This window comes from Lentzea alba (assembly GCF_047445655.1).
GTDB lineage: Bacteria > Actinomycetota > Actinomycetes > Mycobacteriales > Pseudonocardiaceae > Lentzea > Lentzea alba_A.
In genome coordinates this window covers 1-55,307 of the sequence record NZ_JAJAEG010000010.1, presented here as the reverse complement: position 1 = coordinate 55,307, position 55,307 = coordinate 1, and the positions used below count along the sequence as shown (strand labels likewise).

Below are 55,307 nucleotides of genomic sequence, written 5' to 3'. Positions count from 1 at the left end.
CCGCGGGGGGGGGGCCCCCCCCCGCGCCGGTTCACCGCTTCGGCGGGTAGTTCTCCTCGCACGGGCAGACGACCGCCCCGTCGGCACGGTCAGCGACAGCGGTGTCACCTGCCGCCGTGCCGAAAAGAATCGACAGCAATACCACCCAGACCCCGATAGACGCCTTGTTCATCAGGAGTCCCCCTCCTTCTTCGGATCGAACAACGTGTTCCCATCATTCGATTCGGGACGTCCCGGGAGAAAGATGACGCGAGCCCTCGGCTCACCGGGGCAATGGCAGGCGGGCGCGGACGGCGGTCCCGGTGCCGTGTCCTGTGGAGATCGTGAAGGCGCCGCCGAGCTCGGTGGCGCGTTCCCGCATCGAGTGCAGGCCGACGCCTGCCCGGTAACTGTCAGGCAGTCCCTGGCCGTTGTCCTTGATCTCGACGAAGAGCGCCTCGGTGCGGCGCAGCCCCACGACGCACCGGTCCGCGCGCGTGTGCCGCACGACGTTGGTCATGGCCTCCACGACGATGTGGTAGGCGGCGACCTCCACCGCCGCGGGCAGTGGTTCCACCTCGTCGTCCACGTGCACCACGATGATCAGGTCCGCCCGGTCGCCCACGAGCGAACGGGCACGTTCCCGCAGCGCCGACACCAGGCCCAGCTGATCGAGCACCGGCGGCCGCAAACCCTGGATCAGGCGCCGGATGTCGGCGATCACGTTGTCCTGCGCCTGCACCAGGCGATCGAGGATCGCCTCGGCCTGTTCCACGTTCGACCGCATCAGTGCGCGGGCTCGTTCCAGGTCCCACTTTCCCGCGGTCAGCGAAGGACCGACGCTGTCGTGGATGTCGCGGCGCAGCCGGCGGCGTTCCTCCTCGCGCGCGGTGACGGCCTCTTCCAGCGACCGCTGCAGCCGGATCGCGAGCAGTACGCCGTGCGCGGTCGCGGCGACCTGGCGCGCCAAGCCCTCGATCAGATTCCGATCAGCGCGGCCGAAGGGTTCTCGTCGCGGTCCGGTACCCAGGATCAGCCTGCCGACCTGTTCGCCGCGATGAACGAGCAGAACGGAGTGAAGCGTTCCCCTTGGGGACCCGTGCCGTGCCGCGTCGATCACGCCTTCCGGCGTCTGCAGCTCGACGGCGGCGTACGCCAATCGCAGCGTCCTGGCGAGGGTCTCGACCACCGTGGTCAACTCGGAGTCGGCGGCGACCCGGCCCTCGAGCTCGTCCCCCAGTTGCTTGAGCACCCGGTACGGATCGTCGCGGTCACCGAACAGGACGCGGCTCACGGCCGTGCGGATGGCCGTCAACACCGGCTGGCACACGATCGTCACGACCGCCGTGGCGACCAGCTGGACCAGGTAGGCGCCCGCACCGATGATCCGGCCGAGCACGACGACCACCGACAGGTAGACCCCGACCAGGACCAGGCTCAGCCCGACGTAGATCAGCGAACGCCGCAGGATCAGGGTGATCTCGAACAACCGGAACGCCCCGATGCCGAACGCGATCGGGAACGGGATGAAGATCAGCACCATCACCGACCACGGCACCAGCGGGCGGCCCAGAATCCGGTCCGGCACCTGTCCGAGCCCGAAGTAGATGATCGCCGCGACGAGCACCGTGAACAGGATCCACCGCACGTACCTGCTCGACGGCGTCCTCCCCGCTCGGCGGTAGCTCACCGCCGCCACCCATCCGATGAGCAGCGGGACCACGTGCGCCGCCGGACTCGACACCGTCAGCACTCTGGCCCACCGCTCCAGATCGGTGCCGGCGAACGGCAGCGTGCCCGCGAGATAGAGCCCGTGCAGCACGAAAGGAAGGGCGTAGACAGCCATCACCAGACGTGGCCTGCGGACCAGAAACCCCGGCCGCTGAGGGAACAACAGGATGAAGTGCAACAGGCTGGCCCACAGCAGCGCATTGGCCGTGTCACCGACGAGTGTCGGCCAGAACCTCGGCCCGTTGACCACGTCGATCACCTGAGTCGGCAGCGGCCAGTTGGTGGCACCGAACGGCAGCAGCGCCGTCGTGGCGAACAACGTGCGCACGGTCGGGTTCTCCGGGCGGCGCAACAACACGAACGAGCTGACCACCAGCAGGAACACCATGAACGGCACCGCTGTGAGATGCGTCCGCGACATCTCCCCGAGCGGATATCGCAGCACGGTCACCGGAACGTCCATGCGCTCGCCACCGCGGTAGACCGTGTACGTCAGCACGTCTCCCTGCCGGAACTCACGCATCGGTCCGGGGTCGAGCCAGTCGGCCAGTGGCCTGCCGTCGACGGCGACAACGACGTCCCCGGCCTGCAGGTGAGGCTGCAGGACGACATCGGCGATCTGAACACTGTTGCGCCACAACGGTGTCGACGGATACGTGCTGGTGCCGTCGGCGGGCGCGACCGTCCGCGCGGTGCAGATCCACACGACCGCAAGCACGGTCACGGAAACGACGAGCAGCACACCGTGCCACCGGTGCCATCGCACCTGGCGCATTCTTCCGCTCCCGTGTCCCGAAGTCATCAGGACACCGGTCCCATGACAACCGGACACCACACCGAGGACCCTGATGCCGACGTCGACACCGACGTCGGCAAGGGAGGGCGTCATGCGGGAATGGCATGCTGCGTCGGCCGGTGACCTCGATCCCACCGCCCTGACCTTTCCGGCGGAGTTCTTGTTCGGGGCGGCCACCTCTGCCCACCAGGTGGAGGGAGGCACCTGCAACAACTGGACGCTCTGGGAGAGAACGCGGCTGGCGGCGGGCGAGCGGTGCGGCCGGGCGGTGGATCACTGGCACCGGTTCGAGTCGGACCTCGGACTCATGCGCTGGCTCGGGTTGCAGGTCTACCGGTTCTCCGTGGAGTGGAGCCGCATCGAACTGCTGCCAGGCCACTACGACGACGTCGCGCTCGGCCGTTATCGCGCCTGGTGCGAAGCGCTGCGCGACGCCGGAATCCTGCCGATGGTGACGCTGCACCACTTCACCGAACCCGTCTGGATCACCGAACGCGGCGGGTTCGAGAACCCGGCCACAGGTGAGACGTGGGTCCGGTTCGTCGAGCACGTCGTGGCGCACCTGGGTGATCTGGTGAGCCACTGGATCACGGTGAACGAACCGACGGGCTACGCCGTGCAGGGCTGGTGGCGTGGCGAGTGGCCGCCGGGACGCACGGATCCGGCGGCGGCGTTGCGCGTCATCGACAACCTGCTCGTGGCGCACAGCGAGGCCTACCGGGCGATCCACCGCGCCGGCGCGGGCCATCAGGTCGGGCTGGCGCACAACATCGCGGTCTTCTTGCCTGCCAAGCGCTACAGCCCGCTGGACCGGCTGGCGGCCGGCCGGCTGCACAGGGCCTACAACCTGGCAGTGCTCGACGCGCTGGCCACCGGGTCGTTCGAGGTCGATCTTCCGGGGCTCACCTATTCCACCTGCCACGACGCGGTCCGCGGAACGCAGGACTTCTTGGGGCTCAACCACTACTACGCCCTCACCGTGCGCGTCCGGCCGTTCGCCGAGGATCAGCTGGACGTGGGCTTCTCGTCCCACAGCGACAAGAACGACCTGGGGTGGAGCCTCGATCCCACGACTCTGGCCGCGGCGCTGGCCGCCGTGTCCCCGTACGGGCTGCCCATCCTCGTCACGGAGCACGGCGCATGTGACGCGGCGGTACCGGACGTTCGCCGAAGACGGTTTCTCGCACACTCGCTCCAGGTGCTGCGAGAAGCGATGGCGGAAGGCGCCGACGTGCGCATGTACATTCATTGGTCATTGATCGACAACTTCGAGTGGGCTTACGGGTTTTCCCCGCGCTTTGGACTTTTCCGGGTCGACCACACCACGCTGGAGCGATTCCCCACCACGTCGGCGGACTTCTACCGCGAGCTCATCGCGGCACACCGCGCCGATTCCACGAAAAGCGGTGGCGACGAACCCGGCCAGGGTGGATGATCGTGAGACCATTCCTTTTTCCGGCCGAGGTTGGCGACGGCATGGAGCCCATCCGGGTACTCATCGCGGACGATCACCCGCTGATCCGCAACGGCCTGCGCACGCTGCTCGACGCGAACGCCGGGACGGAGGTGGTCGGCGACGACGACGTGGGCACCGGCCGGGAGGCGATCGAGCAGGCCACGCGCCTGCAGCCCGACGTCGTCGTCATGGACCTGCACATGCCCGACGGCAACGGTGTGGACGCCACCAGGGAAATCGTCAACACCAGCCCGCACATCGCCGTCCTGGTGCTGACCATCGCCGAGGACGACGAGACCATTTTCGCGGCCATGCGCGCCGGTGCGCGCGGATACCTGCTCAAGGGCGCTGGGCCTGCCGAGCTGGTCCGGGCTGTCGAGATGGTCAGCGCAGGAGTCGCGGTGTTCGGCCCCACCATCGCGCAGCGCGTCATCGACTACTTCGCCGTCGCACGTCCGGCAGGGCCGAGTGCCATATTCCCCCAACTCACCGAACGGGAACGCGAAATACTGGAGCTGATGGCCCAGGGCGTGAACAACACGACCATCGGCCAGCAGTTGTTCATAACGTCGAAGACGGTGCGCAACTACGTTTCCAACATCTTCAGCAAACTTCAGGTCGCCGACCGGGCGGAGGCCATTGTGCGAGCGAGAAGAGCAGGTTTCGGGCAGGACTGATCGTGGAGTTCCGTGTGCTCGGCCCCGTGGAGGTGCTCGACCGCAGAGGTCCGGTGCGGTTGCGGGCCGCCAAACAGCGCGCCCTGCTGGGTGTGCTGATCGCGTACGCGAACTCGCCGGTTCCTCAGCATCTGCTGGAAGACGCGTTGTGGGAGGAGAAGCCGCCCAAGACAGCGGTCGAAAACCTGCGGTTGTACGTCTACCACCTCAGGCGGGCGTTGGGTGATCCCCACCGGATCGCCCACCGCCCCAACGGTTACGCCCTGGTGGTGCGGCCCGGCGAACTCGACGCGGACCGGTTCGAGATGCTCACCGACCGCGGCACGTCCGCGCTGGCCGCGGGTGATCCGCGGCTGGCGGCCGGACTGCTGCACGAGGCGCACGACCTGTGGCACGGACCCGCCTATGCCGATCTGGACCACGTCGGCCCGTTGCGCGAGGAGGCGGACCGGCTGGCCGAACGCAGGCAGGTCGCGCTGGAGTTCCGCATCGAGGCCGATCTCGCCATGGGCCGGCACGCCGAGGTGATCGGGGAACTGACCCGCCTGGTCGCGAAACACCCGCTGCGGGAACACCTGTGCGGTCTGCTCATGCTCGCCCTGTACCGCTGCGGACGCCAGGCTGACGCGCTCGACGTGTACCGGCGGACCCGCGCGGTCCTGGTCGACGAGCTCGGTCTCGAACCGGGCGAGGAGTTGCGTCGTCTCGAACAGGCGATCCTGAGCGCCGAGCCGCATCTGACCGGCACGGCGCCGGCACCTACCGGACAGCAGCCCAACTTCGATCCTCAGTGGACGGTCCCACGCCAGCTGCCCGCCCACACGCCGAGGTTTGTCGGGAGATCCGAACAGCTGCGCGTGCTCGACGCGCTGCCGGGTGGGATCGCGGTCATCAGCGGCACGGCCGGTGTCGGCAAGTCCGCCCTGGCGCTGCACTGGGCGCACCAGGTCGCCGACCGCTTCCCCGACGGCCAGCTGTACGTGAACCTGCGCGGCTTCGACCCGTCCACCGCGCCGATCACCCCGGCCGAGGCGGTGCGCGGGTTCCTGGACGCGTTCGGCACTCCCCCGGAACGGATCCCGGCCGGGCTGGACGCGCAGGCCGCGTTGTTCCGCAGCCTGCTGGCGGACCGGAGGATGTTGGTGGTGCTGGACAACGCCGCGGACGCGGAACAGATCCGCCCGCTGCTGCCCGGTGGTTCCGAGTGCCTCGTTGTGGTGACCAGCCGAAGTCAGCTGGCCGGACTCACCGCACAGGAGGGAGCGTGCCCGATCCCGCTCGACTTGCTCTCGCCCGCCGAGTCGGTCGCGCTGCTCGCCGGTCGCCTGGGCGAGGAGCGGGTCGGCGCAGAGCCGGGCGCGGCCGCGGAACTGGTCGACCAGTGCGCCCGGTTGCCGCTGGCTCTCGCGATCACGGCCGCGCGCGCCGCCGTCAGCCAGGCGTTGCCGTTGCACGCGCTGTGCGACGAACTGCGCGATGAGCAGAGCGGGCTCGACGCGTTCAACCTGGATGATCCGGCGACCAGCCTGCGCACCGTGTTCGGGTGGTCCTACCTGCGACTGAGCGAGCCGGCCGCACGGCTGTTCCGGCTGCTCAGCCTGCATCCCGGCCCGGACGCGTCGTTCGGCGCGGTGGTCAGCCTCGCGGGCGTCGTCCCGCAGCGAGCCAGGTCACTGCTGCGCGAGCTGGCCGGTTTCACCCTTGTCACCGAGACGGTCCGCGACCAGTTCACCCAGCACGACCTCCTGCGCGCGTACGCCACGGAGTTGGTGCAGGACGAGGAGACGGAGGACGAACGGCGCGCAGCGACGCTCCGCCTGCTCGATCACCTGCTCGGTCTGGCCCACGCCGCCGCGGTGCTGCTCGAACCGACCCGCGAACCGATCGACACGATCACCGAGGCGCCGGCGGGTCTGACGACCGCCGACGAAGCGCTGGCGTGGTGCGAGTCCCAGCACCGCACACTGATGGCCGCGATCACGTTCGCCGCCGGGCACGGCTTCGACGACCACGCCTGGCGGATGTCCTGGGCGGTCGCGGACTACCTCAACCGCCGTGGCCACTGGCACGATCTCCTGGCGAGTCAGCACGTCGCGCTCTCAGCCGCGACCCGCGCGGGCAACCGGTGCGGGCAGGCGCACGCTCACCGCGAGCTCGGCCGTGCCTGCATCCGCCTGGGGCGTTGGGACGACGCCGCCGACCACCTGGCACAGGCCCTGGACGCGTTCGGCGAACTCGGTGCGGAAACCGGCCAGGCCCACACCCACCTGACGATCGGGTGGATGCTCGAACAACAGGGCAGGCTCCGGCGCTCCCTGCGGCACGCCGAACAGGCGCTGACCCTGTACCGCGCCTGTGGGAACCGGGCGGGACAGGCCAACGCCCTCAACGCGGTCGGGTGGTGCCACGTTCAGCTCGGCGAGTACGAGCGAGCACTGCCGTGCTGCCTCCAAGCCCTAGAGATGCTCGCCGGCCTGGGTGACCGGCTCGGCGAGGCGGCCACGTGGGACAGCCTCGGCGTCGCCTACCGACTCTTCGGCGACCACGCCAAGGCTGTCGCGGCTTTCGAGCACGCCCTCGAGCTGTACCGCGGCATCGGCGACCGGTACTTCGAGGCGACGGTCCTCGTCCACCTCGGCGAGGCCGGCGCCGATGCCCGCACCGCCAGGGAGAACTGGACCAGGGCACTCGCGATCTTCGAGGACGTGCGGGCGCCGGAAGCCGACCGCCTGCGAGAACTTCTGCGGTAGAGCCGCTGCTCGACCGGTTCCACTTCGAGGTCGTGCCGAGCCCATCAGCCGCGACGCCTGACCCTCAGCGCGCGCCTTCTCAGGGCCTGCCCGTTCGGGCATCGTTGCGGGCAGTACCAGGCTTGAGGCCTGGCGGGTCGAGGTGCGCACTTCCTAGCGTTGATCAGGTGCACGATCATCTGGCAGCACAGGACAGGTCGCAGCCCAGGCCGTCCGCAAAAGAACAGCCGGAACCATCGCTGCTGAAGTTGCAGCGTGCGGCGGGGAACCAGGCTGTGCAGCGCGCGATCACGATCCAGCGCCTGTGGACCGCCGACCAGCGGCGGCAAGCGTTGCGGACGGCAGGCTCGGCGGTGCGGGTGCTGACGCCGGTGCTGGCCATGGCCGGCTGGTCGATCACCGGGGTCGCGGTGGGCTTGCGCGGCTCGTTCGACGCCGGGGCGGGGGTGGGTGCGGGCGTCGGTGCCGACCAGATGTTCTTCGTGAACCTGGTGACCGGTGACCTGACCGCTGATGTGATCACGTTCGCCGAGGTGGGTGTCGCCGTCACGGCGGGTGGCAGCACCGGGATCGTCGTCGGCATCCGGCTGGGACCGTCCGGCCGGGCAGGCAACATGTCCGGCGCCTACGAGGGTGGCAGCGTGGGGGCGAGCGTGAAACTGCTTGCGGGCGTGGGATTCTCTGTCGGCACCAGCATCTTCTCCGGGCAGGAGGGCTGGGCCACGGCCGCGTTCAGCCTCGGCGCCGAGGCAGGCATGCGCGCCTCCTACAGCTACGGCGTCAGCACCGAGCAGACGGTTGCACCAGCTGTGGCCGCGTGGGTTCAGGGTGTCGCGCAGGGTCTCGCCAGTGGCTTGCAGACGGCATCTGCCGTTGGTCGCGGCATCAGCGACCTCGTGGCCCAGATGTTCGGCAGCGTGGTGGGCATCTACGACCCGGACACGTGGAATCTCGCCGGTTACCAGCCCTCCGAGCAGCGGGCGTGGCGCGAGCTCGGCGGGTACATGAAACGCGTGATCACCAGCTCTACGCTGGACGTGTTCCTCGCCGGAGAGTCGCGGGGCGTCCCGGTGTCGCGGCGGATCGCGAGCGTGGGGGACGTCGGGGTGTTCATCAGGGTGTCCGAGGCGATCAACGCCCGGTACCGCCGCGAGAACGGCCTGACCTCGCGCGACGAGATCTGGCCTGCGAACGCGTTCAACGACCGCACCTACTTGCAGTTCCTGGCGTTCCTGCGCGAACAGCGCCTCCTGTAGCGGTTCGCCGGCCGTGTACTGGCACCACCGCGCGTGGATCAGATGCCGGACGGCTTCTGCGTCTACCGCACCCTCGAGCAGCCGGTGAGGGAAGCCGACGCGGGGGGTGGTTCGCCGCGCGCCTTGGCGAGTTCGCCACTGCCCGCGAACACTGCCTCGCCGACCTCGACCTGGCAACGGAGTCTTCGACCAGCAGTCCGGCCAAGGCCTGAAGTCCGCGCACCGCAGGCAGACGACCCCTGCGGTGGTCGCCGGAATACCGCTCTCGTTTCCGGCCGCGATTCACACATTGCATCATGCTTGACATCGCTGTTCGCCTTGCGCCGGACAGCGCTCGCGAGCCTGCTGGCTGCGTGCGGCCAGAACCAGCCACTGACGGACACCAAGCCACCCACCACCGAGCAACGAACCGGAGTGTCGCCCGCGCCCGCCAGTCGTGCGAAGACGAAGCGGTTCTTGCACGACGGCTTCACCTATGAGGTGACGCTCTACAAGGTGCACAGGCTGATCAACAACGTTCCGACCGGCTACGCCCTGCCGATTCCGTCGTTCCGGCTCGACACGGTCAACCCGACCGACCGCGGCACCACCCTGTTCATCGATTTCACCGGTCATTTCCGCGCCGCGTACCGCAAATCCGCGCCGGCGGACGCACGGCCGTTCGTCGGCGCGAGTTTCACCATCTCGTCGTGCCAGACGGCTGGATCACCTCCCGCAAGCCGATCTACCTCCAGTTCTCGCGCAGCACCTTCGCCTTGCGGGACGGCTACCGGTCGTCCGACTTCGCCCTGCTCCACCTGGCCTTCGAGCCAGGTCGGGCTCCGGTGATCGACGACGTGATCATCGCCCAAGGATGACCGGTCGATTTCGCGCGGTCCCTCTCCGTCAGCTCGTGAGCGGTCCGGTGGCCTTGATCGGTCTCAACTCCGGGGCGATGGCGGTGCAGGTGCGTGCTCACCGTGACCGCGCGTCGTGCAACACCGCCTCCGCGCGATCACGTCCGTCTCGGTACCCGGTGGTCGAGTGGACCGTGATCGCCTGTTCCGCCAGATCGGTCGCCTCGGCGAGCCGGGACTCCGCCAAGGCGACGGTGGCGAGGGTGGTGAGCGCTTCCCCTTCGTGCAGTGCGAAACCGCTGTCGCGAGAGATCTGCAGCGCTTGTGCGGCCAGATCTCGGGCGGCCGATGGCGTCCCGTCGACCAGACTCGTGTTGGCCAGGCCCACCAGCGTCATGGCACTGCCCGGCAGGTACGTCGTCGTTGCCAGTAACCGTTGCGCCGTCAGGTGTTGCTCGTGTGCCTCGTCCGGTTCGCCCGCGCCGAGCAGTGCGGCGCCGGCGACGTTGAGCACGTCGACTCGGATGCGGTTCTGACCGAGCTCCTCGTTGTGCGCCAGCGCCGCGCGTGCCCCGTGCAGCGCTGCTGAGGTGTCGCCTTGGCGCAGGTGGACCAGCGCCAGGGCGGCGTTGCCCAGTGCGGCGAACGCGTGGTTGCCCAGGCGGTGGTTCAGTGCGATGGCCTCGGTCAGCGTGCTGCCCGACTCGTCGTACCTGCCGAGGTGCAACAGGATGCCGCCCACGTTGGTGGAGCTGAGGCCGTCACCGATCGGGGAGCCGGATCTTCGGTACCACGTCTGGGACTGCGTGCAGTAGTCGAGTGCTTCTGCCAGTCGTCCCACGTGCCAGTGCAGGATGCCGAGGTTGTTCAAGGACGCCGCGCGGCCGCTTCCGCGTCCCGTGCGCTCGTCGATCTCCAGTGCGGCCTGCATGTGCTCGATGGCGGCCGGCAGCCGGTCGGTCACCCACATCGTTGCGCCCAGCCGGTTCAGCGCGTCCGACTGTGCTTGTGGCCAATCCGCTGCACGCGCGAGCCGTAGTGCCTGGCCGTACTCCTGCTCGGCCAGGTCGTAGTCGCCGGTGCTGGCGTGGGCGGCGGCCGTGCTGAGCATGAGAGCCGCGGACGCGCGTGGGTCTGATGTCGCTTTGGCCGCGGCCAGACCCGCGGTGACGACGGCCAGCCAGTCGGTGTGCGGCCGGCGCAGTTCGAAGTAGCCGCGCAGTCCGTCGGCCAGCCGTACTGTCACGGCGGGATGACCGTGTTCGGCCGCGTGCCGGACGGCGGCGACCAGGTTGTCGCGCTGCGCGTCCAGCCACGCGGTCGCGTCCGCGTGTGACACGAACGCCTGTGGTGGCAGCGTGTCCTGCAAACGCAGCTTCTCGGGGTACAGCACACAGGCCGCGCTGTCGACACCGTCGAGGTAGTGCTCGAACAACCGGGTCAGCGCGCAGTCCCGTTCGCCGGGCGGCGTCAGCTCGGCGGCGTAGAGCCGCAGCAGGTCGTGCATGCGGTACACGTCGTGGCCGATCCGCTCGACCAGGTGCGCGGCGACGAGTTGGTCGAGCGACTGGCGCGTGTCGGTCCCCGCGAGTGCGGTCGCCGCCGCGGGACTGAAGTTCGGCCCCGGCACCAGCCCGAGCAGCGCGAAAAGTCGTTGTGCCGCAACCGGAAGCCGGGCGAGGGAGTGGTCGAACGCGCGGCGCACCGACGCCTGGTCGTCGCCTGGTGTGGACAGCCCGGAGAGCCGGTCGCCGTCCCGAAGCCACGCCACGTAGGTGGAGATCGGCTCGCGAGGCCGGTCCGCGAGGCCGGCCGCCGCTATCCGCAGCGCCAGCGGCAGCCCGCCGCACAACGACACCAGGTCAGCGACCGCGGCGGGCTCGGCGGTGACCCGGTCACCGAGGTGGGTCCGCAGCAAGGTCTCGGCTTGCGCGGCGGACAACACGTCCAGCGCGAGCCGGAAGGTGCCCTGGGTCGCGAGCAGCCCGGACAGCAGGTACCTGCTCGTGACCACGACGAGGCAGCCCGGCTCCCCCGGTAGCAGCGGCCGGACCTGCGCCGCGGCGGCCGCGTTGTCCAGCACCACGAGCATTCGCTTGTTCGCCAGCAGGGTCCGGAAGGTCGCGGCGGCCTCGTCGAGCGCGATCGGTATCTGTTCGGGAGGAACGCCGAGCGCGCGTGCGAACCGGCCGAGCACGTCGATCGGCTCCAGCGCCGGCCTGTGCCCGTGGCCGCACAGATCCACGTACAGCTGCCCGTCCGGGAACCTGTCCTCGGCCCGCCGCGCCCAGTGCACCGCGAGGCTGGTCTTCCCGACCCCGGCCGGACCGGTGATCAACAGACACTCGCTGTCCGCGCGGTCGAGCCGCTCGAGTTCGTCGTCTCGCCCGGTGAACCCGCCGGCGTCGCGGGGCAGCTGCCAGGGCACGCGGTGAGGTGTGCCGAGCCGCAGCGCCGGTGCGTCCCGCAGGATCATGCTCTCCAGCTCGGTCAGCTCGGAGCCCGGATCGAGGCCGAGCTCGTCGGCGAACACCCGCCGGGCCCGCTGGTAGACACCGAGTGCGTCGGCCCGCCGTCCCGACCGGTGCAGCGCGAGCATGAGCTTCGCGCGCAGGGACTCCCGCAACGGGTGCTCGGCCACCAGCGTGGTCAGCTCACCGATGAGGTCGTGGTGCCTGCCGAGCGCGAGATCCAGCTCGACCCGCCGTTCCAGGCACGCCAGCCGCTGCGCCTCCAGCCGGTCCGCCTCCGCCGCCAGCACCCTGCTGTCCGCGCCGGCCAGCGCCGGACCACGCCACAACGCCAGCGCCTCCCGCAACGCGGTCACGGCGTCCGCGAGCCGTTGCGCCGCGACCAGTTCGTCAGCCTCCCGCCTGAGGTCTTCGAATCGGCGCAGGTCCACCTCCGGCGAGTCCAACGCCAGACCCGCCGCTTTCCAGATGACCGCGACACCGAGGTTGCGGCGCAGCGCGGCAGCGCTGTTGTGGATCTGCGACCGGCACGTGCGCGGCGGCTCGTCGTCCCACAGCACGACCACCAGCCGCTCCAGCGCGACCGTCCGGCCCGAGGCGAGCAGCAACGACGCCAGCAGCTTCCTCTCCCGAGGCCCACCGATGTGCGCGGGCACGTCGCCGTCCCACGCGGCGACCGGCCCGAGGATGCCGAACCGCATGCGTTTCCCCCCGATGTTCGTTCGATATCGGACGCGTGCCGGCCGAGCTTAGGTTCCCGGCGTACCGGAAGAGGAGGGTTTGATGAGACGGATACTCGGTGCGTTCATCCTCGTCGTGGCCGCCATGCTGGGCGCGACGGCACCAGCACAGGCCGGCGTGTGGGGGACGCTCACCAACGACACGGACTGGGGGTTCTCGGCAGGGAGATTCGGCCGTGGCGGCGCTTCCTGCCCGACCTGGAACGGCGATGGCGGCAACACCTACAGGAACACGACCTTCACCTGCGAAGAGACCTCTGTCGGGCCGCGCACGACCACCGGCTACTGGTTCGACGTGGACGGGTTCACGGTGAAGTACCTCGGGTTCCCGTACACGGTGTGCTTCCCGACCGGCCCCTGCCGGAACATCCCGTCGGGTGTCTACACCCGGATCCACGACTGGGAGATCGCCAGGTGCTCCGGCTATCGGCCGGTGTGCACCGTGACGTGGAAGTAGGGGTACCGACATGACCGGCACCGTCGACGACCACGGCGTCGTCGACGGTGCCGGTCAGCCACTTCGCCTACCAGATACGGGGCTCGGCGAGGTCTGGGCAGGCCTGTCGAACACGCACACCGAACCTTCACAGAACCTCCCCACAACGCGGCGAACGCATGCGGCGGCCCGACCGTCTTCCTGTCATGTTCAGCAAATGGGTCGAGAACTTCGAGGCCGAAGCCGCGCGCCGGAAGCGATTGGGTGACCCCGACTGGGCCGTCGGCGCCCGGCTGCACCCCGACGTCGTCAGGAGCGTGCAACGGTTCCAGGTCGGCGAGTCCGGCGACGGCGCCAACCTGATCGCCAAGGCGGGCGGCGGGACGTACGGCGCGGCGGTGCGGTTGTTCGTCGCCGAGGAGCAGAACCACGCGCGGATGCTGAAGCACCTGCTGCGGGCGGCCGGCCAGCCGACGATCAGTTCACATTGGACGGACGCGGTGTTCGTGCGGCTACGGCGCGCGCTGGGACTGCGACTGGAGCTGATGGTGCTGCTCATCGCGGAAACCGTGGCGCTGCGGTACTACCGGGCGTTGCGGGACGGCAGTCGTGACCCGCTCACCGCTGACGTCGCGGATCGGATTCTGCAGGACGAGGAGCGGCACGTTCCGTTCCACCAAGCCCGGCTCGGCCGGGTTTCCCGGCCTGCACGGGCGTTCTGGTGGCTCCTGTTCGTCGGGGCCGTGGTGACGGTCGCGCATGACCACGCGCCAGGGCTGCGACAGCTCGACGTCAGTCCGTGGCAGTTCGTCGTGCAGACGCTCGAAATCGTTCGGCTGCAAGGAATAATGGACGGCGATGCGCATCGTGCTGCACGCACGGACGCGCCTTGATCTAGCTGTCGCAGCCGGGAACGTTGGGCACATCGCGGTCGCAGGTGATCTCGCCGGCCGCGGCGATCGTTCTGCAGCTCTGGGGTGCGCGGCAACGATGCAGGTGCGGCCAGTCGGACGATCTGGCCATCGCCGTCGACATCGCTCGCAACATCGACTCCGCGCGGACAGCAGTACGTGTCGGTGAATTCACACTGGCCGACGGTCCGCCCCACCCGGAGGCCACCGTGCTGCGCGCGATGGCCGGAGAAGCCGCGAGGCAGGCGACGCCGACCTGGCTGGCACGTCGCGCGCGGGATCACAGATGCCCTCTGCGGTGCAGTGGCGATGAGCGCGGTCGCTCTCGCGTGCGGAGATCACGCAGACGCGAGACGCAGGGTGGCGACCTGGCTGACCATGAGACCGTCGCAGCGGCGGCGTGGTCCGGTGCCAACGGCCTCCGTCGTCCGGAGGGTCTTCTCCGCGCGCACATCGACCACCTCGAAAGGACGAATCGTGGCGCCACGGACGACCACGGCACGCCCAACCGAACGCCGTACCCACCAGGCGGAGCACGTTCGTCCGGTGGGCCCGGCAGCGGATGGACTGAGTCAGGCGCGGAAATCCACGTGGATGCCGCAAAGTTGCACAGGCGCAACACAAGCGTGGGCAGCCTGCCGCTCGTGACCGGGCAACCCGGTGCCTTCGGCCCAGCGACGACATTGGGAGGACACGGCCTGCGCCCTGCCGCGCGGTCTTCAGCACATCACGCTTCCCGCTCAGGGCAGGGGCGGTGGGCTTGCGATCACTCTCTGAGCACCGCGGTGACGAGCGATCAGGTACGGAACTCCCTCAGCTTTCGCTACAACTCGTTGCGAAACACTCTTTCCGATTTCCGCTACAAGTTGTAGCTTTACCGGCCATGTACCTGACGCAGGGCCTGCACCGGACCGCGCAGCAGACGCCGGACGCGGAGATGACCGCGTGCTCCGGGCGCTGGCGGACGTGCGCGGAGGTCCGCGACCCGCCGAGATCGGCTACGCGACTCCGCGACTCCGCGACTTCCGTCCTGCTGGTGGATGACGCGTTCGCGCCGATGCTGCCCGTGTTGCGCGCGTCGTACCCGGAGCTACGGACCGTGATCCACACCGGGGACGGATCCGCGCCGGACGACGTGATCGGGTACGAGGAGTTGCTCGCCGCTTCGACGCCCGTCCCGGACGCCCGGCGCGGCGGGGACGCGTTGGCGAGGTTGTTCTGCACCGGTGGCACGACGGGCTTTCCCAAGGGCGTCATGCTCTCCCACGCGAACCTGGCGACGTCGCCGCTCGACCTGGTCGCGAGTGGACGGGCGTTCCGGCCGGGCGCGCGGCTGCTGCACACCGCGCCGATGTTCCACCCTCGCGGACCTCGCCACGTGGGGTGCGGTGCTCACGCTGGGCGGCAGTCACGTGTTCCTGCCGGGGTTCGACCCCATGACAGTGCTCGCGACGATCGAGCGGGAGCGGGTCACGGACAGCCTGCTCGTGCCGGTGATGATCCAGCAGCTGCCGATCACCCTTCGGTCGCCGCACACAACCTGCCGAGTCCGCGAAACGTCCTTCATGGAGCTTCGCCGATCCCTCAGGCCGTGCTCGAACAGGCGATGCGGGCGTTCCCGAACGCGGACTTCGTGCAGGCGCACGGCATGACCCGAGCTCGCGCCGGTCGCGACCGTGCTGAGCCCGTCCGACCACCGCGACCCTTCCCCGTTGCGCTCGGCGGGACGTGCCGCGGCGCACACCGAACTCCGCATCGCCGACGCCTCCGGCGACGAGGTTCCGCCCAGCACCGTGGGAGAGATCCAGGTGCGTGGCGGGCACCTGATGCTCGGGTACTGGGACGAGCCCGCCGAGACCGCTTCGGCGTTGCGCGACGGCCGGATGCACATCGGTGATGCGGGCCACCTGGACGAGAACGGCTACCTGTTCATCGTCGACCGGCTCAAGGACATGATCGTGTCCGGCGGCGAGAACGTGTACTCGGCCGAGGTGGAGAACGCGATAGCGCTCCATCCCGCGGTGGCCGCCTGCGCCGTGATCGGCGTACCGGACGACGGATTTCGTCGAGTCGTTGCCGGTGTCGAGCACCGGCAAGGTCCCTCAAGCGCGATGTCCGCGCAGCGCACTGGGAAGGGCAGACCGGCCAGGTCAACTGATCACGTTCCCCGAAGGAGCACCCATGCTCAGAACCACCCGTTCCGCCATGGTCGTCCTGGCCGCACTGGCCGTCACCATCGGCGCCCTGGAGAGCATCCCGTTCCCCGCTTTGCCGCTCCTGCAACGAGAACTCGGACTCGACCCCGCACAGGCAGGCCTGCTGTCCACCACGCTGATCATCACGTCCGCGGTCACCATGCCGATCGTGGCGAAGATCGCCGACGACCGCGGCGGCCGCCGGACCCTGTTGGTGCTCACCTGGTGCATCGTCGCCGGGGCGATGCTGTCGGCGTTCGCCACGACGTTCCCCGTGATCCTGCTGGGCCAGTTCCTCCAGGGACTCGGCGGCGGCATCCTGCCCGTCTCGTTCGTGGTGGCACGCGAGCTCTTCACGGACTCGACCCCGGCGGCGGTCGGCTGGCTCACCGGCCTGTTCACGGTCGGCACCGGCCTGGGCGTGCTCGCCTCGGGCCCCCTCGCGGACGCGTTGTCGCGGCGGTGGATGTTCCTGCTGCCGGCGTTGATCGTCTCGGCCGTCGCCCTCATCGCACCCGTCGTGTTGCCGGGCCGGGCCCGTGTCCGGGCCGCGCGACTGGACTGGCTGGGTGGAATTCTGCTGGCGTTCGCGCTCGCCACGCTCATGCTCGCCCTGTACCTCGGCGCACTGGTGCTGCTCGCGCTGACGCTCGTGCTCGGCGCCGGCTGGGTGCTGGTCGAGCGACGGGCCGCGCACCCGATGGTCGACCTGCACATCCTGCGGACGCGCGGTGTGTGGACCGCGAGCGTCATGGCCGGTGTGCTGGGCGCCAGCTACTCGGCGACCTACTTCCTGGTGCCTCAACTGCTGTCGACGTCGCGCTTCAACGCGACTCCCAGCGACATCAGCCTGTACCTGTTCCCCACCGTGGTCGTGGCGATCGTGGTCGGCCCGCTGTCCGGGCTGCTCGTGCGCCGCGCCGGTGCCCGCGCGGTCGTGGTGGCCGGTCTGGCGCTCACCGCCGCGGGAACGCTGTTCCTGGCGGTGTGGCACGAGATGCCGTGGCAGATCGTGCTGGGCATGCTGGTGACGCTCGGCCTCGGAGTGGGCACCGCGTCGACCGCCACCTACACCAGCGTGATCGCTTCGGTGCCGGAGGAGAACACCGGCGTCGCGTCGGCGACCTGCGGCATCGCCCGCGCGATCGGCGCGGCGCTGGGAGTTCAGGTCGCGGCGGCTCTGCTCACCTCCTCACCGTCGGACGGCACGTTCCGGCTCGGCTTCCTGCTCGCCGCCGTCGTCGTCCTGCTGCCGCTCGTGCTCCTGCGCGGCGTTCCAGGGCGGTCCGGTGAACGGGGATTTCGTTCAGGGCTGGCAGTGGCCCAGGGCTAGCAACAAGACCCACACGGCCGCACCCGTCCTCGGCGCCGTTGTCCTGATCAAGGTGTTGACCACAGGCCTTGCCATCTGGGCGATGGCGATCGCCTTGCTCGTCGACAGCCGACAGCCCAACTGGCCTGTCACGGGACTGTTCGCGGTGATGATCACCGTGTGCACGACCGTCCTGCGGCGCGGCGCTCGAGAACTCGGGACACCCGAGCCAGATTGGCTTTGCTCCTCCCTGCGGTGCTGAACGAAACCGTCATCGGCACGACCGGAGTCCCGGGACGAAGGTCCTGTCCGGTAAGCGACGTTCCTACCTGCGTTCACCCGCACCTGATCGCGAAAGATCGAGATGTGATCGCGCTGCCGCGCATCCGTCCCAGGTCCCTTTCCGAGGAGCGTCTTGTGCTTTCCGCTGCTTCAGCTCTCGTGGTGCGCGCGACCCTGCCCGTCGTCCGCGACCACGCCGCCGAGATCGCCGCCGAGTTCTACCCGTCGATGTTCGCCGCGCACCCGGAGCTGCTGAACCTCTTCAACCAGGGCAACCAGGCCAGTGGCAAGCAGCAGGTCGCGCTGGCCGCCGCGGTCGTCGCGTACGCCCAGCACCTGCTCGACGGGACACCGTTCGGCCCGATCGCCGAACGCATCGCCCACAAGCACGTCTCGCTCGGAGTGCGGCCCGACCAGTACCCGATCGTCGGCAGGCACCTCATCGGCGCCGTGGCCACGGTCCTCGGTGACGCCGTCACACCCGAGGTCGCCGCGGCCTGGGAAGAGGTGTACTGGCTGTTCGCGGTGTCGCTGATCGCCGCCGAGGCACGGCTGTTCCAGACCGCGAACACCACCCCAGAGACGCTGTGGCGGCCGTGGCGCGTCGCGAAGCGCGACGAGGAGGCGGTCGACACGGTGTCCTTCACGCTGCTGCCCGACGACGGCGGCCCGGTGCCGGCGTTCGCGCCGGGGCAGTACGTGTCCGTGGCGGTCGACCTGCCGGACGGGCACCGGCAGCCGCGCCAGTACTCGCTGTCCCAGGCACCTGGCCGAGACGAGCTGCGCATCACCGTGCGACGTGTTCGCGGTGTGGACGGTGTCCCGGACGGTGCGGTGTCGAACTTCCTGCACGACCACGTGCAGGCCGACCACACACTGCTGGTCGGTCCTCCCGCCGGCGAGGTCACGCTCGAGCACGGCGACCGGCCGGTGGTGTTGATCAGCGCGGGCATCGGCATCACACCGATGCTGTCGATGCTCGACCACCTGTCCGCCGCACAGCCCGAACGCACGGTCGTCGCCGTGCACGCCGAGATCTCGGCAGACCGGCACGCACACCGCGAGGAGTACGCCCGCCTCGCCGGCTTCCAGCAACTGACCTGGTACGAGAACGGCGACGGACACACCGGCCGTATCGACGTGGACGCGATCCCGTTGCCGTCCGGGGCAGTCATCCACCTGTGCGGCCCGATCCCGTTCATGCGCGACATGCGTGCCGGACTCCTCCGGCGCGGAGTACACGCCGACGACATCAAGTACGAGGTCTTCGGTCCCGGCATGCTCGCGCAGTAACCGGCTCGGCGGCGCGCGTGCACCAGCACCTCGACATCGGACAGGGCGAGGTCGATCGGGTCGCGGCCGTCGACGACATCGCCACCGTCTATGTCTTCGGGTGGGAGGAACGTGCCGTCGACTCCAGCCGGTTCGTGCTGGGACGGGTGATGAAGGAGCTTCACCGCTCCTGACACCTCACCTGTGCGCGGCGTGGCGCGCCGCCCGCAGAAGACACAGTTGCGGAACAACAGGAACCGCAGGACGGTGGCCATCCGCTGGCCGCGCTCACGGTGTGGCAGGGCCTGATCGACACGGCCGGCCACAGGCCGGTCAGCGGGTGCTCGTGCACGCGGCGGCGGGCGGGGTCGGGCATCTGGCCGTGCAGATCGCGAAGAGCCGCGGCGCCCACGTCATCGGCACCGCGAGCACGGCCAAGCACGAGTTCGTCCGCTCCCTCGGCGCCGACGAGGTGATCGACTACCGCGACCAGGACTTCGCCGAGGTCCTGCGCGGGCCGGCCGGTCGACGTCGTCCTCGACACGCCGAGGCACGGCGCCGGGATTCCCCGCCGGCTTCACCGTCGTGGAGCAGGACCGGCTCGGGATGACCGCGTCGAGCAGGGCGGGCTGCGCGTGCGGATCGACTCGGTGTACCCGCTCACCGACACGGCGCAGGCGCATCGCCGTGGAGAGACCGACCGGGCCGGCGGCAAGGTCGTCCTGCGGGTGGCCGAGGCCTGCGGCGATCTTCCACCGCCCGCCCCGGGACCTTCGTCCCTGCGGGGGTCACCGTTGCCCTCTGGGAACAGCGGGCCGGCAGGAGGACCCTGGACGTGTGGACCTCTCGTGAGGCTGGTGGAGTCGTGAGCACCGCACTGACGTTCGGCATCGAGGAGGAGTACCTGGTTCTCGACGCCGCTACCCGGCGCCCGTCCCCGGTCGGCGCGCGCGCCGTGACGCGGTTGTCCGATGTGGACTTCCACCGGGAGTTCTCCGCGGCACAGGCCGAGTTCGCGACCCCGGTGTGCCTGGACCTGGCCGCGGCGGGGAAGGAACTGACCCGTGGACGCACCACGCTCGCCGAGGCCGCGCGCGACCACGGTGCGTTGATCATCGCCTCGGGGACACCGCCGCTGGGCCGTCCGGGACCGCCGCCTGTCACGGACAAGCCGCGCTACCGGCGCATGGCGGAACGGTTCGGCATGCTCACCGAAGACCAGGGCGTGTGTGGATGTCACGTGCACGTCGGTGTCCCCGACGTCGACGAGGCGATCCGCGTGAGCAACCACATCCGGCCCTGGTTGCCCGCGTTGTTGTTGCTGGCAGCCAACTCACCGTTCTTCAACGGCCGTGACACCCGGTACGCGAGCTGGCGGACGGTCGTCTGGTCGCGGTGGCCAGTCGTGGGGGTGCCGCCTCACTTCCGCGACGTCCGGGAGTACCACGAGCTGGTCGGACGGCTGGTCGACGCCGAGGTCGTCACCGACGCCGGAATGATCTACTGGTTCGTCCGGCCGTCCCGGCACGTGCCGACCGTCGAGGTGCGGGTGGCGGACGTGGCGATGACCGTGCCGGAAGCCCTTCTGCAGGCCGCGCTCACCAGAGCACTCGTCAGCGTCGCACTGGAGTCGGAGCGCCAGCCGTGCGTGTCGGACGTGTTGCTGCGCACCGCGTGTGCGCAAGCCGCTCTCGTGGGACCGGACGGACGCTGCCTCGATCCGTTCAGCGGCAAGGCGAGCGAGGGCTGGAACCTGGTCGACGACCTCGTGCGGCACGTGTCGCCCGCGCTGCGAGCCGCTGGGGACCTGGGCTTCGTCCAGGGCCAGATGTCCTGGTTGCGGGCGCACGGCGGTGGCGCGGCACGACAACGCCGGGTGTTGCGCGAACGCGGTGAGCTGAGCGCCGTGGTGGACCACCTCGCGGCCGCCACCACCGGCCCGGAACCGAAGTGGTGACCGGTTGCCTTCCCACAGGGACTTTGGCCACTGCTCCCGGCCACCTGAGCACACCACACTCGGTTGATGTCCATCTTCGCGGTTCGCGTCGAGAAGCCAGAGGATCTCAACGTCATCATCGGACAGGCGCACTTCATCAAGTCGGTCGACGACCTGCACGAGGCTCTTGCGGGTGCGAGTCCCCACCTGCGGTTCGGGCTGGCCTTCTGCGAGGCCTCGGGGCCTCGGCTCGTCCGCCACTCGGGCAACGACCCGGACCTGGTCGAGCTCGCGGTCAAGAACGCCCAGGCGATCGGCAGCGGCCACTCGTTCATCGTCTTCCTGCGCGAGGGCTACCCGGTCAACGTGCTCAACGCCATCAAGCAGGTGCCCGAGGTCTGCGGGATCTTCTGCGCCACCGCCAACCAGGTCGACGTGCTGCTGGCAGGCACCGCGCTGGGCCGGGGCATCATCGGCGTGGTCGACGGAGGTCCGCCTGCCGGCGTTGAGAACGCCGACGACCAGGTGGAACGCCAGGCGCTGCTGCGCCGGATCGGTTACAAGCCCTGATCGCCTCGCGGCCGCGGCGGGATTGGCCCCTGCCTCCTGACGCCTCTCAGGTCTAAGTGTGGACAGGTCCACCACGTACAGAGGGGGAACCTCCATGTACCGAATCCGCTCCGTTCTCGTGATGCTCGCCTGTGTGGTCGCAGCCGCTGGTGCCACGACGTCCGCGGTGGCGGCACCGCAGACCTCGACCCTGGTCGCGATCCGGGCGGCACATCACCCGGACTACGACCGCGTCGTCTTCGAGTTCACCGGACCGGTCCCCGCCCAGCGAGTGGCCGGCTACGTCCCCGAGCTGATCGGCGATCCCTCCGGGCTTCCCGTCCCGGTGGCAGGAGACGCGATCCTGCAGGTCCGCATGGCGTCCGCGCGAGGCCACGACGACAACGGCAACGTGACGTACGGGCCGACCCGCCGCACCTACCCGCTGCCCAACGTCATCCAGGTCGTCAACTCTGGCGACTTCGAGGGTGTGCTGACCTTCGGGATCGGTCTCGCCCAGCGCACGGGTGTCACGGTGTTCACGCTCACCGGCCCGAGCCGGATCGTCGTCGACATCGCCACGCCGTTCCGCACGGTGCCGGTGAACGTCCACTTCCTCGACCTCGACCGCTTCCAGTCCGGCGTACCGCCTTACACCCGCGCCGTCACCCGGCCGGTGATTCCTCCGGCCACCGCGCGCGGGGCTCTGCAACGGCTGTTCGCGGGTCCGACCCAGGACGAACTCGCGCAACGGCTCAGGTTCGTCAACTCCGACGCCACCGGCTTCACCGACCTGTCCATTGTGGACGGAATCGCGCGGGTGCGGCTCACCGGCGGCTGTTCCAGCCACGGCTCGACCTTCTCCGTGGCCGACGAGATCATCCCGACGCTCAAGCAGTTCAGCTCGGTGCGCTGGGTGAAGATCTACGACCCGCAGGGCAACACCGAACGTCCCACCGGGCAGACGGACTCGATCCCCGAGTGCCTGGAGCCCTGAGGACCGCGGGACGTCACTCCAGGCGTCCGGTCAGCTGGACACCCGAGTCGGCGGAGTGGCCGGGCTGGTCCGCGGCCTCGGTTGTCCCGTCCGAGGCCTGACCCGTGGTCAGCAGCTCGGCGGCGAGCGCATCGAAGATCGGTGTACTCGTCATGCCAGCCACTCTGTGGCATCCGCCGTGACGAGGAAAGGGGCCGCTTTCACGTCTGACCAGAGCTCGCGAACGGGTCGGCGGGCTGCCAGGCGACCGGCAGCAGGACCTCGACGTCGTCGCGTGCGGCGAGCGCCGACAGGTGGCGCATCGTGGCGTCCAGGTCGTCGGCCGGGTACGGCATCGGACGCAGCGGCTGGTCCAGTGAGATGAAGAAGTCGTCCCAGTGGACCAGCACCACCCGGCGCGCACCGGTCGCGCGCACGACCTCGTCCCAGTACGCCTCGACGTACCTGACCGGCTGCCGGCCCAGCCCGCCGACACCGAGGTACACCACGTCCGCGTGTGTGCCGTGCAGCGCGCCCGGCCGGAATCCCGCGCTGGCGTGCAACAGAAGCGTCCCGCACCGGTGCGAAACGAAGACGGAGTAGACGGTGCCCGTTCGCCACTCCCGGCTCCGGCCGGGCGGAACGAGCGCGGCGTCCACCGTGCCGGGGTAACGATCGCCGGGGCTGTGGTCGGACTCGACGAACGTCAGCTCGAACCCGCCGCAGGTGAGGACGTCGCCCGCACCGACGACGCGCAGGCTCTCCTCAGGTACGCCGAGACCGCGCCCGACGTTCGCCGTGGACTCCGAGCCGACCAGTTCCGCTCCGGTCAGCGAGGCCCACACCGGCGCGTCCAGCGCGTGGTCGTAGTGGGAGTGCACGCACACAACGGCGGCGAGCGGCGGTGTGCCGAGCCGTTCGATCGCCGCGCGGACCACACGGGTGTCGGGCGCGATCCTGCCGAACAGCACGCGGGCCAGACCGGGCCGGGTGACGAAGCCGTCGCTGAGCACCGCGGTGTGCCCGTCGCTCAGCAGCACCGAGCTGGTGCCGAGGAACCACGCCTTCACTCCAGCGTCCGGTGCACTGGGCTGCACCTGCGCCGAATAGCGCCGCAGGCTCGGACGACTCAACCAGAGCTTCACCGGAGCATCATCCCTGACCGGCGACGGCCGCTACGGTCCCTGCTTTCCCGGGACCTAGGCCCCTCCCGGGAAAGCGCTCGCGATGTGAGGTTCGTAGTGGGCAGAACAGCTCATCGGGACAGCGGGAGCGCCAAGGGTGATCACGACCGAACGCACCGAACGCATCGAGGTGCACGGCACCGTGCAGGGTGTCGGGTTCCGGCCGCACGTCTTCCGCCTCGCGACCGCACTCGGTATCCGCGGCGACGTGCGGAACGTCGGCGGGCACGTCGTCATCACCGCTTCTGGCCCGCCGGACGCGCTCGGTGCGTTCAAGCAGGCCCTGCGCGAGCGCGCGCCACGACATGCGCGCGTCGACCGCATGACCGTCACCCGAGCGCCAGACATCGGACAGGCCGGCTTCGTCATGCGGGACAGCGGGTTCGGGGGTGGCCCTCGCACCATCGTTCCCGATCTCGCGACCTGCGACGCCTGCGTGGCCGAACTGTTCGACCCCCGGGACCGGCGCTACCGGTACCCGTTCGTCAACTGCACCGACTGCGGCCCGCGGGCGACGATCGTCGAGTCGGTGCCCTACGACAGATCGCGCACGACCATGCGCGGCTTTCCGCTGTGTGCGCTGTGTTCGGCCGAGTACCACGATCCAGCTGACCGCCGGTTCCACGCGGAGCCGGTGGCGTGCCCCGGCTGCGGCCCCCGGCTGCGCTGGGGTGACGTGACCGGTGACGAGGCGCTGCACCTGGCCACCGCGGCGATCGCGCGAGGCGGCATCGTCGCGGTCAAGGGCATCGGTGGCTACCAGCTGGTCTGCGACGCCGCGGACGATGACGTCGTCGTCCGGCTGCGCGAACTGAAACACCGGCCGCGCAAACCGTTGGCCGTGATGGTCCGTGACCTGGAGGAAGCGCGCGCGCTGTCCGATGTGGATGATCAGGCGGCCGGGCTGCTGCGGTCCCCCGCCGCACCGATCGTAGTGCTGCGGTCCCTCTCCGGAGGGCTGGACGTCGGGCTCTTCCTGCCCTACACCCCTCTGCACCACCTGCTCGTGCACGACCTCGCCCGGCCACTCGTGGTGACCAGCGGGAACCGATCCGGTGCCCCCATCGAGATCCGTGACGAGGAGGCCCTGTCGACGCTGGCACCGCTGGTGGACGGCGTCCTCACGCACAACCGGCCGATCCTCTCGCGCTACGACGATTCGGTCGTCCGCGCCGGTCGGATGGTGCGCAGGGCGAGGGGATTCGCGCCCGAACCGATGCCGTTGCCCGTGTCGTCACCGGCTCCGGTGCTGGCGCTGGGCGCACAGCTCAAGCACACAGCCGCGCTCGTGACCGGTGATCGCGCGACGCTCGGCCCGCACACCGGAGACCTCGAGAACGCCGAGACGCTCAGCGCGTTCGAGAGCACCGCGGAAGCGCTGAGCCGGTGGCAGGGCGTGAAGCCGGAGTGGTGTGCCCACGACCTGCATCCCCGTTATCTCTCGACCCGGTTCGCCGAGCGGTGGCCGAGGGATCGCCGCATCCCCGTTCAGCACCATCACGCGCACGTCGCGGCGACCGCGGCGGAACACGGTGTGCGGGGCCGGTTCATCGGTGTCGCCTACGACGGTCTGGGCCTGGGCGACGACGGCACGTTGTGGGGTGGCGAGATCTTCCTGGCCACGTACCGGGACTACCTGCGGGTGGGCCGGTTCGGCCGCGCCCCGCTGCCCGGTGGTGAAGCCGCCGTCCGGCGTCCGTCCCGGATGGCGCTGGGATACCTCCACGGCGCCGAGGACTTCGGTGCACCGTCCATTCCGGACTCCCTGCGCTCGCCAGAAACCGGGCTGGTGCGGCGCATGATCGAGCGGCGGGTCAACAGCCCGCTCGCGTCGAGCGCGGGCAGGCTGTTCGACGCCGCCGCCGCGTTGCTGGGCTTGTGCGAGGAGAACTCCTACGAGGGCGAAGCCGCGGTGCTGCTGGAGACGGCGGCCGCGGACCACTCCGCTCCGGCGTTCGACTGGAAACTGCACCGGCGTGCCGGGATGTGGGTGTACGACCCGGTGCCGACGTTGCGCGGCCTCGTCACGTCCGGCGATCCGGTAGGTGTCCGGGCGGCCCGGTTCCACTCCACGATCGCAGAGGTCACCGCCGCGCTGGTGCGCGAGGTCGCCGGGGACGTCCGGACGGTGTGCCTGGGCGGTGGGGTGTTCCAGAACCGCAGACTCGTCGACGAGGTGACCCGCGGGCTCGACGGCTTCCGCGTGCTCGTCGGCGAGCGCGTGCCGGTCAACGACGGCGGGATCAGCTACGGGCAGGCCGCCGTGGCGGCGGCGCTGCTGGCGGGAGAGGACTGCTGATGTGCTTGGGGATTCCGGGCCGGATCGTGAGCCTCGACGACGACGAGCCCCGTACCGGCACCGTCGACTTCGACGGTCTGCGCAGACCGGTGTGCCTCGCGTACACCCCTGAGGCGGAGATCGGCTGCTACGTGATCGTGCACGTCGGGTTCGCGATCAGCCTGGTCGACGAGGAGGAGGCGGCGAGGACGCTCGCCGTGCTGCGCGCCATGCCGGACGCGATCGAAACGGAGCTTGGGCCGTGAAGCACCTGCAGGAGTACCGCGATCCCGTGCTGGCGCGGCGGCTGCTCGCCGAGTTGCGCGCCACCGCCACCACCCCGTGGACGATCATGGAGGTCTGCGGCGGCCAGACGCACACGATCGTGCGGCAGGGCATCGACGAGCTGCTGCCCGCCGGCATCCGGATGATCCACGGACCGGGCTGCCCGGTGTGCGTGACCCCGCTCGAGACGATCGACAAGGCGCTCGCCATCGCGGCACGACCGGACGTGATCTTCACCAGCTACGGCGACATGCTCCGGGTGCCGGGCACCTCCGGCGACCTGCTGGCGCTCAAGGCCAGGAGCGCGGACGTGCGAGTCGTGTACACGCCGCTCGACGCGGTGCGCATCGCGCGGGAGAACCCCGACCGGCAGGTGGTGTTCCTCGCGGTCGGTTTCGAGACGACCGCACCGGCCAACGCGATGGCGGTCCTGCACGCGGCGGCGTCCGGGGTGGCCAACTTCAGCGTGCTGGTGAGCCACGTGCTGGTGCCGCCGGCGATCACCGCGCTCATGGACGATCCGGACACGCAGGTGCAGGCGTTCCTCGCGGCCGGGCACGTCTGCGCGGTGATGGGCTGGACGGAGTACGAGCCGATCGCGGCCAGGTACCGCGTTCCGGTCGTGGTGACCGGGTTCGAGCCGTTGGACCTGCTGGAAGGCATCCTGATGGCGGTCCGGCAGCTCGAGGAGGGCCGTGCCGAGGTCGAGAACCAGTACGCCCGCGCGGTGCGCCGGTCCGGGAACTCCGCCGCGCAGGAAGCGATGCGCCGGGTGTTCCGGGTGAGCGACCGGACGTGGCGGGGCATCGGCCCGATCCCGCGCAGTGGCCTCGCGCTGAGTCCCGAGTTCGCCCACTACGACGCCGAACTCAGGTTCGAGATCGGCGACCTGGTCACCCGTGAGTCGCCGGACTGCATCGCGGGCGACATCCTGCGCGGCACCCGCGTGCCGACCGACTGCGTCGCCTACGGGCGCACCTGCACCCCGAGAAGTCCGCTGGGCGCACCGATGGTGTCCAGCGAGGGCACCTGCTCGGCGTTCTTCAACGCCGGCCGAGCACTCACCGTGGAGCACCCATGAGCCTCTCCTGTCCCGTCCCGCGTGTGGAAACCGAACGCGTCCTGCTGGGCCACGGCTCCGGCGGTCAGCTCATGGCCGAGCTGCTCGCCGACGTCATCGCCCCCGAACTCGGCCTCACCGAGCCGCTGGAGGACGCTGCGCTGATCGGCCTGGACCAGGTGTTCAGCACCGACAGCTACGTCGTTACGCCGCGGTTCTTCCCCGGCGGTGACATCGGCGCGCTCGCGGTGCACGGCACGGTGAACGACCTCGCCATGCGCGGCGCCCGGCCGATCGCGCTCAGCCTGGCCTACATCATCGAGGAGGGCCTGCCGATCTCGGAGCTGCGCGACATCACGCACTCCGCCGCGGCCGCCGCCCGTGCCGCGAACGTCCCGATCGTCACGGGCGACACCAAGGTCGTGGGTCGTGGCGCCGCCGACGGTCTCTACGTCACGACGACCGGCGTCGGTGTCCGGCTGCGCGACGCGTGGCCGTCGGCGGCGAGCGCGGTACCAGGTGACGTCGTGCTGGTGTCCGGGCCGATCGGCCTGCACGGCATCTCCATCCTCAGTGCCCGCGAGGGGCTCGGCTTCGAGGCGGACGTCTTGTCCGACACCCGGCCGCTGCACGAGCTCGTCGCCGCGATGATCCGCGCGGGCGGCGCTGACGTGCACGCGTTGCGCGACCCCACGCGAGGCGGTCTGGCCGGCTCGCTCAACGAGATCGCCGCGGCGTCCGGGGTGTGCGTGGAGATCGTCGAATCGCAGGTGCCGGTGCCCCGGCCCGTGGCAGCGGCCTGCGACCTGCTCGGGCTGGACCCGTTGCACGTGGCCAACGAGGGGTGTCTGGTGGCGTTCGTCGCACCCGGCTCGGTCGATGCGGTGGTGGAGGCGATGCGCGCTCTGCCAGAGGGTGCGGACACCACCATCATCGGCGAGGTGACCCACGGCGTACCGGGGCGCGTCCTCGCGCACACCCTGGTCGGGTCGTCACGCGTGGTGGACGTGCTGGTCGGCGAACAGCTGCCCCGGATCTGCTGAGGTGTCGTCCTTCCAGGACCGAAGCGCCGGGCCGCGCGGGCCTTTGGTCACTGGGAGCGGTGACCGCTCGTCGTGACGATGGAGGAACAGCCACGAGGAGGGCGGCCAATGAACGTGGTGCTGGACTTCACCGGACTCGATGTGCTCATCGGCGTGCTCCGCGAGGACGGCCGGACCGTCGTCGGCCCCGTTCATCAGGACGACGCGATCACGCTCGCCGAGCTGACCTCCGCGGCGGATCTGCCGAGCGGGTGGGGCGTCGAGACGGGCCCCGGCCACTACCGGGTGCGCAGACGGTCGGACGCCGCGGTCTTCGGGCATTCGGCGGGACCGCAGTCGTGGAAGAAGTTCCTGCACCCGCCGCGCCGCACGCTGGTTTCCAGCGACAGCACCGGATTCCACGCCGCCGAGGAACCGGCACCGGACTACGCGTTCTTCGGTGTGCGGCCGTGCGACCTCGCCGCCATCGCGAAACTTCGGCAGATCGTCGGAGGCAGAACGCCGTTCGTGGTCGCCGCGCAGTGCACCGAACCCGGTGAGGTGTGCTTCTGCTCCTCGATGGGATGCGGCCCCGGCGCCGGAGAGGGCTACGACATCGCGCTGACCGAACGGATCGACTCCGGCGGCCACCGGTTCCTCGCCACCGCCGGTACGAGCGACGGCTCCGACGTGCTCACCCGCGTACCAGCGCGCGTGGCCACCACCGAGGACGTCATGACGGCCGAACAGGACGTCGCGGCGGCCGCGGGGCGGATGGGCCGGGCCATGCCCGAACTGGACCTGCGCGACCTGCTCGCCGCCAGCCGGGACTCCCGCCACTGGGAAAGCGTCGCGGAGCGCTGCCTCACCTGCGGCAACTGCACGATGGTGTGTCCCACCTGCTTCTGCGTGTCCGTTGAGGACGCCACGGACCTGCAGGGCGGCGCGGAACGTTCCCAGCGCTGGGCGTCCTGCTTCGAGATCGACTTCTCCTACCTGCACGGCGGCTCGGTGCGCACGTCCGGCGCGGCGCGGTACCGGCAGTGGATGACGCACAAGCTCGGCACGTGGCACGACCAGTTCGGCACGTCCGGGTGTGTCGGTTGTGGACGGTGCATCGCCTGGTGCCCGGCCGGGATCGACATCACCGAAGAGGCCGCGGCTCTCAGCCACGACCACGACGCACGGGGTGAGTGAGGATGACGACACCTGCTACCAGCTTGGACAGCCTTCCACTGCTCGCGAACCTCACGCACACGCAGCGCGCCGCGATCGCGGGGGTCAGCCGGATGGAGACCTACGAGCCGGGCGCCCGGATGTTCGACGAGGGCGGGCTCGCGGACCAGTGCTGGGTGGTGCTGTCCGGCTGCGTCATGCTGGACGCGTTCGTCCCGCCAGGCGGTCATGTCGTGTTGCAGAGCATCGGGCCGGGTGAGCTCATCGGCCTCTCCTGGCTCGTGCCGCCGTATCGCTGGCACTTCGGCGCGACGGCCGTGTCGCCGACGCGCGCGGTGGTGGTGGACACCGCCGCGTTGCGCGCGCTCGCCAACGACGATCCGGCGCTCGGCTACCAGCTGGCGCTGATCCTGATCGAGGCGTTGGTGAACCGGTTGCAGGCCACCAGGATCCGGCTGCTAGACCTCTACCGGAACCCGTCGTGACGTGGGTGCCCACGCCCTACCGGGTCGTCTCGCGCACCGTGGAGACACAGGACTCGGTGACGCTGGCGCTGCACCCGGTCGGCGAACCGTTGCCGGAGTTCCGGCCCGGCCAGTTCGCGATGCTCTACGCGCACGGGGTGGGCGAGGTGCCGATCTCGATCAGCGGCATTCCCGGTGACGGCACGCTCGTGCACACCGTGCGCGCGGTCGGTGCGGTCAGCCGGGCCCTGCACGACGCCGAGCCGGGGACCGTGCTCGGGGTGCGCGGCCCGTTCGGCACGGCCTGGCGGCTCGACGGCGCCGAGGACCTGCTCGTCGTCGCGGGTGGCATCGGCCTGGCCCCGTTGCGGCCGGTGCTGGGCCACCCCAGCAAACGCACGGTGCTCATCGCGGGCGCCCGCACGCCGCAGGACCTCCTGTACGCGGACGAGCTGGCGCAACTGTCCGATGTGGACGTCGTGCTCACCGTCGACCGCGGCGACCACGACTGGTACGGCAGGATCGGCTTCGTCACCGAGCCGCTCGCGTCGATTCCGCTCGACCCGGACCACACGACCGCGCTGTTGTGCGGCCCGGAACCGATGATGCGCTACTGCGCCAGGACGTTGCTGGGACGAGGTGTGCCGGCCGAACGGATCCAGGTGTCACTGGAACGCAACATGCAGTGCGGCCTCGGCCTGTGCGGGCACTGCCAGCTCGGCCCGCTGCTGTTGTGCCGCGACGGGCCGGTCACCGGCTACCCGGCCGCCGAACCGCTGCTGCTGGCGAAGGAGTTGTGATGCCGACCATCGCGGTGTGGAAGTTCACCTCGTGCGACGGCTGTCAGCTGACGTTGCTCGACTGCGAGGACGAGCTGCTGCCGTTGACCGAGCACGTCCGGATAGCACACTTCCTCGAAGTGACCAGCGTCAGCGAGCCTGGCCCGTACGACATCTCGATCGTCGAGGGCTCGGTGACCACGCCGGAGGAGGCCGAACGGATCCGGTGGATCCGCGAGCAGTCGGCGGTGCTGGTGGTCGTGGGCGCGTGCGCGACTTCCGGTGGCATACAAGCGTTGCGGAACTTCGCCGACGTCGACGAGTTCCGTTCGATCGTCTACGCCCGGCCCGAGCACATCACCGCGCTCGCGACCTCCACCCCGATCTCCGCCCACGTCACCGTCGACCACGAGCTGCGCGGGTGTCCGATCGACAAGGGGCAGTTGCTGGAGGTGCTCACGGCACTGCTCGCCAGCCGCGCTCCGGACCTGCCGGACACCAGCGTGTGCACCGAGTGCAAGCGCCGGGGTCTCACCTGCGTGCTGGTCGCGCGGAACACCCCGTGCCTGGGGCCGGTGACCCACGCCGGTTGCGGTGCGCTGTGCCCTGCGGTGAACCGGGGCTGCTACGGCTGCTTCGGCCCGATGAAGCAACCGAACGTGCCCGCGCTCGTGCCGTTGCTGCGGCGAAGTGGCCTCGGCGACGACGAGCTGCGAATGGTGTTCCGCACCTTCAACGCCAACGCGGAGTGGACATGACGCATCGCGCGAACCGCACGCTGCAGGTCGCGGGCCTGGCCAGGGTCGAGGGCGAGGGCGCGCTGCACGTGCGCACGATCGGCGGCGAGGTCGAGCGGGTCGAGCTGAACATCTACGAGCCACCACGGTTCTTCGAGGCGTTCCTGCGCGGCCGCGGCTTCCGCGAGCCACCGGACATCACCGCGCGCATCTGCGGGATCTGCCCGGTGGCCTACCAGATGAGCGCGTGCCTGGCGATCGAGGACGCCTGCGGAGTCTCGGTCGGCGGTGCGCTGCGGCAGCTGCGCCGGCTGTTGTACTGCGGTGAGTGGATCTCCAGCCACGCCTTGCACGTCCACCTGCTGCACGCGCCGGACTTCCTCGGCTTTCCGGACGGCATCGCGATGGCGCGGGAGCACCGGTCCGTGGTCGAACGCGGCCTGGCGTTGAAGAAGGCCGGCAACCGGATCATGGACGTGATCGGCGGACGCGCCATCCACCCCGTCAACGTGCGGGTCGGCGGATTCTACCGGGTGCCCACCTCCGAGGAGTTGCGCCCCCTGGCCGAAACCCTGCGCCAGGCGCTCGACGAGGCGCTGGCCGTGGTCGCGTGGGTGGCCGCGTTCGACTTCCCGGACGTCGACGTGCCGCACGAGCTGATGGCGTTGCGCGACACCGACTATCCGCTCGACCGCGGCACGCCCCACGTCAGCACCGGGCTCGCCTTCCCGGTCGCCGAGTTCGGCGACCACGTGGTGGAGCACCAGGTCGCGCACTCGACGGCACTGCACGCCCGGCTCGACGGGCAGGTGTTCCTGGTCGGACCGCTCGCCAGGTACAGCCTCAACCACGATCGCCTCTCCCCCGTCGCGCGGCAGGCCGCTGCGGCGGCCGGGCTCGGTCCGGTGTGCCGCAACCCGTTCCGCAGCATCGTCGTGCGGGCCGTGGAGGTGGTGTACGCCGTCGAGGAGGCGTTGCGGATCATCGCCTCGTACGAACGCCCGGAGTCGCCGTACGTCGAGGTGAATGCGCGCGCCGCGGTGGGACATGGCGTGACCGAGGCGCCGCGCGGCCTGCTGTACCACCGCTACGAGCTCTCCTCGGAAGGTCGCGTCCTCAGCGCGGACATCGTGCCGCCCACCTCGCAGAACCAGTCAGCCATTGAGGCGGACGTGACGCAGGTCGTGCGGTCGCACCTGCACCTCGACGATCACGCGCTGCAGTCGTTGTGCGAGCAGACGATTCGCAACTACGACCCGTGCATCTCCTGCTCGGCCCACTTCCTCGACTTCACCAGGGAGCGGGCGTGAACGCCGTCGTGATCGGAGTGGGCAACGAGTACCGCCGCGATGACGGCATCGGCCCGGCCGTGGCCCGTGCGCTGGCCGCGCTCGGCGTGCGCGCGGAGATCAGCGACGGTGACCCCGTCCGCCTCATGGAGTCGTGGGAGGGCGCCGAGATCGTCGTGATCGTGGACGCCGTGCGGTGCACACCCGCGGTGGCGGGCCGTTGGCACCGCACAACATTGCCTCATACCGTGCCGGCGGCGAGCACGCACGGGTTCGGAGTGCCTGAGGCCGTGGACCTGGCCGACGCGCTCGACCGCCGCCCGGAACATCTCGTCGTGTACGCCGTGGAGATCACCGACACCGGCTTCGGCACGGGCCTCAGCGCGGCCGTCGCCGCAGCCGTCGCACCGCTCACCGCGGCCATCCGGGCCGAGCTCTCCCTGCCCATGCCGCTGTGAGCAGTCTCCTGGAGTTCACGCCGTCAGCGCGCGGTCCAGTCGGACGCGATCCGCTCCCACTCCGCGGCCCAGCGGCGCATGCGCACCTGCTTGTGCGTGAACCGCGCGGCCAGGTACAGCACCGCCATCGCTGCCGACACCCCCGCCCACAGCAGAGCCGCCAGCCCGGCCGCCTCGACCACGGCGCCCGCGGTGGTCAGCGGTGGCCCTGCCGGGTCGCCGCCGCGATCCACCCAGATCGGAAGCATCCCACCCGCCTTGCGACCCTGCGCCGCCCGGACGAGCCCCTCCCGCGGCACACCGTCCGGTCCGTGCCACGTCGCGCGCACAGATGCCGACTTCACGGGACCATCCGGGTCAACCACTCCGCTCACGGGCGGTGTGTCCTCCAGCAGCACGGCCACCACCTGCTGCCGCGTCTGCTGCTCGCTCGCCGACTGAACCAACCGCGCGGCGTAGAACTCCGAGCCGGCTGTAGCCGCGACCGGAAGAGCCAGCAGCGCGACGACCACCGCCACGACGAGCACAACCCCCTCTATGCGGTCGCCAGCGGTCGCGAGCTGGTTGCGTCCGGGAAAAGCCTGCCGGACGACCCTGGCGAGCGGCTTCGCGTCCACGATGCACCTCCTCGGTCCAGGTTGCGCGCGCGAATGCCCACGCCCCAGTGCCTTTGGTCCCGTTGCCGTACGACCGTCAGTTGATCGAAGGCCGCCATGTGGCGAAAGCCCGCTGTCGCTCACCCAGCTGGAAAGTCGTGTACTGCAAGCGTTTCTCGATATGGCCCCTTGGATCACCAACGGGTGAGCCAAGAAACTGCACACATGGACGTTCATCGAAGATCAGTGGTTCCCGCTCTGCTGGTGGCCGCGGGACTGGCGCTCTGGCCGACGGGCACCGCCGCAGCGCAGCCGGCTCCCACGTGCAACGGCCTGCCCGCCACGCAGGTGGGCACCAACGGCAACGACGTGCTGTTCGGCACGAACGGGCCGGACGTGTTCGTCTCGCTCGGCGGTGACGACGTCGTGTTCGGCATCGGCGGCAACGACACCGCATGCCTGGGAGCAGGTTCCGACGAGTTCTTCGGCGGTGCCGGCAACGACTGGGCCGTCGGGGAAGCCGGCGCGGACACGCTCAACGGGGAGGCCGGTGCCGACACCCTGAACGGCGGCGAGGGTCCTGACCGCCTCGACGGAGGAGCGGGCAACGACACGCTTGTCGGCGCGGAGGCGGCAGACAACATCGAAGCCGGTGCGGGCGACGACACCGTCAACGCGGGCGCGGGCGCGGACTCCGTGTCCGGCGGCGAGGGCGACGACACGCTCAACGGTCAGGGCGGAGCCGATCGCCTCAGTGGCGGCAACGGCAACGACCGGCTCAACGGTGGAGCAGGTGTGGACGATCTCGACGGCGGAGCGGGCAACGACATCGTCAACGGCAACGCGGGCAACGACACCCTGACCGATCCGTCCGGACTGGACGTCGGTGACGGTGGCGCGGGTCCCGCCGACCGCTGCGACTCCCGCTTCGAGTCGCTGTCCAACTGCGAGATCATCTTCTGACCTGAACCACTCCCGCCGTTCCCGAACCCGGCGCGGCCGGGAGACCGCGACGCCGCGATCCCCGAACTAGTGGCCCGGACGGGCCACTGTGTAGCGGCAAACCGCTCCCGGTCGCACCGACCCGTCGTTCCCGCCGGACGGGACCACGCGCGCCTCTCCTCGCCAGGGCCTCCCTCACCCGCTGCGGGTGAGGGAAGCCGGCCGTGCTGGTGCGCTCCGCCCGCCACGGGCGGCGCGCGGAGCCGATTGTCGCGCTGAGATCGTGACATGACCGGACCTCTTCAGCACAAGATCGGCGGGGGACGCGTTTCACCGCAGGCCGCCGGAACTCCTGCGGCTTCGCCCCGTGGCTGGCTCCGGTTCGCCGGCCTGGTCGCGACGCTGATCGGTGCCAGTCACGTGATCGCGGGACTGCTGGCGTGGTCCGGCAGCGAGTTCTACGTCGTTCGGACCTCCAGGCATGCCCTCACGATCACCTCCGCGTCGTGGGGCTGGGCGCATCTCGTCCTCGGCGCCCTCCTGATCAGCGTGGCCGTCCTCGCCTCCAGGCCGTGGGAGCTTTCCGCGCTGGTCTCCTTCGTGGCGGCCAGCGTGCTGATGAACCTGGTTTCCCTGACCGCGCAACCGGTCTGGGCCGCACTCGTGATCGGACTCGATGTCGTCGTGCTCCACGCAGTGGTCGTGCGTGGGCAAAGGCACAGCTCCCCTGCGAAAGACAGTCAGCGATGACATCGTCCACCGAGTTCTTCGACGGTCTCCGGGGCAGAGGGCGCCAGCCGCTGTTCGAGAAGGTGAAAGCGACGGAGACCCACCGGCGAGGCGTGGATCACCGATCTTGAGGAGACGGGCGTGCGGGTGCTTCCCGGACCGGTCACCTCCCGCGGGTGAAGCACTCGTCGCCGACGCCCCGGAGGTTGTGAGCATGGTGCCCACGACCAACGACGTTCACCTCGATTCGCTGAAACCCGCCGCCGTGCTGCGGGTGCGGCTCACCGCTCCCGCACACCGCATGGCCGACGCCGCACGCAGCACGCTCGAATCGCTGCTCATGGTCGCCGAAGACGCCTCGATGCGGTGCGCTGGTCCACCGGAAGTCGCTCTGCTCGGACACCACCTGCCGTGCACTCGAGCCGAGGTCCGCATTCCTGTCGTCGGCGTGCCGACCGGCGGCCTGCTGAGCTGCTTCTCCTACCGGCCGGGCGGTGTGGTCGCCAGAACCTTCCACGACACAGGTCTGGATGACCTGGAACCGGCCCGCGCTTCGTTGCTCACGTGGATGGCGGACAACGGGTACCACGCGGCTGGACAGCTCACACTGTTCCGCCTCCGCGCGGCGAAGGAGAACCTCGATCCCGCCGAACACCTGGGGGAGGTCGTCGTTCTCGTTCACGCCAACGGTACAGAGGACTGCTGTGTACCGCGAAGTGCACCTCGAACCGAGTAGCGCGTAGTGCACGCACGGGAGCGTCGACCGGACAGGTGGACAGCACATCTGCCCGTCGCCACGGGACGAAAGACCCTGGGGATGCTGAATCACACCGCGTAGCAAGGAAGGACAGCCGAACACCGTTCCGCGAGGAGGTTGCGATGGGCACCGTGGCTCGCGTCGTCGAGATCAGCGCCGAGTCCGACACGAGTTTCGACGACGCCGTCTCGACAGGAGTCGAACGAGCGGCGCGAACACTGCGAAACATCAAGTCGGCGTGGATCAAGGAGCAGCACGTGGACGTCGCGGACGGCCGCATCACGGGTTATCGGGTGCACATGCTGGTCACGTTCGTCCTCGACGAGTGACCTCGCCACGGCTTCACACCTCGGTCCACTCCGGACGCCGTTCCGGTCAGCCGGCGTCGAGGCGGCGCTTGCCGTAGGCCACCGCGCGGAGCAGGTTCGCCCAGGACAGCACGCGCGGCCCGCACTCGCAGGAGGCGGGCAGCGCGTCGTCCGCCAGCCGGTCTCCGTTCTGCTGGTCTTCAGCGACGGTGAGCCTTGCGGCGGATGACCCCGACGGCAGCGGTGCCGACGAACAGCACGATTCCGATGATGGCCAGCCAGACCAGGCCTTCGAAGGCGAATCCGATGACGGCTGTGATCAGCCAGAGCACCAGCAGGACGATGATCAGGATCAGCATGGTGACCTCCGGTTCGGCGGGACCGGTGTCCCGCCGCGTGGGTTCCGGCTTGCAGGTTCGTAGGTGTCAGTGACTTCCCGCGTGGGCTTTCTTGTGCGCGTCCTCGGCACGCACGGGCGCGCCGACCTCGTGCAGGTAGCGCAGGATCTGGCCGTAGGACATCAGCAGGCCGCCTTGGCTGTAGCTGATTCCCCTGGTGGCGCAGAAGGCTTCGACGAGCGGCTGGGCGCGGCGCAGGGTGGGCCGGGGCATGCTCGGGAACAGGTGGTGCTCGATCTGGAAGTTCAGGCCGCCGAGCGCGAAGTCCACCCAGCGACCACCGGTGACGTTGTGCGAGGTGAGGACCTGCTTGCGCAGGAAGTCCAGGTGATGTCCCTCGGTCAGGGTGAGCATGCCTTTGTGGTTGGGAGCGAAGGAACATCCCATGTACAGGCCCCACAGGCACTGGTGCACCACGATGAAAACGAACGCCTTGCCCGGCGAGAGGACCAGGAAGACCGCCGCCAGGTAGACGACGAGGTGCACGGTCAGCAGGGTGGCCTCGATCCACCGCGCCCTCAGCCCTCCGCGCCACACGGCCTTGATGCCCGACCAGTGCAGGTCGAACCCCTCCAGCATCAGCAGCGGGAAGAACAGGAACGCCTGGTACTTCGCCATCCACCGCTGGAATCCCCGCTTCGCGCGGCTCTGCCGGGTGCTGAAGGCGAGCGCGGCCATGTCGATGTCGGGGTCGGCGCCCTCGAGGTTGGGGTTGGCGTGGTGGCGGTTGTGCTTGCCGACCCACCAGCCGTAGCTCATCCCCACCAGCCCGGCCAGCCCGATCCCCGTCACGTCGTTGGCGCGGCGGCTGGGGAAGATCTGCTTGTGCCCGGCGTCGTGCCCGAGAAACGCGACCTGGGTGTAGAGCACGGCCAGCACCGCCGCGGTGAACAACTGCCACCAGGTGTTCCCCAGCAGGGCGAACGCGACCCAGGCCCCGGCGAAGGCCAGCAGCGTCAGGCTGCCCTTCACCGCGTAGTACACCGGTCGGCGGTCCATCAGGCCGGCTCGTTTGACGATGTCCGAGAGTTCGGCGAACTCGCTGCCCTGTCTCGGAGCCGACTCCGGTGAGGTGACGGCGTTCATGACCTGACCTCCTGTCAGCGGGTGTGCCGGGCGGTCAGACCCGCTGCAGACGCCCGCCCTCTGTTTCCCAGCGCTGCGTTGCCGATCCCGCCCGGTCGCGCAGCAGTGCGTCGGGGCTCTCCACGTTGTCCCGCTCGGCCGCGGCTTCCAGGACCTGGTAGGCGCGCGCCGGGTCGGTGGCGGGAGGAATCACCAGCAGCGTCACACGGGTCCGCCGGTCCGTGCCGATCACGGTCAGCGTGTTCGCGTGCTGTGTGCGGAAACCCTCCAGCCGGACGTCCTTGCCGTCCACGGACAGCCGGCGTGCCGGCGGCTTCCAAGCGGTCAGGTTGAAGGTGACCCGGCCTGTCCGCCCCAGCCGATCGGCCAGCGCGGCGAGCAACGACGGCAACTCGGCGGCCAGGTCGAGGCTGCGCGGCCACCAGGCCCCGTCCACGAACCCCGCCACCGAGCCCGGAGGCTTCAGCGCCACCTGGGAAGCCTGCGGTGTGCTTCTCATGACCGTCTCCTGACCGCCGGCCACCTCGGGTCAGCGAACCTTCTCGGGGATCCGGTCGAGGGTCCGCAGCAGCTTCATCGCGAGCGCGCGGGACTCCTCGACCGACAACGACGTGTTGGCTTTCAGAACGTCCTGGACGAGCTTCACGCGCTGTTCGTAGCGGGACACGTACACCGGTTCCGGATTCACCGCTCCTCCTCCTGGTGACACACGTCTGGTCCTTCAATGGTCGATCCAGTCCCTCGCGTCCAGAAGAGCGGAAGGGCACGCACTCCAGCGGACCAACTGCCCTGGTACCGCGGTTCTCCCTGCACTGTTCCGCAGGAAGCGCGACAGGATTCAGACCACAGTCCACATTGGACGAAAGCGGGGTTGCTCCCGGGACGACCGCGAGAGCTGGCCCCTCGTGACGCTCCGTCCGACGTGGTACTGCTGCAGTCGGCGCCCGAGCCCCAACTGGAGCTCCCGGTACGCGATGGCGTGCGAGAGAGCCGACGCGGTCGAGACCGACCTCTAGGAGCAGAAGCATGACGACCACCGCACAACTCATCGAGTCCGGCACCGAGGAGTTCGGCCGGGAGCTGGACCGGATCCGCGACGAGGTGCTCGCCGCTCGCGGGGAGAACGACGCGCGGTACATCCGGCGGGTGATCGCAGTCCAACGAGGCCTGGAGGCAGGCGGGCGGGTGTTGTTGTTCGTCTCGATCCTGCCGCCCGCGTGGCTCGCGGGCACGGCGGCGCTGGCCACCGCCAAGATCCTGGAGAACATGGAGATCGGCCACAACGTGTTGCACGGCCAGTGGGACTGGATGTGCGATCCGAAGATCCACTCCACCACCTGGGAGTGGGACTTCTCCACACCGGCCGAGGCGTGGAAGCACTCGCACAACTTCCTGCACCACACCTACACCAACGTCCTCGGCAAGGACCGCGACATCGGCTACAGCGCGCTCCGCATCCACCCCGAACAGCCGTGGCACCCCGTCTACCTCGCGCAGCCGTTCTACAACCTCGTGCTCGCGATGTTCTTCGAGTGGGGCATCTCGATCTACGACGTCGAGCTCGAACGTGCCTGGCGCGGCGAGAAGAGCTGGCGCGAAGCGCTGACCGAGCTGCGCGGCGTCCTCGGCAAGGCCCGCCGCCAGGTGATCAAGGACTACGTCGCGTACCCGCTGCTCGCGGGTCCGTCGGCGTTGCCGACCCTGCTCGCGAACCTGGCCGCGAACGTGATCCGCAACGTGTGGACGCACACGATCATCTTCTGCGGCCACTTCCCCGACGGCACCGTGGTCTTCACCGAGGACCAGCTCGACGGCGAGACCCGCGGCGAGTGGTACCTGCGCCAGCTGACGGGATCGGCCAACATCGAGGGCGGCGCGCTGTTCCACGTCATGACCGGCAACCTCAGCCACCAGATCGAGCACCACCTGTTCCCGGACCTGCCGAGCAACCGGTACGCCGAGATCGCTCCGAAGGTGCGTGAACTGTGCGAGCGCTTCGGCCTGCCCTACACGACCGGGCCGTTGCTGCGGCAGACCGCGAGCGTGTGGAAGCGGGTGCTGCGGCTTGCTCTTCCCGGCGGGACGGGATGACCCGCGGACACGCGCAACACAGCCCAACGGCGTAAGTTCTGGTGAGCCGAGGGCTTTCGCGCACCGGGTCCGAACCGGAGCCGTCCTCGGTGTCCCGAAAACGGTCATCGGGCAGCCGGGACGGGAGGATCGGCGTCATGTCGAGCCAGCGGACCTACGAGGTTCCGGTGCGGACCATCCTCGCGACGATCGGGCTCACCCTCGCCACGGTCGTGGCCGTGGTGTTCGTCATGCACGTCCAGCGAGTTCTCGTCTGGATGCTCATCGCCGCCGTCTTCACCGTCGCGCTCTACCCGGCGGTGAACTGGGTGCAGGACCACGTCAGGTGGTGCCGCCGCTCGCTGGCGACGCTGCTCGTGTTCCTCGTGGTCTTCCTGGTGTTCGGCGGCGTGCTGACGCTCTTCGCGGTACCGCTGGCAGAGCAGGGCACGCAGCTGGCCTCGCGGTTGCCGGACATGATCGCGGACGCGCGCAGCGGCAGAGGGGCGGTCGGCATCCTGCTGGAGCGCACCAACGCGCTGGAGTTCGCCCGGGACAACGAAGACCGCATCCGTCAGTTCGCCACCGGCCTCGGCACCCCGGCGCTGAACCTGGTGCGCAGCGCGGTCACCGGCGTCGTGGCGACCATCTCCATCTTCGTGCTCGCCTACCTCGCGGTGCTGCAAGGCCCCAAAGTGATCGACGGGACGCTCGCGCTCTTCCCGCCGCAGCGTGCGGAGCGCATCCACCGGGTCGGCCGTGAGTGCGCGAAGACCATCACCGGGTACATCTCGGGCAACCTGATCATCAGCGTGATCTGCGGTGTGCTGACCTACGTCGTGCTGAAGATCTTCGGCGTTCCGTTCGCCGAGCTGATCGCGGTGTTCGTCGCGATCGTCGACCTGATCCCGTTGATCGGCGCCACCCTCGGCGCGGTGGTGGCGGGCGTCGCCGCACTCATCCACTCGGTGCCCGCGGCCATCGCCGTGATCATCTTCTTCGTCGTCTACCAGCAGCTGGAGAACCACCTGCTGCAGCCGGTGATCTTCTCCCGCACGGTCCGGCTCAACCCCCTGACCGTGCTCGTCGCTCTGCTGCTGGCGACCGAGCTCGCCGGAATACTCGGGGCCCTGCTCGCCATCCCGGCCGCCGGCATCATCCAGGTCGTCCTGCGCGACGTGTGGCAGCACCGCAGGGTCGAGCCTGATGCGGAATCGGACGCATCCACCTGAAGGCGGCTACCGCGGGGAGGAAAGAGGTTCGCCGTTCGCCTGAGCCTCCTGTGCCTGCGGTGTGCCGAGCGACTGCATCGGGACGGCGGCGGGCAGGCCGTCGGCCTGTGGCCCGGCCGCGCCCGCCTCGCGCGCCAGGAACGAACCGAGCTCGCCGATGGTGCTCATCAGCGGTGCCGGGAACACGACCGTCGTGTTCTTGTCCACCCCGAGCTCGACCAGGGTCTGCAGATTTCGCAGCTGCAACGCCAGCGGGTGGGCCATCATCGTGTCCGACGCGTCGCCCAGCGCCGCCGCAGCCAGCGACTCGCCCTCCGCGTTGATGATCTTCGCTCGCTTCTCCCGCTCGGCCTCGGCCTGCTTGGCCATCGCGCGCTTCATGCTGTCGGGCAGCTGGATGTCCTTCAGTTCCACCAAGGTGACCTCCACGCCCCACTCGACCGTCGTGATGTCGAGGATCTTGCGGATGTCGACGTTGATCTGGTCGGTCTCCGACAACGTCTGGTCGAGGGTGTGCTGCCCGACCACCTTCCGCAGAGTGGTCTGCGCGATCTGGTCGATCGCGGCGTAGACGTTCTCGATCGCCACCACCGACTTCACCGCGTCGACGACCTTGAAGTACGCCACCGCCGACACGTCGACGCTCACGTTGTCCCTGGTGATGATGCCCTGCGACTGGATCGGCAGGGTGACGATCCGCAGCGACACCCGGCGCATGCGGTCCACCACCGGAATGATCAGTCGCAGTCCCGGCATCCGCACGCTGCGCACCTTGCCCAGGCGGAACAACACTCCCTGCTCGTACTGCTTGACCACCTTCACCGACATGCCCAGCAACAGCAGGACCACGACCGCGATGCCCGCGTAGACCAACCCGCTCATGATGACGCTCCGTCCGAGTTCGGATGAGACCGCTCCACGATGCGCGCGCCGCGGTGCTGACACCGCAGCCGAAGGTCCTCGCTCCCCAGCGCCGATCTACCCGGCACGGCGGGAGTTCTCGGTCACCTCCGCGGCGCACCGCCCGTACCGGCCGCAAGGGCAGGGATGTCGGCTGTGCCTTCGACCACCGCGGCTGCGACTCCGGCCAGCCGCACGCGGTTGCGGCGGGCGTAGCCGCGCAGCAGGGCGAAGGCGCTGTCCACGGTGGTGTTCATCCGTTCGGCCAGCACGCCCTTGGCCTGCTCGATGAGGACGCGGCTCGTGAGCGCGGTCTCCAACTGCTCGATGACCACCTCGTGGTGTCGCAAGGTGCGCTGACGCAGCAGGCTGACGGTGGCGATGTCGGCCAGCATCCGACCGAATACCGCGGTGTCCGCGTCCCAGGGCCCTGGCGTGTCGCCGAACAGGTCGAGTCCGCCGATCACGGTGTCGTCGGCCCGCATCGGTAGCGCGTGCACGGCGGCGAACCCGGCAGCGACGGCGGCACGGGAGAACACCGGCCACCTCTGGCCTCCGGCAGCGAGGTCCTCGCACTCCACCGCCTGGCCGCTGCGGAGACAGTCCGAGCACGGCCCCTCGTGATGCCGTAGCTGCGACAGCTCCAGCGTCCGTGCCGACTCGGTGGATCCCGCCACGACGTCGAGCGTGCCCTGGTGGTCCACCAGCCGCGCACCGGCCGCGGTCACGTCGAGCACCTCGACGCAGCGGTTCACGAACAGGTCCAGGAAGTCGACGACATCGAGGTCGTGCACGAGCAAGTCCGCCACCGCGACAAGGACCTTCCTGCCCTTCTGATCTTTCACCGTCATCACCGGTCCTCCATCCCTGGGCCAGGGGCCGTCACGGGGCCGGTCACAGCTGTGCCGTCCGACCCGTGACTCACAGGCGCCTCGCCGACATCAGAGAGATCATCCACGCAGAAACAACGACGCTAGGACGGTTCCGGACCAGCAGAAACCACCGTAGGTCCCGATCAGACCGGGACCTTTCGTCCGATCGCCCATTCAGGTGGGGTGTGTTCGTGCATCGAGCCACCTCGGCGCGCACCCGGTCTCTCCTGGGCTGTCTTTCTCATGACCGCCTCCGGCCACCCGCACGCGGGGTCAGCGAACCTCCTGTCCAAGGTCCACGCGTCCGGAAGAGCGGAAGTGCACGCGCTCCGGACCGGCTGTCCTGACGCCACCAAGTCTTTCGCGCATTCGGGCGCGGCATCTTCATCCGACCGGCCGCGCACGACCGTCCTCAGTGGACCAAAAAGCGGGCAGGGGACTTGGTCCCGGCCGGGTGGGGTTGGACGACCCTGCTGGGCCGCGGGACGACGTGGCCAGCATGGACGGGTGGCCGGCCTCCGCGACCTCCTGCAGCGCTACCGCCCGGTGGGAACACCCGGCGCGGCGGCGCGACCTGGGGTGCCCGCGGATCGTGCGGCGGAGGTGGCGACGGAGCTGGAACCGGTGCTCGCCCTGCTCGCGGGCGCCGAGGACGAGGCGCGGCGCCTGCGTGCCGAGGCGCGCGAGGAAGCGCGCCGGATCCGGGAACAGGCCGCTCGTGAGGCGGAGGATCTCGTCGCCGGGGCTCGCGAACGAGCCGCCGAGGTGCGTGCGCGGTCGGCCGCGGACGCGCGGGCGCAGGCGGCTCCCGACGGTGAGCTGCTCGTCGAGGCCGCGCGGGAGGGGGCGCACCGGATGCGGGAGCGCGCCGCGGCGTTGATGCCCGAGTACGTGGACCGTGCCGTCGCGACGGCGCTGAGCGGCATCGCGCGAACGGACGAGGTCGTGCCGTGAGCGCGGCGTGGATCGCGGGTGGAGTGCGGGCGCGGGCGTTGTTGCGGCGCAGGGCCGGCGCGGTGAGCGCGCGTGAGATCGCCGGGTGTTCGTCAGCGGCTGAGGCGGTGGCGCTGCTCGTCGCCGGTCCTTATCAACGGGACGTGCGGCCGGGACAGTCGCTGGCGCAGGCCGAGCACGGTGTGGCGGCGACGTTGCTGTGGCACCTGAGAGTGCTCGCCGGATGGCAGCCGCGTGCGGGTGCCGAACTGGTCCGGCTGCTCGCCGGGTGGTTCGAGGTCGCGAACGTCGTGGAGCACGTGCGCGCGCTGGCCGGCGCGACGGCGGGTCAGATGTTCCGGCTCGGCACGCTCGCCACCGCGTGGCCGCGGCTCGCAGCTACGTCGTCGCTGGCCGAGTTGCAGCGCGCGCTCGCCGCGTCCCCCTGGGGCGATCCGGGCGGCGCCGATCCGCAGCGGATCGTCGCCGCCGTGCAGCTCGGCTGGGCGGCACGGGTCGCGGGCGGTGTGCCGCAGGCTCGGGAGTGGGCCGCGGGAGGCGCCGTGTTGCTGGTCGCGCGCGAACAGTTCCTGCTCGGCCGACCGGTGCCCGGCTCGGCGCTGCTCGGCGACGTCGGCCAGCTCGCGTTCACCGACTTCGCCGCACGGCTGCCGGGTGAGGCGGCGTGGGCGCTCGCGGACGTCACGGATCCCGCCGGCCTGTGGCAGGCCGAGGAGAACTGGTGGAGGCGCGTGGAGACCGACGCGCGAACGTTGCTGCGCGGGCGGGGGTTCGGCCCTGACACGGTGGTGGGGTGCGCCGCCCTGCTCGCGGTCGACGCTCGCCGGGTGCGGGCCGCGCTCGAGAGCGCCGCGCGCGGCGGCAGACAGCTGGAGGCGTTCGATGCCATCACATGACGCCATGACACCTGTGCGGATGGAACGGATCGCCGTCGTGGCACCGGAAGACGCGCTGCGCCGCGCCCTCGCTCTGGTGGCGGACGCGGGTGTGGTCGACGTCGACCGAACCGACGACGAGCTGGAGACCATCGCGGACGCCGCGGTGCGACGGGAGTCGGTCGCGGCCGTCGCGGGGTGGTGCCCGGCCCAGGAACGACCCGGTCTCGCCGCGGCACTCGCCGAGGTGGGTGCGGCTGCGGTGCCGTTGCCGGTGCCACGCGGCGTGGATCCGCCTTCGTTGTTGCGTGCGGACGGCCCGGTCCGGCGGTCGTTCACCCCTCTCATCACCACCTACGGCACGGTGCCGTACCAGGACGTCGACCCGACGGTGCTCGCGGGCGCCGCGTACGTGCTCATGTTCGGGATGATGTTCGGTGACGCCGGGCAGGGACTGCTGCTGGTCGCGGTCGGCCTGCTGCTGCGGGCCGGATGGCCGCGCCGGCTGGCGCGCTGGCGTTCCGCGTGGCCGTTCGTCCTGGGCGCCGGGGTCGCGAGCACCGCGTTCGGGGTGCTGTACGGGGAGTTCTTCGGGCCGACGGGCGTTGTTCCCGTGCTGTGGCTGGATCCGCTGGACGACCCGGTGGAGCTGCTGAGCGCCGGTGTCGCAGCCGGGGCCGTCCTGCTGGCCGCGGCCTACGCCGTCGCGATCGTCAACCGATGGCGTGAAGGCGGTCCGCGGCTCGCCGTGTACGCGGCGTCGGGTGTCGCGGGAGCAGCGCTGTTCCTGGGCATCGCGGGGATCGCGGGTGGCTTGCTGCTGGGCGCCGACCTGCTCGTCGTGGCCGCCGCCGTGATCGCCGTGGCCGGCCTGGTGCTCGCCGGGGTGGGGTTCGCCGCGGCCTCCGGTGGTGGTGCCGCGGGGTGGGTGCAGGCGGCCGTGGAGCTGTTCGACATCGTGATCAGGACAGGGTCGAACCTCGTGTCGTTCGCCCGGCTCGCGGCGTTCGGCCTGGTGCACGCCGCGATCGGCTCGGTCGTGTGGCTGGGGACGACGGCACTGGCGAGCGGTGGTGGCGTGGGCATCGCCGCTGCGGTGCTGGTCTTCTTGCTGGGCAACGCACTCGCGTTCTCCCTTGAGGCGTTGGTCGCTGCCATCCAGGCGTTGCGCCTGGAGTTCTACGAACTGTTCTCGCGGGTCTTCGAGATCGAGGGCCGGCCGTTCCGCCCGTGGCACGGGGAGGCTCGATGATGGTCTGGTTGGCAGGATTGCCGGTGCTCGTCGCGGTGTGCGCGGGAGCCGTGCTCCTGGTGCGCCGCAAGGGACGCGCCGTGCTCACCCTGTTCGCGGGACTCAACGGCGTGCTACTCGTCGGCGCCCTGGTCGTGCTCGTCATGGCGCTGCAGGCCGGTGAGGCGTCCGCGGCCGTGGCCCAGTCCCCCGCCCCCGCGGCGAACTGGGCCGCGCTGCTCGGAGCGGCCATCTCGGTCGCCGGCTCGTCCATCGGCGCGGCGATCGCGGTCGCCTACACCGGAGCGGCGGCGCTGGCCGCCCTCAGCGAACGGCCCGAGCTGTTCGGCCGCGCGATGGTGATCGTGGGCCTGGCGGAGGGCATCGCCATCTACGGGCTGATCGTCGCGGTGATCCTCCTCGGGAAGGCGTGAGCGGTGGGAGCCGTGGCCGTGATCGGTGCCGGGGTCGCCGACTGGGCACTCGCCGGTGTGCGGGTCTGCGAGGCGGCCGACCCCGCGTCCGTGCGCGTGGCCTGGAGCAGCCTGGGCGACGACGTGTCGGTCGTGCTGCTCACGGACGCCGCCGCCGCGGTGTTGAGCGCCGAAGTCGCGGGAACCGGCCCCCGGCTCGTGGCGGTGATCCCGTCATGACCGTCCAGCAGCAGGACGCGCTGGCCCCGGTGCGGGCGGCGTTGCTGGCCAGAGCACGTGCCCAGGCCGGACGTGAGCTCGCGGCCGCACACCTCGACGGGGACGCGCTGCTCGCCACGGCCCGCGCTGAGGCGCGGTCGATCCTCGACCTGGCCGCCGAGGAGGGCCGTGCGGACGCCGCGTCGTCCATCGCCGCCGAGCACGAGAAAGCCCGCCGTACCGCCCGCGCGCTCGAACAGGCCGCACAACGCGAGATCTACGACGACCTCCGTCACCGCGTCACCACCGCGGTGGCGCGCGCCTTCGCCGACCCGGTCCGGCGGGATCGGCTCGTGGCGATGATCCGGACCGAGCTCGGCGCCGGCGCGACCGTGCGGGACGCACCGGGCGGAGGCGTGACCGGGGAGGCCGCGGGCCGGGTGGTCGATCTCGGCGTCGAGGCGGTGGCCGGCCGCGCCGTCGACGCGCTCGGAGACGGGGTGAGGGCGCTGTGGGCGCCGTGAACACCGGACGGGTCGTCCGGGTGTCCGGGCCATTGGTCGAGGTCTGCGACGTCGGCCCGGTCGCCATGCACGACCTCATCGCGCTCGGGCCCGACTCGACGCCGAGCGAGGTCGTCGCGATCAGGGACGGCCTGGTGAGCGTGCAGGCCTACGAGTACACCGGCGGGCTGAGGCCGGGTGCTGCCGCCGTACCCGCGGGCAAGCCGCTGTCGGTCCGACTCGGCCCAGGACTGCTGGGCCACGTCTTCGACGGGTTGTTGCGGTCGTTGACAGCGGCGCCGGTGTTCCTCACTCCCGGCGCCACCAATCAGGATTCCGACCACCGGTGGCGGTTCGAGCCCGGGGTGCGCGTCGGTGACGCGGTCGAGGCCGGGCAGGTGCTCGGTGTGGTGACCGACGCCGGAGCGCTCGAACACCGGGTGCTCGCGCCACCGGGCGTCGGCGGCACAGTGGAGTCGGTGGCCGACGGCAAGTGCGGAGCCGACACCGCGGTCGCCACCGTCAGCGGCACCGCCGTGCACCTGTTCTCCGACTGGCCGGTCCGGGTGCCGCGGCCGTGCCGGACCCGTCTGACCGAGGTGACGCCGCTGCGCACCGGGCAGCGTGTGCTGGACCTGCTCTACCCCGTGGCACGCGGGGGTGCCGCCGCGGTACCCGGAGGCTTCGGCACCGGGAAGACCGTTCTGCTGCAACAGATCGCGAAGTGGTGCGACGCGGACGTCATCGTCTACGTCGGGTGCGGGGAGCGCGGCAACGAGCTGGCCGAGGTCGTGGCCGAGCTCTTCGAGCTGACGGACCCGCGCACCGGTGGGCGGCTGACCGACCGCACCGTGGTCATCGCCAACACCTCGAACATGCCGATGATGGCCCGTGAGGCGAGCATCTACACCGGTGTCGCCGTCGCGGAGTACTACCGTGACATGGGGTATCACGCGGTAGTCATCGCCGACTCCACCTCGCGCTGGGCGGAGGCGTTGCGGGAGTTCGCGTCCCGCACCGGCGCGCTGCCCGCGGAGGAGGGGTATCCCGCCGACCTCGCCTCCGCGCTGGCGGCGTTCTACGAACGTGCGGGCTGCGTCGAGACGCTCGGCGGAGCGGTCGGGTCGGTCACGATCATCGGCGCCGTGTCGCCGCCGGGCGGTGACATGACCGAGCCCGTCACCGCGCACACGGAACGCTTCGTCCGCGTCCGCTGGACGCTCGACCGGGACCTCGCCTACTCCCGGCACTACCCCGCCGTCTCCTGGTCGGGCTCGTTCTCCCGTGACGCGCCGGCGGTGGGAGACCACCACGTCCGTGAGGGTGAACACGAGTGGCCCGCACGGAGAGCACGTGTGACGACCGCGCTGGCCGAAGCCGACCGGCTCGCCGCCCTGGCGGAACTGGTCGGCGAGGCCGCGTTGTCCGGGCCTGAGCGGGTCGCGTTGCTGGCCGGGCGCCTGCTGCGCGACGGAGTGCTCCAGCAGAGCGCTCTGTCCACAGTGGACGCTGCTGGAGGCGACGAGAAGGCGGCTGCGCTCGTGGCAGCCGTCCTGGCGGTGGTGGACGAGTGCCAGCGGCTGGTGGCGGCGGGCGTGCCTGCCGAAGTGTTGGAGGAGTTCGACTTCACCGCGCTGGTGCGGCTGCGCGAGGAGGCGGGGCCGCACGAAGTGGAGCTGATCGGCAGGCGGCGCGACGAGGTGCTGGCCGGGTTGCGGAGGCTGCGATGACGATCGAGTTCACCGGGGTGCGGGAGCTGCGCGGACCGCTGGTCGTGGTCGGCGGAGTCGAGGGTGTCGGCTGGGACGAGTTCGTGCGCATCAGGCTGGACTCCGGCGAGCTGCGGCACGGTCTCGTGCTGGAGGTCGACCACGACCTCGCCGTCGTGCAGGTGCTGGAGGGCACCGGCGGCATGGCCACAGCGGGCACCCGGCTCGAGTTCACCGGGCAGCCGCTGAGCATCCCGGTCGGCACCGGGTGGCTCGGCCGGACGTGCGACGGCCGCGGCGCTCCGGTGGACGGCGGGCCACCGGTGTTCGGCGCGCGGCGCGAACCAGTCGCAGGCGCACCGCTGAACCCGACGTGGCGTGAGGCGCCCGCCGAGCCGGTGCTCACCGGCGTGTCGGTCATAGACGCGCTGACCACCCTGGTCCGCGGCCAGAAGCTCCCGCTGTTCTCGCTGCCGGGCCACCCGCACCTGGAGCTGGCGACCCAGATCGCCGTGCAGTCCACGGCAGGAGGCGAACCGTTCTGCGTCGTGTTCGCGGGCATCGGTCTCACCCATGCGGACGCCGCCTACGCACGCGACGCGCTCGAAGCCCGATCGGCGGCGGGTGAACTGGTGCTGCTGATCAACACCGCCGACGATCCCGTCATCGAACGGATTCTCACCCCGCGGATCGCGCTGACCGTCGCCGAGTCGCTGGCGTTCCGCGAGGGCAGGCACGTGCTGGTCGTGATGACCGACATGACGACCTACGCGGAGGCGTTGCGCGAGGTGTCCGCGGCCCGCGGCGAGATCCCCGCGCGACGGTCGTACCCCGGCTACCTCTACAGCGACCTCGCCTCGTTGTTCGAGCGCTGCGGCCGCATCCGGGGAAGGCCGGGGTCGGTGACGGTGCTGCCGGTCCTCACCATGCCGGGAGGCGACATCACCCACCCCGTCCCCGACCTCACCGGGTACATCACCGAGGGGCAGATCGTCTTCTCCGCCGAAGCCCACGCGCACGGCCTGTACCCACCGGTCGACCCGCTCGCCTCGCTGTCGCGGCTGATGCGCAACGGCGCCGGACCGGGCCGGACCCGTGCCGACCACCTGGACGTCGCGGCGCAGCTGCTGTCCGCGCTGGCACGGGCCCGGCAGGTGCGCGACCTGGCCGAGCTCATCGGGGTCAGCGGCCTGAGCCGCACGGACCAGGCCTACCTCGATCTGGAGCAGGCCTTCCGGACCGAGGTGCTCAGCCAGTCGCCGGGTGAGGCGCGGACGCTCGACGACACCCTGGAACGGGTGTGGCGGGTGTTGCTGCGGCTGCCCCGGTCGGAACTGTCGATGCTGCCCGCCTCGCTGCTGGAGGGCCGATGAGCGCCATGCGGGTGCCTTCCGGCCGGTCGGGACGCCAGTGGTTGCGCGGCCGCCTCGACAGCGCCGAACACGCGGCCGCGCTGCTGGAGCAGAAGCTGCGGGCGTTGCGCGCGGAACAGCGCCGCCTCGCCGAAGCGGCGGCACGCACCCACTCCGAGCTGGTGGCGCAGGCCGAGGAGACGAAGACCTGGGCACTGCGCGCCGCGCTCACGGCCGGACGCCGCGGGATGCGCCTCGCGGGCAGCGGCGCGGAAGCCGACGTGACGATCTTCTGGGCCACGACGGCGGGGGTCCGGCACCCCACCGGGATCACCTGCTCGATGCCCGCCGATGTGATCGGCGGGCCGACTGGCTCCTCGGTCGCGCGGGCGGTGCTCGAACAACGCCGGACGCTCGACGCGGCTCTGCGGCACGCCGTCGCGACCGCCGCGTTGCACCGGCTCACCGCGGAGGCCGACACGACCCAGCGCCGGGTGCGGGTGCTGCGCCGGCACTGGGCGCCGTTGCTGCGGGAGGCACTCGCGCGGGTCGACCTGGAGCTGGAGGAGCGGGAGCAGGCCGAGAACCTCCGGCACCGGATCGCTCTCAACGCCGATCGGAGCCGCGCGGCAGAGTGACGCCCGACGTCGCGTCACTCGCCCAACAAGCACTTTCCTGCGGTCTCTGCTCGTCATGAGGGTGACCTTCATGAACCTCAGGTCCATGAAGGTCACCCTCATGGACCACGCGTACGCTTCGAGCGGGCGTTGACCGCGCTCTCATCGGCACGAATTCGCCGGCAGAGTCCTTGCAGTCGCCCACAGCACCAGAAGTGGACGGCTGGGGCGGTCAGCGGGCGGTCCAGTCGCGAGCGATCCGTTCCCACTCCCCTGCCCACCGGCGCAGGCGCGACCGCTGGTGCGCGTACCGGGTGACCAGGTAGAGCAGCGTCATCGCGCCCACGGCTCCGGTCCAGAGCAGGACGGCGACCGCGATCCCGTTGAACGCGGCGTCTCCGGTGCTCAGCGGTGCCCAGGTGAGATCACCGTTGCGCTCGACCCAGATCGGCACGGTCGTGCCCGCCTTCGCTCCGGACTGAGCGTGCACGACGCCCTGCCTCGCCGCTCCGTCCGGAGCGAGCCAGGTCGCCGGGACGGGGACGGACCTCGCGACGCCGCCCGGCCCCGCCGAACCGACGACCAGCGGTGCGTCCACGACGAGCACGGCCTCCGCCGGGTGCCGGGTCTGCTGCTCGATCACGGCCTGCGCGGATTGCCTGGTGTAGAACTCCGAGCCCGCGGCGGCCGCGACGGGCAGTGCGACCAACGCCACCACGGCGGCGAGGACCAGGACGAAGCCCTCCAGCCGGTCGCCCGCGGTGGCCAGCTCGTTGCGACCGGGCAACGCCTGCCGAAGGACTCGCAAGAGCGGTTTCGTGTCCATGGTCCACCTCCTCGGTCAAGGGTTCTCCGCGTGAGCAGCGCTCCCCAGGGCACTTGGTCTCGTGGCGACGGTGACCGTGGACTCACGGGTTCGAGGCCCGGCACCGCCTTCGGTCCTGCCCGAAACAGGACTTCGAACCCGGTTCCGCGCTCCCGCCGCCCGCGACCCTGGTCGTGGAGGTGGGAGCGGTGAGGGAATGGTTCAGGGCACACCGGCCGCTCGTGGCCGGCGCGGCGGTGCTGGTGCTCGGTGCTGTGGTAGTGCTGATCGTCGCGCTGCTGCGGGCGACGCCTGGACGACCGGTCGCGACACCGTCGAGCACGCCGGTCACGACGATGACCCCGGCGAGCGGCAGTTCGACGACGACAACGACCACAGCACCTATGGCCACGACCTCTCGCACCACGACCGGTCGCACCACGACGACCGCTCCCCCGCCACCTCCCTTCCCGGAGTCTTTGCGCGGCAAGGACATCTCCAGGCTGCCGACGGATCGCAAGGTGGTCGCTCTCACGTTCGACGCGGGCGCCAACGCCGCCGGGCTGCCCAGCATCCTGCGCGCGCTCGCGGACCAGCACGTGCGCGCGACGTTCTTCTTCACCGGCAACTTCGCGCAGGCCGATCCGGGCTCCGTCCAGGCGATCCTCACCGCCGGACACCGCGTCGGCAACCACTCGATGACTCACCCCTACCTGACCCGGTTGCCGGACAACGAGATCAGCGGCGAGCTCGCTCGCGCGGAGCAGGTGCTCATGCGCACCGGCTCCGACCCCAGGCCGCTGTTCCGGTTCCCCTACGGCGACCGCGACGCACGCGCCATCGCAGCCGTCAACTCCCAGGGCTACGTCCCGGTGCGCTGGACCGTCGACACGCTCGGATGGCAGGGCACGTCCGGCGGCGGCAGCGCCCGGCGCGTCGTCGACCGCACGATCGAGGCGTTGCAGCCGGGTGAGATCGTGTTGATGCACATCGGATCACACCCCGAGGACGGATCCACTTTGGACGCTGACGCGCTGCCGGACCTGATCGCCGCGGTGCGGGCGCGTGGCTACGACTTCGTCACGCTCGACGCACTGCTCGGCGACGGCTCCGCGGGATGAGGAGCCGAAGTCACGCGGTGCCGCACACACCTGCCGTGTAAGCGGCGCGGCAACCTGCGCGGAGCAGCTTGCCGCTGGAGCTGCGGGGCAGCGTGCCCGCGGCGACCACCGCGACGTCGTCCACCCGCACTCCGTGTCCGCTGTGGACGGTGCGCCGCACCGCCGCCACGATCTCCTCCGGCTCGACGTCGCCGAGGACTTCCGCCAGCACGACGACACGTTCGCGTTGGCCGTCATCGACACCGAGCACGCAACACGCGAGCACGGCTGGATGCGCGGTCTCCGCTGTCGCTTCCAGGTCGTGCGGGTGGTGGTTGGCACCGGCGATGATGATCACCTCCTTGGCCCTGCCCGTCACGAACAGCTCGCCGTCCCAGCGGAAGCCCGTGTCGCCGGTGCGCAGGAACGGGCCGCGCCTGCCGGGCAGCTCGGCGTGGAACACCTCGTCCGGCTGGTTCCAGTAGCCGGTGCCCACGCTCGGGCCCTGCACGAAGATCTCCCCCACCTCGCCGTCCGCGCACTCCTGCGAGGTGGTCGGATCGGCCACCACGAGCGTGATCGACGGGGAGACCGGGCCGCTGCTGACCAGCTGCCGCCCGCCGGGAGGGTCGACCGGGCGGACGCGGCCTCTGGTGAGGGTGTCGGTGTCGCAGCGCAGGATCACCGGGCCCTCCCCCACCAGAGCGCTGGTGACCATCACGGTCGACTCCGCGAGGCCGTAGCCCGGCACGAGAGTGCCGCGGCGCAGGCCGACGGGAGCGAACACCTCGAGAAAGCGCTCCAGCGACTTGGCCCTGACCGGCTCGCCGCCGATCAGCGCCATCTCCCAGCCGCTCAGGTCCAGCTTCGCCATCTGGGCCTCCGGGATGCGGCGCACGCACAGGTCGAGCGCGAAGTTGGGCGCGCAGCTGTCGGCCCTGCCGAGCTGCGAGATCAGCCGCAGCCAGCTGATCGGGCTGCGGACGAAGACCCCGGCGGGGAACAGGAGTGCCTGCCGGCCCGCGTACAGCGGGTCGAGCACGCCGCCGATCAGGCCCATGTTGTAGTGCGACGGCAGCCACGAGACGCTCGGCGGGCGGGGCAGTCGCTCCTCGTCGGCCGGGCGGTACAGGTTCTCGTGGATCAACGCGAGGTTGTGCAGGACGTTGCCGTGGGTCAGCGTCACGCCCTTGGGCTCGCCGGTCGATCCGGACGAGTACTGCAGGTAGGCCGGCGTGTTGATGCCCACACCGGGCGGCGTCCACCGATGCGCGAATGCCGGGTCGGTCTCGTCGACCGAGACCCGCACCAGCCCGGCGAGTGCCGGGGTCTCCTCGACGACCCCGAGGCACTTGGCGAAGGTCATACCGGTGGAGAGCAGCAGTTCCGGCCCGCAGCTCGCGACGATCGACTCGATCCGGCCCACCTTCACACTCGTGCGGGTGCCGTCGAGCGGCGCGACCGGCACCGCGATCAGCCCGGCGTACAGGCACCCGAGGAACGCGACGTGGAAGTCCAGGCCGGGTTCGAAGCACAGCAGCGCTCGGGTGCCGCGGGGCGCGAGCTCGCTCAGCAGCACGGCCAGCGCCCGTGCCCGGCGGTCCAGGTCGGCCAGGGTCAGCGCGTCCCACTCCGTTCGCCCGTCGGCGTAGAACGAGTACGCACGCATGTCCGGCTCTGCCGAGGCTCGGGCCCGGCACAGGTCGACCAGCGTGGTGAACTTCCGCCGGCCGCCCGCGACGTTCTTCGGCAGCCGCACACCGTCGTTGATGTGCATCACTTTCCTCCCAACATGAGCGCACGGCAGGAGGCACGGCGGAGCTTTCCGCTCGTGGTCAGCGGCAACGTGCCGGGTGACACGAGCGCGATGCGGCTGAGCACCACGCCGTCCTCCGCGTGCACCGCGGTGGCGATCGCGTGCCTGATCTCGTCCTGGGACGTCCCGCGGTACCGGTGGTCGACCTCGGCGAACACCACGACGTCCGCGCCGTCCATCACCGCGCACGCCGCCCGCACCGCGGCGTGGCTGCCCATCGCGGTCGCCTCGATGTCGTACGGGTAGAGCTGGCGGCCGTCGACCTCCAGCAGGTCCGGGATCCGGCAGGTGACGAAGAGCTGGCCCTCGGACAGGAATCCCAGGTTCCCGGTGCGCAGGAACCTGCGGCCTTCCACCAGCGCGCCGAAAGTTCGTTCGGTGCCGGCGAGGTCGTTCCAGTACCCCGCCCCGATGCTCGGGCCGGACACGAGGATCTCGCCGACCTCATCGGGCCCGACGCGCACGCAGGTCTCCGGATCAGCGACGACCACGTCCAGCGAGGGGTCCGGTTCGCCGCAGCCGACCAGGCT

55 protein-coding genes and 3 pseudogenes are annotated in these 55,307 nt (G+C 70.3%); 43 read left to right on the top strand and 15 right to left on the bottom strand.

Annotated features, from left to right (window positions below; genetic code table 11):
- Positions 1 to 31: 31 nt before the first annotated feature.
- Both LFM09_RS17870 and LFM09_RS17865 read right to left on the bottom strand, forming a co-directional pair.
- Positions 32 to 172, bottom strand: a complete 141-nt coding sequence (locus LFM09_RS17870) for a hypothetical protein (protein WP_414097594.1) — start codon at positions 170 to 172, stop codon at positions 32 to 34.
- A 90-nt stretch (positions 173 to 262) separates the two neighbouring features.
- The gene (locus tag LFM09_RS17865) at positions 263 to 2,599 is read right to left on the bottom strand and encodes a histidine kinase (RefSeq protein ID WP_414097593.1); all 2,337 of its coding nucleotides are present in this window, start codon (positions 2,597 to 2,599) and stop codon (positions 263 to 265) included.
- Here LFM09_RS17865 and LFM09_RS17860 point away from each other — a divergent pair.
- The 5 genes from LFM09_RS17860 to LFM09_RS17840 all read left to right on the top strand — a co-directional run bounded on the left by LFM09_RS17860 (position 2,598) and on the right by LFM09_RS17840 (position 9,502).
- A complete protein-coding gene (locus tag LFM09_RS17860) occupies positions 2,598 to 3,941 on the top strand; it encodes a glycoside hydrolase family 1 protein (protein ID WP_414097592.1) in 1,344 nt (447 codons plus the stop codon). The two genes, LFM09_RS17865 and LFM09_RS17860, sit on opposite strands and share 2 nt — an antisense overlap.
- Before the next feature lie 41 nt (positions 3,942 to 3,982).
- The gene (locus LFM09_RS17855; protein ID WP_414097853.1) at positions 3,983 to 4,639 is read left to right on the top strand and encodes a response regulator; all 657 of its coding nucleotides are present in this window, start codon (positions 3,983 to 3,985) and stop codon (positions 4,637 to 4,639) included.
- Positions 4,640 to 4,641: 2 nt separating this feature from the next.
- Positions 4,642 to 7,389, top strand: coding sequence for a BTAD domain-containing putative transcriptional regulator (locus LFM09_RS17850; protein ID WP_414097591.1), 2,748 nt, complete (start codon positions 4,642 to 4,644; stop codon positions 7,387 to 7,389).
- Positions 7,390 to 7,556: 167 nt separating this feature from the next.
- Positions 7,557 to 8,645 (top strand): hypothetical protein, encoded by a 1,089-nt coding sequence (locus tag LFM09_RS17845; RefSeq protein WP_414097589.1) that lies wholly within the window; start codon positions 7,557 to 7,559, stop codon positions 8,643 to 8,645.
- A gap of 689 nt (positions 8,646 to 9,334) precedes the next feature.
- Complete coding sequence (locus LFM09_RS17840) at positions 9,335 to 9,502, top strand: hypothetical protein (RefSeq protein WP_414097588.1); 168 nt, start codon at positions 9,335 to 9,337, stop codon at positions 9,500 to 9,502.
- Between the two features lie 97 nt (positions 9,503 to 9,599).
- On the opposite strand, the gene LFM09_RS17835 is transcribed toward LFM09_RS17840, so the two are convergent.
- Positions 9,600 to 12,653, bottom strand: coding sequence for a BTAD domain-containing putative transcriptional regulator (locus LFM09_RS17835; protein ID WP_414097587.1), 3,054 nt, complete (start codon positions 12,651 to 12,653; stop codon positions 9,600 to 9,602).
- A gap of 82 nt (positions 12,654 to 12,735) precedes the next feature.
- Here LFM09_RS17835 and LFM09_RS17830 point away from each other — a divergent pair, with 82 nt between their 5' ends.
- The 12 genes and pseudogenes from LFM09_RS17830 (at position 12,736) to LFM09_RS17775 (ending at position 22,582) form a co-directional block, all read left to right on the top strand.
- A complete protein-coding gene (locus tag LFM09_RS17830) occupies positions 12,736 to 13,149 on the top strand; it encodes a hypothetical protein (protein WP_414097586.1) in 414 nt (137 codons plus the stop codon).
- Positions 13,150 to 13,334: 185 nt separating this feature from the next.
- Positions 13,335 to 14,021 (top strand): ferritin-like domain-containing protein, encoded by a 687-nt coding sequence (locus tag LFM09_RS17825; RefSeq protein ID WP_414097585.1) that lies wholly within the window; start codon positions 13,335 to 13,337, stop codon positions 14,019 to 14,021.
- A gap of 901 nt (positions 14,022 to 14,922) precedes the next feature.
- Positions 14,923 to 15,633: pseudogene (locus LFM09_RS17820) on the top strand (AMP-binding protein); the annotation flags it as partial.
- 82 nt (positions 15,634 to 15,715) lie between these two features.
- Positions 15,716 to 16,087: pseudogene (locus LFM09_RS17815) on the top strand (AMP-binding protein); the annotation flags it as partial.
- Positions 16,088 to 16,220: 133 nt separating this feature from the next.
- Positions 16,221 to 17,567, top strand: a complete 1,347-nt coding sequence (locus LFM09_RS17810) for an MFS transporter (RefSeq protein ID WP_414097584.1) — start codon at positions 16,221 to 16,223, stop codon at positions 17,565 to 17,567.
- Positions 17,568 to 17,963: 396 nt separating this feature from the next.
- Complete coding sequence (locus LFM09_RS17805) at positions 17,964 to 19,121, top strand: globin domain-containing protein (RefSeq protein ID WP_414097583.1); 1,158 nt, start codon at positions 17,964 to 17,966, stop codon at positions 19,119 to 19,121.
- A gap of 17 nt (positions 19,122 to 19,138) precedes the next feature.
- Positions 19,139 to 19,294, top strand: a complete 156-nt coding sequence (locus tag LFM09_RS17800) for a hypothetical protein (RefSeq protein ID WP_414097582.1) — start codon at positions 19,139 to 19,141, stop codon at positions 19,292 to 19,294.
- Between the two features lie 101 nt (positions 19,295 to 19,395).
- The gene (locus LFM09_RS17795; RefSeq protein ID WP_414097581.1) at positions 19,396 to 19,710 is read left to right on the top strand and encodes a zinc-binding dehydrogenase; all 315 of its coding nucleotides are present in this window, start codon (positions 19,396 to 19,398) and stop codon (positions 19,708 to 19,710) included.
- Entirely contained in the window at positions 19,664 to 19,969 is a 306-nt protein-coding gene (locus LFM09_RS17790; protein ID WP_414097852.1) for a zinc-binding dehydrogenase, read from the top strand. The genes LFM09_RS17795 and LFM09_RS17790 overlap by 47 nt, the downstream gene beginning before the upstream one ends.
- Positions 19,966 to 21,057 carry a glutamate--cysteine ligase gene (locus LFM09_RS17785; RefSeq protein ID WP_414097580.1) on the top strand — a complete coding sequence of 364 codons (1,092 nt, stop codon included), beginning with the start codon at positions 19,966 to 19,968 and terminating at the stop codon, positions 21,055 to 21,057. Before LFM09_RS17790 ends, LFM09_RS17785 begins: the two co-directional genes overlap by 4 nt.
- Positions 21,058 to 21,123: 66 nt before the next feature.
- Positions 21,124 to 21,606 (top strand): adenosine-specific kinase, encoded by a 483-nt coding sequence (locus tag LFM09_RS17780; protein ID WP_414097579.1) that lies wholly within the window; start codon positions 21,124 to 21,126, stop codon positions 21,604 to 21,606.
- Positions 21,607 to 21,700: 94 nt separating this feature from the next.
- Positions 21,701 to 22,582, top strand: a complete 882-nt coding sequence (locus tag LFM09_RS17775) for a hypothetical protein (protein ID WP_414097578.1) — start codon at positions 21,701 to 21,703, stop codon at positions 22,580 to 22,582.
- Positions 22,583 to 22,595: 13 nt separating this feature from the next.
- Here LFM09_RS17775 and LFM09_RS17770 read toward each other — a convergent pair whose 3' ends face one another.
- Positions 22,596 to 22,736, bottom strand: a complete 141-nt coding sequence (locus LFM09_RS17770; protein WP_414097577.1) for a hypothetical protein — start codon at positions 22,734 to 22,736, stop codon at positions 22,596 to 22,598.
- Between the two features lie 46 nt (positions 22,737 to 22,782).
- A complete protein-coding gene (locus tag LFM09_RS17765; protein ID WP_414097576.1) occupies positions 22,783 to 23,706 on the bottom strand; it encodes an MBL fold metallo-hydrolase in 924 nt (307 codons plus the stop codon).
- A 136-nt stretch (positions 23,707 to 23,842) separates the two neighbouring features.
- On the opposite strand from LFM09_RS17765, the gene hypF reads away from it, so the two are divergent.
- From hypF to LFM09_RS17715, 10 genes are all read left to right on the top strand, one after another.
- Positions 23,843 to 26,044 (top strand): carbamoyltransferase HypF, encoded by a 2,202-nt coding sequence (hypF, locus tag LFM09_RS17760; RefSeq protein ID WP_414097575.1) that lies wholly within the window; start codon positions 23,843 to 23,845, stop codon positions 26,042 to 26,044.
- Positions 26,044 to 26,289, top strand: a complete 246-nt coding sequence (locus tag LFM09_RS17755) for a HypC/HybG/HupF family hydrogenase formation chaperone (protein ID WP_414097574.1) — start codon at positions 26,044 to 26,046, stop codon at positions 26,287 to 26,289. The genes hypF and LFM09_RS17755 overlap by 1 nt, the downstream gene beginning before the upstream one ends.
- Complete coding sequence (hypD, locus tag LFM09_RS17750; RefSeq protein ID WP_414097573.1) at positions 26,286 to 27,389, top strand: hydrogenase formation protein HypD; 1,104 nt, start codon at positions 26,286 to 26,288, stop codon at positions 27,387 to 27,389. Before LFM09_RS17755 ends, hypD begins: the two co-directional genes overlap by 4 nt.
- The gene (hypE, locus tag LFM09_RS17745; protein WP_414097572.1) at positions 27,386 to 28,411 is read left to right on the top strand and encodes a hydrogenase expression/formation protein HypE; all 1,026 of its coding nucleotides are present in this window, start codon (positions 27,386 to 27,388) and stop codon (positions 28,409 to 28,411) included. Before hypD ends, hypE begins: the two co-directional genes overlap by 4 nt.
- Before the next feature lie 108 nt (positions 28,412 to 28,519).
- Positions 28,520 to 29,587, top strand: coding sequence for a 4Fe-4S dicluster domain-containing protein (locus tag LFM09_RS17740; RefSeq protein WP_414097571.1), 1,068 nt, complete (start codon positions 28,520 to 28,522; stop codon positions 29,585 to 29,587).
- 2 nt (positions 29,588 to 29,589) lie between these two features.
- Complete coding sequence (locus tag LFM09_RS17735) at positions 29,590 to 30,051, top strand: Crp/Fnr family transcriptional regulator (protein WP_414097570.1); 462 nt, start codon at positions 29,590 to 29,592, stop codon at positions 30,049 to 30,051.
- On the top strand, positions 30,048 to 30,830 hold the full coding sequence (locus LFM09_RS17730) for an FAD/NAD(P)-binding protein (RefSeq protein WP_414097569.1): 783 nt from the start codon (positions 30,048 to 30,050) through the stop codon (positions 30,828 to 30,830). Before LFM09_RS17735 ends, LFM09_RS17730 begins: the two co-directional genes overlap by 4 nt.
- A complete protein-coding gene (locus LFM09_RS17725) occupies positions 30,830 to 31,567 on the top strand; it encodes an oxidoreductase (protein ID WP_414097568.1) in 738 nt (245 codons plus the stop codon). The genes LFM09_RS17730 and LFM09_RS17725 overlap by 1 nt, the downstream gene beginning before the upstream one ends.
- Positions 31,564 to 32,856, top strand: coding sequence for a Ni/Fe hydrogenase subunit alpha (locus tag LFM09_RS17720; protein WP_414097567.1), 1,293 nt, complete (start codon positions 31,564 to 31,566; stop codon positions 32,854 to 32,856). Before LFM09_RS17725 ends, LFM09_RS17720 begins: the two co-directional genes overlap by 4 nt.
- A complete protein-coding gene (locus LFM09_RS17715) occupies positions 32,853 to 33,293 on the top strand; it encodes a hydrogenase maturation protease (RefSeq protein WP_414097566.1) in 441 nt (146 codons plus the stop codon). The genes LFM09_RS17720 and LFM09_RS17715 overlap by 4 nt, the downstream gene beginning before the upstream one ends.
- 23 nt (positions 33,294 to 33,316) lie before the next feature.
- Here LFM09_RS17715 and LFM09_RS17710 read toward each other — a convergent pair whose 3' ends face one another.
- Positions 33,317 to 33,910, bottom strand: a complete 594-nt coding sequence (locus tag LFM09_RS17710) for a hypothetical protein (RefSeq protein ID WP_414097565.1) — start codon at positions 33,908 to 33,910, stop codon at positions 33,317 to 33,319.
- A gap of 204 nt (positions 33,911 to 34,114) precedes the next feature.
- Between LFM09_RS17710 and LFM09_RS17705 the strand changes: the two genes are divergently transcribed.
- The 4 genes from LFM09_RS17705 (at position 34,115) to LFM09_RS17690 (ending at position 36,646) form a co-directional block, all read left to right on the top strand.
- Entirely contained in the window at positions 34,115 to 34,852 is a 738-nt protein-coding gene (locus LFM09_RS17705) for a calcium-binding protein (protein WP_414097564.1), read from the top strand.
- 267 nt (positions 34,853 to 35,119) lie between these two features.
- Positions 35,120 to 35,581 (top strand): hypothetical protein, encoded by a 462-nt coding sequence (locus LFM09_RS17700; protein WP_414097563.1) that lies wholly within the window; start codon positions 35,120 to 35,122, stop codon positions 35,579 to 35,581.
- Positions 35,582 to 35,774: 193 nt separating this feature from the next.
- On the top strand, positions 35,775 to 36,296 hold the full coding sequence (locus tag LFM09_RS17695; RefSeq protein ID WP_414097562.1) for a hypothetical protein: 522 nt from the start codon (positions 35,775 to 35,777) through the stop codon (positions 36,294 to 36,296).
- 143 nt (positions 36,297 to 36,439) lie between these two features.
- Positions 36,440 to 36,646 carry a dodecin family protein gene (locus LFM09_RS17690; protein WP_414097561.1) on the top strand — a complete coding sequence of 69 codons (207 nt, stop codon included), beginning with the start codon at positions 36,440 to 36,442 and terminating at the stop codon, positions 36,644 to 36,646.
- Positions 36,647 to 36,825: 179 nt separating this feature from the next.
- On the opposite strand, the gene LFM09_RS17685 is transcribed toward LFM09_RS17690, so the two are convergent.
- From LFM09_RS17685 to LFM09_RS17670, 4 genes are all read right to left on the bottom strand, one after another.
- Complete coding sequence (locus tag LFM09_RS17685) at positions 36,826 to 36,984, bottom strand: LPXTG cell wall anchor domain-containing protein (protein ID WP_414097560.1); 159 nt, start codon at positions 36,982 to 36,984, stop codon at positions 36,826 to 36,828.
- A 66-nt stretch (positions 36,985 to 37,050) separates the two neighbouring features.
- Complete coding sequence (locus LFM09_RS17680; RefSeq protein WP_414097559.1) at positions 37,051 to 38,109, bottom strand: fatty acid desaturase family protein; 1,059 nt, start codon at positions 38,107 to 38,109, stop codon at positions 37,051 to 37,053.
- 34 nt (positions 38,110 to 38,143) lie between these two features.
- On the bottom strand, positions 38,144 to 38,608 hold the full coding sequence (locus LFM09_RS17675) for a DUF5994 family protein (protein ID WP_414097558.1): 465 nt from the start codon (positions 38,606 to 38,608) through the stop codon (positions 38,144 to 38,146).
- 30 nt (positions 38,609 to 38,638) lie between these two features.
- A complete protein-coding gene (locus tag LFM09_RS17670) occupies positions 38,639 to 38,797 on the bottom strand; it encodes a DUF6307 family protein (protein ID WP_414097557.1) in 159 nt (52 codons plus the stop codon).
- A 338-nt stretch (positions 38,798 to 39,135) separates the two neighbouring features.
- Between LFM09_RS17670 and LFM09_RS17665 the strand changes: the two genes are divergently transcribed.
- Positions 39,136 to 40,200: a fatty acid desaturase family protein gene (locus LFM09_RS17665; protein ID WP_414097556.1), complete on the top strand. Its 1,065-nt coding sequence runs from the start codon at positions 39,136 to 39,138 to the stop codon at positions 40,198 to 40,200.
- Positions 40,201 to 40,337: 137 nt separating this feature from the next.
- Positions 40,338 to 41,411: an AI-2E family transporter gene (locus LFM09_RS17660; protein ID WP_414097555.1), complete on the top strand. Its 1,074-nt coding sequence runs from the start codon at positions 40,338 to 40,340 to the stop codon at positions 41,409 to 41,411.
- Between the two features lie 6 nt (positions 41,412 to 41,417).
- On the opposite strand, the gene LFM09_RS17655 is transcribed toward LFM09_RS17660, so the two are convergent.
- The gene (locus tag LFM09_RS17655) at positions 41,418 to 42,293 is read right to left on the bottom strand and encodes an SPFH domain-containing protein (RefSeq protein WP_414097554.1); all 876 of its coding nucleotides are present in this window, start codon (positions 42,291 to 42,293) and stop codon (positions 41,418 to 41,420) included.
- A 122-nt stretch (positions 42,294 to 42,415) separates the two neighbouring features.
- Positions 42,416 to 43,162 carry a GAF and ANTAR domain-containing protein gene (locus tag LFM09_RS17650; RefSeq protein ID WP_414097553.1) on the bottom strand — a complete coding sequence of 249 codons (747 nt, stop codon included), beginning with the start codon at positions 43,160 to 43,162 and terminating at the stop codon, positions 42,416 to 42,418.
- Positions 43,163 to 43,690: 528 nt separating this feature from the next.
- Here LFM09_RS17650 and LFM09_RS17645 point away from each other — a divergent pair.
- Genes LFM09_RS17645 through LFM09_RS17605 form a run of 9 tightly spaced genes read left to right on the top strand, consistent with a single transcriptional unit; the run spans position 43,691 to position 51,077 of the window.
- Positions 43,691 to 44,137, top strand: coding sequence for a hypothetical protein (locus LFM09_RS17645; RefSeq protein ID WP_414097552.1), 447 nt, complete (start codon positions 43,691 to 43,693; stop codon positions 44,135 to 44,137).
- Positions 44,134 to 45,033: a hypothetical protein gene (locus tag LFM09_RS17640; protein ID WP_414097551.1), complete on the top strand. Its 900-nt coding sequence runs from the start codon at positions 44,134 to 44,136 to the stop codon at positions 45,031 to 45,033. The genes LFM09_RS17645 and LFM09_RS17640 overlap by 4 nt, the downstream gene beginning before the upstream one ends.
- A gap of 4 nt (positions 45,034 to 45,037) precedes the next feature.
- On the top strand, positions 45,038 to 46,264 hold the full coding sequence (locus tag LFM09_RS17635) for a V-type ATPase 116kDa subunit family protein (protein WP_414097550.1): 1,227 nt from the start codon (positions 45,038 to 45,040) through the stop codon (positions 46,262 to 46,264).
- Positions 46,261 to 46,677: an ATP synthase subunit C gene (locus LFM09_RS17630; protein WP_414097549.1), complete on the top strand. Its 417-nt coding sequence runs from the start codon at positions 46,261 to 46,263 to the stop codon at positions 46,675 to 46,677. Before LFM09_RS17635 ends, LFM09_RS17630 begins: the two co-directional genes overlap by 4 nt.
- A gap of 12 nt (positions 46,678 to 46,689) precedes the next feature.
- On the top strand, positions 46,690 to 46,896 hold the full coding sequence (locus tag LFM09_RS17625; RefSeq protein ID WP_414097548.1) for a hypothetical protein: 207 nt from the start codon (positions 46,690 to 46,692) through the stop codon (positions 46,894 to 46,896).
- On the top strand, positions 46,893 to 47,399 hold the full coding sequence (locus LFM09_RS17620) for a hypothetical protein (protein WP_414097547.1): 507 nt from the start codon (positions 46,893 to 46,895) through the stop codon (positions 47,397 to 47,399). Before LFM09_RS17625 ends, LFM09_RS17620 begins: the two co-directional genes overlap by 4 nt.
- Positions 47,387 to 49,108 carry a V-type ATP synthase subunit A gene (locus LFM09_RS17615; RefSeq protein WP_414097546.1) on the top strand — a complete coding sequence of 574 codons (1,722 nt, stop codon included), beginning with the start codon at positions 47,387 to 47,389 and terminating at the stop codon, positions 49,106 to 49,108. The genes LFM09_RS17620 and LFM09_RS17615 overlap by 13 nt, the downstream gene beginning before the upstream one ends.
- A complete protein-coding gene (locus LFM09_RS17610; RefSeq protein ID WP_414097545.1) occupies positions 49,105 to 50,460 on the top strand; it encodes a V-type ATP synthase subunit B in 1,356 nt (451 codons plus the stop codon). Before LFM09_RS17615 ends, LFM09_RS17610 begins: the two co-directional genes overlap by 4 nt.
- Complete coding sequence (locus tag LFM09_RS17605) at positions 50,457 to 51,077, top strand: V-type ATP synthase subunit D (protein WP_414097544.1); 621 nt, start codon at positions 50,457 to 50,459, stop codon at positions 51,075 to 51,077. The genes LFM09_RS17610 and LFM09_RS17605 overlap by 4 nt, the downstream gene beginning before the upstream one ends.
- A 211-nt stretch (positions 51,078 to 51,288) precedes the next feature.
- Here the strand turns inward: LFM09_RS17605 and LFM09_RS17600 are convergent, their stop codons facing one another.
- Positions 51,289 to 51,882 (bottom strand): hypothetical protein, encoded by a 594-nt coding sequence (locus LFM09_RS17600; protein ID WP_414097543.1) that lies wholly within the window; start codon positions 51,880 to 51,882, stop codon positions 51,289 to 51,291.
- A gap of 188 nt (positions 51,883 to 52,070) precedes the next feature.
- On the opposite strand from LFM09_RS17600, the gene LFM09_RS17595 reads away from it, so the two are divergent.
- Complete coding sequence (locus LFM09_RS17595; RefSeq protein ID WP_414097542.1) at positions 52,071 to 52,982, top strand: polysaccharide deacetylase family protein; 912 nt, start codon at positions 52,071 to 52,073, stop codon at positions 52,980 to 52,982.
- A 10-nt stretch (positions 52,983 to 52,992) separates the two neighbouring features.
- Here LFM09_RS17595 and LFM09_RS17590 read toward each other — a convergent pair whose 3' ends face one another.
- Together LFM09_RS17590 and LFM09_RS17585 are read right to left on the bottom strand one after the other, a co-directional pair.
- On the bottom strand, positions 52,993 to 54,738 hold the full coding sequence (locus LFM09_RS17590) for a fatty acyl-AMP ligase (RefSeq protein WP_414097541.1): 1,746 nt from the start codon (positions 54,736 to 54,738) through the stop codon (positions 52,993 to 52,995).
- Positions 54,738 to 55,307 (bottom strand): annotated as a pseudogene (locus LFM09_RS17585) (hypothetical protein); the annotation flags it as partial. The pseudogene LFM09_RS17585 and the gene LFM09_RS17590, both read right to left, overlap by 1 nt.

What these genes read in the sequence shown, in the direction of transcription:
- LFM09_RS17590 (WP_414097541.1), bottom strand. Translation starts at nt 54,738, where the DNA reads ATGCACATCAACGACGGTGTGCGGCTGCCGAAGAACGTCGCGGGCGGC.
- hypE (WP_414097572.1), top strand. Translation starts at nt 27,386, where the DNA reads ATGAGCCTCTCCTGTCCCGTCCCGCGTGTGGAAACCGAACGCGTCCTG.
- LFM09_RS17680 (WP_414097559.1), bottom strand. Translation starts at nt 38,109, where the DNA reads ATGAACGCCGTCACCTCACCGGAGTCGGCTCCGAGACAGGGCAGCGAG.
- LFM09_RS17620 (WP_414097547.1), top strand. Translation starts at nt 46,893, where the DNA reads ATGACCGTCCAGCAGCAGGACGCGCTGGCCCCGGTGCGGGCGGCGTTG.
- LFM09_RS17860 (WP_414097592.1), top strand. Translation starts at nt 2,598, where the DNA reads ATGCGGGAATGGCATGCTGCGTCGGCCGGTGACCTCGATCCCACCGCC.
- LFM09_RS17685 (WP_414097560.1), bottom strand. Translation starts at nt 36,984, where the DNA reads ATGCTGATCCTGATCATCGTCCTGCTGGTGCTCTGGCTGATCACAGCC.
- LFM09_RS17775 (WP_414097578.1), top strand. Translation starts at nt 21,701, where the DNA reads ATGTACCGAATCCGCTCCGTTCTCGTGATGCTCGCCTGTGTGGTCGCA.
- LFM09_RS17830 (WP_414097586.1), top strand. Translation starts at nt 12,736, where the DNA reads ATGAGACGGATACTCGGTGCGTTCATCCTCGTCGTGGCCGCCATGCTG.
- LFM09_RS17675 (WP_414097558.1), bottom strand. Translation starts at nt 38,608, where the DNA reads ATGAGAAGCACACCGCAGGCTTCCCAGGTGGCGCTGAAGCCTCCGGGC.
- LFM09_RS17705 (WP_414097564.1), top strand. Translation starts at nt 34,115, where the DNA reads ATGGACGTTCATCGAAGATCAGTGGTTCCCGCTCTGCTGGTGGCCGCG.
- LFM09_RS17695 (WP_414097562.1), top strand. Translation starts at nt 35,775, where the DNA reads ATGGTGCCCACGACCAACGACGTTCACCTCGATTCGCTGAAACCCGCC.
- LFM09_RS17770 (WP_414097577.1), bottom strand. Translation starts at nt 22,736, where the DNA reads ATGACGAGTACACCGATCTTCGATGCGCTCGCCGCCGAGCTGCTGACC.
- LFM09_RS17700 (WP_414097563.1), top strand. Translation starts at nt 35,120, where the DNA reads ATGACCGGACCTCTTCAGCACAAGATCGGCGGGGGACGCGTTTCACCG.
- LFM09_RS17825 (WP_414097585.1), top strand. Translation starts at nt 13,335, where the DNA reads ATGTTCAGCAAATGGGTCGAGAACTTCGAGGCCGAAGCCGCGCGCCGG.
- LFM09_RS17630 (WP_414097549.1), top strand. Translation starts at nt 46,261, where the DNA reads ATGATGGTCTGGTTGGCAGGATTGCCGGTGCTCGTCGCGGTGTGCGCG.
- LFM09_RS17660 (WP_414097555.1), top strand. Translation starts at nt 40,338, where the DNA reads ATGTCGAGCCAGCGGACCTACGAGGTTCCGGTGCGGACCATCCTCGCG.
- LFM09_RS17720 (WP_414097567.1), top strand. Translation starts at nt 31,564, where the DNA reads ATGACGCATCGCGCGAACCGCACGCTGCAGGTCGCGGGCCTGGCCAGG.
- LFM09_RS17870 (WP_414097594.1), bottom strand. Translation starts at nt 172, where the DNA reads ATGAACAAGGCGTCTATCGGGGTCTGGGTGGTATTGCTGTCGATTCTT.
- LFM09_RS17755 (WP_414097574.1), top strand. Translation starts at nt 26,044, where the DNA reads ATGTGCTTGGGGATTCCGGGCCGGATCGTGAGCCTCGACGACGACGAG.
- LFM09_RS17650 (WP_414097553.1), bottom strand. Translation starts at nt 43,162, where the DNA reads ATGACGGTGAAAGATCAGAAGGGCAGGAAGGTCCTTGTCGCGGTGGCG.
- LFM09_RS17635 (WP_414097550.1), top strand. Translation starts at nt 45,038, where the DNA reads ATGACACCTGTGCGGATGGAACGGATCGCCGTCGTGGCACCGGAAGAC.
- LFM09_RS17605 (WP_414097544.1), top strand. Translation starts at nt 50,457, where the DNA reads ATGAGCGCCATGCGGGTGCCTTCCGGCCGGTCGGGACGCCAGTGGTTG.
- LFM09_RS17725 (WP_414097568.1), top strand. Translation starts at nt 30,830, where the DNA reads ATGCCGACCATCGCGGTGTGGAAGTTCACCTCGTGCGACGGCTGTCAG.
- LFM09_RS17855 (WP_414097853.1), top strand. Translation starts at nt 3,983, where the DNA reads ATGGAGCCCATCCGGGTACTCATCGCGGACGATCACCCGCTGATCCGC.
- LFM09_RS17810 (WP_414097584.1), top strand. Translation starts at nt 16,221, where the DNA reads ATGCTCAGAACCACCCGTTCCGCCATGGTCGTCCTGGCCGCACTGGCC.
- LFM09_RS17600 (WP_414097543.1), bottom strand. Translation starts at nt 51,882, where the DNA reads ATGGACACGAAACCGCTCTTGCGAGTCCTTCGGCAGGCGTTGCCCGGT.
- LFM09_RS17780 (WP_414097579.1), top strand. Translation starts at nt 21,124, where the DNA reads ATGTCCATCTTCGCGGTTCGCGTCGAGAAGCCAGAGGATCTCAACGTC.
- LFM09_RS17690 (WP_414097561.1), top strand. Translation starts at nt 36,440, where the DNA reads ATGGGCACCGTGGCTCGCGTCGTCGAGATCAGCGCCGAGTCCGACACG.
- LFM09_RS17835 (WP_414097587.1), bottom strand. Translation starts at nt 12,653, where the DNA reads ATGCGGTTCGGCATCCTCGGGCCGGTCGCCGCGTGGGACGGCGACGTG.
- LFM09_RS17665 (WP_414097556.1), top strand. Translation starts at nt 39,136, where the DNA reads ATGACGACCACCGCACAACTCATCGAGTCCGGCACCGAGGAGTTCGGC.
- LFM09_RS17735 (WP_414097570.1), top strand. Translation starts at nt 29,590, where the DNA reads ATGACGACACCTGCTACCAGCTTGGACAGCCTTCCACTGCTCGCGAAC.
- LFM09_RS17610 (WP_414097545.1), top strand. Translation starts at nt 49,105, where the DNA reads ATGACGATCGAGTTCACCGGGGTGCGGGAGCTGCGCGGACCGCTGGTC.
- LFM09_RS17655 (WP_414097554.1), bottom strand. Translation starts at nt 42,293, where the DNA reads ATGAGCGGGTTGGTCTACGCGGGCATCGCGGTCGTGGTCCTGCTGTTG.
- LFM09_RS17865 (WP_414097593.1), bottom strand. Translation starts at nt 2,599, where the DNA reads ATGACGCCCTCCCTTGCCGACGTCGGTGTCGACGTCGGCATCAGGGTC.
- LFM09_RS17740 (WP_414097571.1), top strand. Translation starts at nt 28,520, where the DNA reads ATGAACGTGGTGCTGGACTTCACCGGACTCGATGTGCTCATCGGCGTG.